Annotated in this window: 65 protein-coding genes; 27 read left to right on the forward strand and 38 right to left on the reverse strand. The window is 58.5% G+C overall.

The genetic code is table 11. From position 1 onward, the window contains the following. The 3 genes from ACR0DB_RS20165 to parC all read right to left on the reverse strand — a co-directional run. The coding region (locus tag ACR0DB_RS20165; protein WP_215675807.1) for a GTP-binding protein at positions 1–91 on the reverse strand (91 nt) is incomplete at its 3' end. A gap of 113 nt (positions 92–204) precedes the next feature. Then, a complete protein-coding gene (locus ACR0DB_RS20170; RefSeq protein WP_170787255.1) occupies positions 205–798 on the reverse strand; it encodes a hypothetical protein in 594 nt (197 codons plus the stop codon). Between the two features lie 97 nt (positions 799–895). Then, entirely contained in the window at positions 896–3,244 is a 2,349-nt protein-coding gene (parC, locus tag ACR0DB_RS20175) for a DNA topoisomerase IV subunit A (RefSeq protein WP_480552609.1), read from the reverse strand. A 201-nt stretch (positions 3,245–3,445) separates the two neighbouring features. Between parC and ACR0DB_RS20180 the strand changes: the two genes are divergently transcribed. From ACR0DB_RS20180 to ACR0DB_RS20205, 6 genes are all read left to right on the forward strand, one after another. Beyond that, positions 3,446–4,051 (forward strand): SH3 domain-containing protein, encoded by a 606-nt coding sequence (locus ACR0DB_RS20180; RefSeq protein ID WP_237217585.1) that lies wholly within the window; start codon positions 3,446–3,448, stop codon positions 4,049–4,051. Positions 4,052–4,119: 68 nt separating this feature from the next. Next, positions 4,120–4,947: an SDR family NAD(P)-dependent oxidoreductase gene (locus ACR0DB_RS20185; RefSeq protein ID WP_480552691.1), complete on the forward strand. Its 828-nt coding sequence runs from the start codon at positions 4,120–4,122 to the stop codon at positions 4,945–4,947. A 77-nt stretch (positions 4,948–5,024) separates the two neighbouring features. Next, the gene (locus ACR0DB_RS20190) at positions 5,025–5,228 is read left to right on the forward strand and encodes a twin transmembrane helix small protein (RefSeq protein ID WP_170356709.1); all 204 of its coding nucleotides are present in this window, start codon (positions 5,025–5,027) and stop codon (positions 5,226–5,228) included. Then, positions 5,229–5,801 carry a cob(I)yrinic acid a,c-diamide adenosyltransferase gene (locus tag ACR0DB_RS20195; RefSeq protein WP_170775376.1) on the forward strand — a complete coding sequence of 191 codons (573 nt, stop codon included), beginning with the start codon at positions 5,229–5,231 and terminating at the stop codon, positions 5,799–5,801. A gap of 185 nt (positions 5,802–5,986) precedes the next feature. Beyond that, the gene (locus ACR0DB_RS20200; RefSeq protein WP_170775374.1) at positions 5,987–6,745 is read left to right on the forward strand and encodes an electron transfer flavoprotein subunit beta/FixA family protein; all 759 of its coding nucleotides are present in this window, start codon (positions 5,987–5,989) and stop codon (positions 6,743–6,745) included. Continuing rightward, the gene (locus tag ACR0DB_RS20205; protein ID WP_480552611.1) at positions 6,745–7,674 is read left to right on the forward strand and encodes an electron transfer flavoprotein subunit alpha/FixB family protein; all 930 of its coding nucleotides are present in this window, start codon (positions 6,745–6,747) and stop codon (positions 7,672–7,674) included. The genes ACR0DB_RS20200 and ACR0DB_RS20205 overlap by 1 nt, the downstream gene beginning before the upstream one ends. Before the next feature lie 63 nt (positions 7,675–7,737). Here the strand turns inward: ACR0DB_RS20205 and ACR0DB_RS20210 are convergent, their stop codons facing one another. Beyond that, complete coding sequence (locus ACR0DB_RS20210) at positions 7,738–8,559, reverse strand: DUF6473 family protein (protein WP_480552613.1); 822 nt, start codon at positions 8,557–8,559, stop codon at positions 7,738–7,740. Positions 8,560–8,721: 162 nt separating this feature from the next. Here ACR0DB_RS20210 and ACR0DB_RS20215 point away from each other — a divergent pair, with 162 nt between their 5' ends. After that, positions 8,722–9,597, forward strand: a complete 876-nt coding sequence (locus tag ACR0DB_RS20215) for a 3-hydroxybutyryl-CoA dehydrogenase (protein WP_480552615.1) — start codon at positions 8,722–8,724, stop codon at positions 9,595–9,597. 73 nt (positions 9,598–9,670) lie between these two features. Here ACR0DB_RS20215 and ACR0DB_RS20220 read toward each other — a convergent pair whose 3' ends face one another. The 7 genes from ACR0DB_RS20220 to ACR0DB_RS20250 are packed head-to-tail and all read right to left on the reverse strand — an operon-like array spanning position 9,671 to position 15,088. Beyond that, on the reverse strand, positions 9,671–10,570 hold the full coding sequence (locus ACR0DB_RS20220; RefSeq protein WP_170775368.1) for a lysophospholipid acyltransferase family protein: 900 nt from the start codon (positions 10,568–10,570) through the stop codon (positions 9,671–9,673). Between the two features lie 39 nt (positions 10,571–10,609). After that, positions 10,610–10,879 carry an HPr family phosphocarrier protein gene (locus ACR0DB_RS20225; protein WP_170356715.1) on the reverse strand — a complete coding sequence of 90 codons (270 nt, stop codon included), beginning with the start codon at positions 10,877–10,879 and terminating at the stop codon, positions 10,610–10,612. Beyond that, positions 10,876–11,289 carry a PTS sugar transporter subunit IIA gene (locus ACR0DB_RS20230; RefSeq protein ID WP_170775360.1) on the reverse strand — a complete coding sequence of 138 codons (414 nt, stop codon included), beginning with the start codon at positions 11,287–11,289 and terminating at the stop codon, positions 10,876–10,878. The genes ACR0DB_RS20225 and ACR0DB_RS20230 overlap by 4 nt, the downstream gene beginning before the upstream one ends. Beyond that, positions 11,286–12,179, reverse strand: coding sequence for an RNase adapter RapZ (gene rapZ / locus ACR0DB_RS20235; protein ID WP_480552617.1), 894 nt, complete (start codon positions 12,177–12,179; stop codon positions 11,286–11,288). Before rapZ ends, ACR0DB_RS20230 begins: the two co-directional genes overlap by 4 nt. After that, positions 12,164–12,634, reverse strand: coding sequence for an HPr kinase/phosphorylase (locus ACR0DB_RS20240; protein ID WP_480552618.1), 471 nt, complete (start codon positions 12,632–12,634; stop codon positions 12,164–12,166). Before ACR0DB_RS20240 ends, rapZ begins: the two co-directional genes overlap by 16 nt. Positions 12,635–12,637: 3 nt before the next feature. Then, the gene (locus ACR0DB_RS20245) at positions 12,638–14,350 is read right to left on the reverse strand and encodes an ATP-binding protein (RefSeq protein WP_170775353.1); all 1,713 of its coding nucleotides are present in this window, start codon (positions 14,348–14,350) and stop codon (positions 12,638–12,640) included. Between the two features lie 33 nt (positions 14,351–14,383). After that, positions 14,384–15,088 (reverse strand): response regulator transcription factor, encoded by a 705-nt coding sequence (locus ACR0DB_RS20250; RefSeq protein ID WP_170775352.1) that lies wholly within the window; start codon positions 15,086–15,088, stop codon positions 14,384–14,386. A gap of 346 nt (positions 15,089–15,434) precedes the next feature. Between ACR0DB_RS20250 and ACR0DB_RS20255 the strand changes: the two genes are divergently transcribed. The 3 genes from ACR0DB_RS20255 (at position 15,435) to ACR0DB_RS20265 (ending at position 18,253) form a co-directional block, all read left to right on the forward strand. Next, the gene (locus ACR0DB_RS20255) at positions 15,435–17,033 is read left to right on the forward strand and encodes a phosphoenolpyruvate carboxykinase (protein ID WP_170775350.1); all 1,599 of its coding nucleotides are present in this window, start codon (positions 15,435–15,437) and stop codon (positions 17,031–17,033) included. Between the two features lie 353 nt (positions 17,034–17,386). Beyond that, on the forward strand, positions 17,387–17,677 hold the full coding sequence (locus ACR0DB_RS20260) for a hypothetical protein (RefSeq protein ID WP_170775348.1): 291 nt from the start codon (positions 17,387–17,389) through the stop codon (positions 17,675–17,677). Between the two features lie 111 nt (positions 17,678–17,788). Further along, a complete protein-coding gene (locus tag ACR0DB_RS20265) occupies positions 17,789–18,253 on the forward strand; it encodes a hypothetical protein (RefSeq protein WP_237218085.1) in 465 nt (154 codons plus the stop codon). Here the strand turns inward: ACR0DB_RS20265 and ACR0DB_RS20270 are convergent. Then, on the reverse strand, positions 18,250–19,014 hold the full coding sequence (locus ACR0DB_RS20270) for a sulfite exporter TauE/SafE family protein (RefSeq protein WP_170787267.1): 765 nt from the start codon (positions 19,012–19,014) through the stop codon (positions 18,250–18,252). The two genes, ACR0DB_RS20265 and ACR0DB_RS20270, sit on opposite strands and share 4 nt — an antisense overlap. A gap of 144 nt (positions 19,015–19,158) precedes the next feature. Here ACR0DB_RS20270 and ACR0DB_RS20275 point away from each other — a divergent pair, with 144 nt between their 5' ends. From ACR0DB_RS20275 to ACR0DB_RS20285, 3 genes are all read left to right on the forward strand, one after another. Then, the gene (locus ACR0DB_RS20275) at positions 19,159–20,850 is read left to right on the forward strand and encodes an acyl-CoA dehydrogenase family protein (protein WP_480552620.1); all 1,692 of its coding nucleotides are present in this window, start codon (positions 19,159–19,161) and stop codon (positions 20,848–20,850) included. 151 nt (positions 20,851–21,001) lie between these two features. Continuing rightward, positions 21,002–21,556, forward strand: coding sequence for a hypothetical protein (locus tag ACR0DB_RS20280; RefSeq protein WP_480552622.1), 555 nt, complete (start codon positions 21,002–21,004; stop codon positions 21,554–21,556). A gap of 42 nt (positions 21,557–21,598) precedes the next feature. Next, on the forward strand, positions 21,599–21,991 hold the full coding sequence (locus ACR0DB_RS20285; protein ID WP_480552623.1) for an META domain-containing protein: 393 nt from the start codon (positions 21,599–21,601) through the stop codon (positions 21,989–21,991). On the opposite strand, the gene recO is transcribed toward ACR0DB_RS20285, so the two are convergent. From recO to folK, 13 genes are all read right to left on the reverse strand, one after another. Continuing rightward, a complete protein-coding gene (recO, locus tag ACR0DB_RS20290) occupies positions 21,975–22,700 on the reverse strand; it encodes a DNA repair protein RecO (RefSeq protein WP_480552624.1) in 726 nt (241 codons plus the stop codon). The two genes, ACR0DB_RS20285 and recO, sit on opposite strands and share 17 nt — an antisense overlap. Positions 22,701–23,363: 663 nt before the next feature. Beyond that, the gene (locus ACR0DB_RS20295) at positions 23,364–23,588 is read right to left on the reverse strand and encodes a hypothetical protein (RefSeq protein ID WP_480552626.1); all 225 of its coding nucleotides are present in this window, start codon (positions 23,586–23,588) and stop codon (positions 23,364–23,366) included. Positions 23,589–23,657: 69 nt separating this feature from the next. Next, entirely contained in the window at positions 23,658–23,987 is a 330-nt protein-coding gene (locus ACR0DB_RS20300; RefSeq protein WP_170775332.1) for a DUF1491 family protein, read from the reverse strand. A 55-nt stretch (positions 23,988–24,042) separates the two neighbouring features. Continuing rightward, positions 24,043–24,951, reverse strand: a complete 909-nt coding sequence (gene era / locus ACR0DB_RS20305) for a GTPase Era (RefSeq protein WP_170775330.1) — start codon at positions 24,949–24,951, stop codon at positions 24,043–24,045. A 227-nt stretch (positions 24,952–25,178) separates the two neighbouring features. Next, the gene (gene rnc / locus ACR0DB_RS20310) at positions 25,179–25,859 is read right to left on the reverse strand and encodes a ribonuclease III (RefSeq protein ID WP_170775328.1); all 681 of its coding nucleotides are present in this window, start codon (positions 25,857–25,859) and stop codon (positions 25,179–25,181) included. Further along, a complete protein-coding gene (lepB, locus tag ACR0DB_RS20315; protein WP_480552628.1) occupies positions 25,856–26,695 on the reverse strand; it encodes a signal peptidase I in 840 nt (279 codons plus the stop codon). Before lepB ends, rnc begins: the two co-directional genes overlap by 4 nt. Before the next feature lie 53 nt (positions 26,696–26,748). Then, positions 26,749–27,171 (reverse strand): holo-ACP synthase, encoded by a 423-nt coding sequence (gene acpS, locus ACR0DB_RS20320; RefSeq protein ID WP_480552630.1) that lies wholly within the window; start codon positions 27,169–27,171, stop codon positions 26,749–26,751. Continuing rightward, on the reverse strand, positions 27,168–27,572 hold the full coding sequence (locus ACR0DB_RS20325) for a hypothetical protein (RefSeq protein WP_480552631.1): 405 nt from the start codon (positions 27,570–27,572) through the stop codon (positions 27,168–27,170). The genes acpS and ACR0DB_RS20325 overlap by 4 nt, the downstream gene beginning before the upstream one ends. Positions 27,573–27,645: 73 nt before the next feature. Then, positions 27,646–28,398 carry a pyridoxine 5'-phosphate synthase gene (locus ACR0DB_RS20330; protein ID WP_170791614.1) on the reverse strand — a complete coding sequence of 251 codons (753 nt, stop codon included), beginning with the start codon at positions 28,396–28,398 and terminating at the stop codon, positions 27,646–27,648. Next, positions 28,391–29,089, reverse strand: a complete 699-nt coding sequence (locus ACR0DB_RS20335; protein WP_170775320.1) for a DUF2062 domain-containing protein — start codon at positions 29,087–29,089, stop codon at positions 28,391–28,393. The genes ACR0DB_RS20330 and ACR0DB_RS20335 overlap by 8 nt, the downstream gene beginning before the upstream one ends. A gap of 16 nt (positions 29,090–29,105) precedes the next feature. Next, complete coding sequence (locus ACR0DB_RS20340) at positions 29,106–31,238, reverse strand: RelA/SpoT family protein (protein ID WP_170775318.1); 2,133 nt, start codon at positions 31,236–31,238, stop codon at positions 29,106–29,108. 26 nt (positions 31,239–31,264) lie between these two features. After that, positions 31,265–31,618, reverse strand: coding sequence for a DNA-directed RNA polymerase subunit omega (gene rpoZ / locus ACR0DB_RS20345; RefSeq protein ID WP_170356736.1), 354 nt, complete (start codon positions 31,616–31,618; stop codon positions 31,265–31,267). Positions 31,619–31,712: 94 nt separating this feature from the next. Further along, positions 31,713–32,282, reverse strand: a complete 570-nt coding sequence (gene folK, locus ACR0DB_RS20350) for a 2-amino-4-hydroxy-6-hydroxymethyldihydropteridine diphosphokinase (RefSeq protein WP_480552633.1) — start codon at positions 32,280–32,282, stop codon at positions 31,713–31,715. A 140-nt stretch (positions 32,283–32,422) separates the two neighbouring features. Here folK and ACR0DB_RS20355 point away from each other — a divergent pair, with 140 nt between their 5' ends. The 6 genes from ACR0DB_RS20355 (at position 32,423) to ACR0DB_RS20380 (ending at position 36,267) form a co-directional block, all read left to right on the forward strand. Beyond that, positions 32,423–32,995, forward strand: a complete 573-nt coding sequence (locus ACR0DB_RS20355) for a LabA-like NYN domain-containing protein (protein WP_170775314.1) — start codon at positions 32,423–32,425, stop codon at positions 32,993–32,995. 200 nt (positions 32,996–33,195) lie between these two features. Then, on the forward strand, positions 33,196–34,146 hold the full coding sequence (ispH, locus tag ACR0DB_RS20360) for a 4-hydroxy-3-methylbut-2-enyl diphosphate reductase (RefSeq protein WP_480552635.1): 951 nt from the start codon (positions 33,196–33,198) through the stop codon (positions 34,144–34,146). Then, entirely contained in the window at positions 34,143–34,595 is a 453-nt protein-coding gene (locus ACR0DB_RS20365) for a DUF3429 domain-containing protein (protein WP_170787294.1), read from the forward strand. Before ispH ends, ACR0DB_RS20365 begins: the two co-directional genes overlap by 4 nt. After that, positions 34,592–35,179, forward strand: a complete 588-nt coding sequence (locus tag ACR0DB_RS20370; RefSeq protein ID WP_480552637.1) for a class I SAM-dependent methyltransferase — start codon at positions 34,592–34,594, stop codon at positions 35,177–35,179. Before ACR0DB_RS20365 ends, ACR0DB_RS20370 begins: the two co-directional genes overlap by 4 nt. Then, the gene (gene rnhA, locus ACR0DB_RS20375) at positions 35,172–35,639 is read left to right on the forward strand and encodes a ribonuclease HI (protein WP_170775307.1); all 468 of its coding nucleotides are present in this window, start codon (positions 35,172–35,174) and stop codon (positions 35,637–35,639) included. Before ACR0DB_RS20370 ends, rnhA begins: the two co-directional genes overlap by 8 nt. Positions 35,640–35,667: 28 nt before the next feature. Further along, positions 35,668–36,267 carry a COG3904 family protein gene (locus ACR0DB_RS20380; RefSeq protein ID WP_170775305.1) on the forward strand — a complete coding sequence of 200 codons (600 nt, stop codon included), beginning with the start codon at positions 35,668–35,670 and terminating at the stop codon, positions 36,265–36,267. A 2-nt stretch (positions 36,268–36,269) separates the two neighbouring features. Here the strand turns inward: ACR0DB_RS20380 and speB are convergent, their stop codons facing one another. From speB to def (ACR0DB_RS20410), 6 genes are all read right to left on the reverse strand, one after another. Continuing rightward, positions 36,270–37,091, reverse strand: coding sequence for an agmatinase (gene speB / locus ACR0DB_RS20385; protein ID WP_480552638.1), 822 nt, complete (start codon positions 37,089–37,091; stop codon positions 36,270–36,272). 62 nt (positions 37,092–37,153) lie between these two features. After that, positions 37,154–37,390 (reverse strand): GlsB/YeaQ/YmgE family stress response membrane protein, encoded by a 237-nt coding sequence (locus ACR0DB_RS20390; protein ID WP_170775302.1) that lies wholly within the window; start codon positions 37,388–37,390, stop codon positions 37,154–37,156. A gap of 1 nt (position 37,391) precedes the next feature. Further along, complete coding sequence (locus ACR0DB_RS20395) at positions 37,392–37,628, reverse strand: hypothetical protein (RefSeq protein WP_170775300.1); 237 nt, start codon at positions 37,626–37,628, stop codon at positions 37,392–37,394. A gap of 5 nt (positions 37,629–37,633) precedes the next feature. Beyond that, a complete protein-coding gene (gene fmt, locus ACR0DB_RS20400; protein WP_170775298.1) occupies positions 37,634–38,548 on the reverse strand; it encodes a methionyl-tRNA formyltransferase in 915 nt (304 codons plus the stop codon). Between the two features lie 46 nt (positions 38,549–38,594). Then, positions 38,595–39,089, reverse strand: a complete 495-nt coding sequence (def, locus tag ACR0DB_RS20405) for a peptide deformylase (protein ID WP_480552640.1) — start codon at positions 39,087–39,089, stop codon at positions 38,595–38,597. After that, the gene (gene def / locus ACR0DB_RS20410) at positions 39,086–39,604 is read right to left on the reverse strand and encodes a peptide deformylase (protein ID WP_170775294.1); all 519 of its coding nucleotides are present in this window, start codon (positions 39,602–39,604) and stop codon (positions 39,086–39,088) included. Before def (ACR0DB_RS20410) ends, def (ACR0DB_RS20405) begins: the two co-directional genes overlap by 4 nt. Before the next feature lie 94 nt (positions 39,605–39,698). Between def (ACR0DB_RS20410) and ACR0DB_RS20415 the strand changes: the two genes are divergently transcribed. Continuing rightward, positions 39,699–40,871: a MalY/PatB family protein gene (locus ACR0DB_RS20415; RefSeq protein ID WP_480552642.1), complete on the forward strand. Its 1,173-nt coding sequence runs from the start codon at positions 39,699–39,701 to the stop codon at positions 40,869–40,871. A 36-nt stretch (positions 40,872–40,907) separates the two neighbouring features. Here the strand turns inward: ACR0DB_RS20415 and ACR0DB_RS20420 are convergent, their stop codons facing one another. Further along, the gene (locus ACR0DB_RS20420; protein ID WP_170775290.1) at positions 40,908–41,261 is read right to left on the reverse strand and encodes a hypothetical protein; all 354 of its coding nucleotides are present in this window, start codon (positions 41,259–41,261) and stop codon (positions 40,908–40,910) included. 211 nt (positions 41,262–41,472) lie between these two features. Between ACR0DB_RS20420 and ACR0DB_RS20425 the strand changes: the two genes are divergently transcribed. Beyond that, a complete protein-coding gene (locus tag ACR0DB_RS20425) occupies positions 41,473–42,462 on the forward strand; it encodes a glutathione S-transferase family protein (RefSeq protein WP_480552644.1) in 990 nt (329 codons plus the stop codon). On the opposite strand, the gene ACR0DB_RS20430 is transcribed toward ACR0DB_RS20425, so the two are convergent. Next, a complete protein-coding gene (locus ACR0DB_RS20430) occupies positions 42,444–42,806 on the reverse strand; it encodes a response regulator transcription factor (RefSeq protein WP_170775286.1) in 363 nt (120 codons plus the stop codon). The two genes, ACR0DB_RS20425 and ACR0DB_RS20430, sit on opposite strands and share 19 nt — an antisense overlap. 181 nt (positions 42,807–42,987) lie before the next feature. Between ACR0DB_RS20430 and cobD the strand changes: the two genes are divergently transcribed. From cobD to ACR0DB_RS20455, 5 genes are all read left to right on the forward strand, one after another. Beyond that, a complete protein-coding gene (gene cobD / locus ACR0DB_RS20435; RefSeq protein WP_480552645.1) occupies positions 42,988–43,953 on the forward strand; it encodes a threonine-phosphate decarboxylase CobD in 966 nt (321 codons plus the stop codon). After that, the gene (gene cbiB / locus ACR0DB_RS20440) at positions 43,950–44,870 is read left to right on the forward strand and encodes an adenosylcobinamide-phosphate synthase CbiB (RefSeq protein ID WP_480552646.1); all 921 of its coding nucleotides are present in this window, start codon (positions 43,950–43,952) and stop codon (positions 44,868–44,870) included. Before cobD ends, cbiB begins: the two co-directional genes overlap by 4 nt. A 12-nt stretch (positions 44,871–44,882) precedes the next feature. Beyond that, positions 44,883–46,046 carry a lytic murein transglycosylase gene (locus ACR0DB_RS20445; protein ID WP_480552647.1) on the forward strand — a complete coding sequence of 388 codons (1,164 nt, stop codon included), beginning with the start codon at positions 44,883–44,885 and terminating at the stop codon, positions 46,044–46,046. Between the two features lie 110 nt (positions 46,047–46,156). Beyond that, positions 46,157–46,417: a hypothetical protein gene (locus ACR0DB_RS20450; RefSeq protein ID WP_480552649.1), complete on the forward strand. Its 261-nt coding sequence runs from the start codon at positions 46,157–46,159 to the stop codon at positions 46,415–46,417. Positions 46,418–46,433: 16 nt separating this feature from the next. Further along, the gene (locus tag ACR0DB_RS20455) at positions 46,434–46,949 is read left to right on the forward strand and encodes a GFA family protein (RefSeq protein WP_480552651.1); all 516 of its coding nucleotides are present in this window, start codon (positions 46,434–46,436) and stop codon (positions 46,947–46,949) included. 8 nt (positions 46,950–46,957) lie between these two features. On the opposite strand, the gene ACR0DB_RS20460 is transcribed toward ACR0DB_RS20455, so the two are convergent. The 4 genes from ACR0DB_RS20460 to ACR0DB_RS20475 all read right to left on the reverse strand — a co-directional run bounded on the left by ACR0DB_RS20460 (position 46,958) and on the right by ACR0DB_RS20475 (position 52,610). Then, the gene (locus tag ACR0DB_RS20460; RefSeq protein WP_480552652.1) at positions 46,958–47,308 is read right to left on the reverse strand and encodes a hypothetical protein; all 351 of its coding nucleotides are present in this window, start codon (positions 47,306–47,308) and stop codon (positions 46,958–46,960) included. Positions 47,309–47,362: 54 nt separating this feature from the next. Further along, on the reverse strand, positions 47,363–50,818 hold the full coding sequence (locus ACR0DB_RS20465; RefSeq protein WP_480552654.1) for a chromosome segregation SMC family protein: 3,456 nt from the start codon (positions 50,816–50,818) through the stop codon (positions 47,363–47,365). 140 nt (positions 50,819–50,958) lie between these two features. Continuing rightward, the gene (locus tag ACR0DB_RS20470) at positions 50,959–51,366 is read right to left on the reverse strand and encodes a hypothetical protein (RefSeq protein WP_480552656.1); all 408 of its coding nucleotides are present in this window, start codon (positions 51,364–51,366) and stop codon (positions 50,959–50,961) included. Between the two features lie 35 nt (positions 51,367–51,401). Then, entirely contained in the window at positions 51,402–52,610 is a 1,209-nt protein-coding gene (locus ACR0DB_RS20475) for an aminotransferase-like domain-containing protein (protein ID WP_480552658.1), read from the reverse strand. A gap of 153 nt (positions 52,611–52,763) precedes the next feature. Between ACR0DB_RS20475 and ACR0DB_RS20480 the strand changes: the two genes are divergently transcribed. Continuing rightward, positions 52,764–53,528, forward strand: a complete 765-nt coding sequence (locus ACR0DB_RS20480; RefSeq protein WP_480552660.1) for an FCD domain-containing protein — start codon at positions 52,764–52,766, stop codon at positions 53,526–53,528. 35 nt (positions 53,529–53,563) lie between these two features. On the opposite strand, the gene ACR0DB_RS20485 is transcribed toward ACR0DB_RS20480, so the two are convergent. Beyond that, complete coding sequence (locus tag ACR0DB_RS20485; RefSeq protein ID WP_480552662.1) at positions 53,564–54,424, reverse strand: glycosyltransferase family 2 protein; 861 nt, start codon at positions 54,422–54,424, stop codon at positions 53,564–53,566. Between the last annotated feature and the right edge of the window lie 31 nt (positions 54,425–54,455).

Here is a 54,455-nt window from a genome sequence, read left to right on the forward strand (position 1 = left end):
CTGCGGTCAGCGTGGTCTTACCATGGTCAACGTGGCCAATCGTGCCGATGTTGACGTGCGGTTTTGTACGCTCAAACTTTTCCTTTGCCATTCCTCAGGCGCCCTTTTGCGATTTGGGGGACCCGTGGTCCCGTGGTTACATCTGCGCGCGCGAGATATTTGGTTCGCAGGGGAAAATCAAGCACATCCTGCGGGAAAAGCCGTTTACGACGCTGGATTTTGCGTGAGTTCACCGGAATCCAGCGGCTGGATCAGATCGGGGCGGCTTTTGAACCAACCGTTTTGCTGATGTTCCTCGGCCAGCCATTCTTCGACTCGGTCCGCTACCTTCAGGGACAGACCGCTCATCTGCTCTTCCTTGGTGCGCTCATGGCCTGAGCCTTTGAACGCGCTGCCGCCTGTGGTGTCTTCCAGAACCTGAAATTTTTTACCCTTGGCCAGAAACTCTTTCTTGTTCACGTCGTAGACATTCACAAGCACGATTGCAGTGCTGCGCGGGTTGTAGATCAATGGAATGCCCGGAGGCGCAAGCATGTATCCTTCCAGGCTGATGCCGATGTCGTAATCCTGCGCGCCCTCATAGCGGCCGAGACGGATATCCACCGCATTCTGAATCGCCGCGGTCCACTCATCGGGTGTGGCATCGCGTGAAACCGGGCCCTGCACCGCCTTTTCGGCAAAGGCATAGTTGACGCGCAGTTTAAATTCACCCAGCGACTCGGGCTCTTCATACACTTGTGTCTGCGTACAAGCGCCCGTCAGGGCCAGTCCGGTGATCAAGGTCAGAATGCGCAACATGTCTCTCGTCTCGATAGGCCTGTTTTCCTTGATCTAGCGCACCGATACGGACTGTGCCAAGCCGTATCGGCAAAATTCCCCGCAAGCGGGCGCAAAATCACGAGAATTTATAGTCCCTAGGGAAGCCATAGGGCGGTTTTTTCCCCACACTGGCGCGTTTGGCCAGCCATTGAGACATATCCGCCTCGTGCCGGGTCTTGTCACCGCCCATGGACCATTTCAGGCCCTCTTCCCAATTGAAGGTCGTGATATCAGACAATCCACCATCCAGCTCCAGCGTTCCCTGCCGCCCTCGTGCCATATTGTATTTTTGCAGGCGCACGCCTTTGCCGCGGGTCATCTCGGGCAGGTCTTCGGTGGGGAAGACCAGGAACTTGCCGTTTTGCGAAACGACAGCCACGTGATCCCCATCAACCGGCTTACAGATCATTGCCGTCTCGTCGCCCTTGACGTTGAGGACCTGTTTACCGTTGCGGGTTTGCGCCAGCACGTCGTCCTCGGGCACCATGAACCCGTTGCCTGCATCCGAGGCCACCAGCAGCTTGCGCCCCGGCTTGTGGATCAGGATGTCGATGATCTGCGCCTCGTTCGGCAGATCGACCATCAGACGCAGCGGCTCGCCCATGCCCCGTCCGCCGGGCAGGTTGGCCGCGCTAACCGTGTAGAACCGACCATTTGAGGCAAAGACCAGCAAGCGGTCGGTGGTCTCGGCATGGAAAATGAAACGCGGGCCGTCGCCATCCTTGAACTTCAGCTCGCGCTTGAGGTCGATATGGCCGGTCATGGCGCGAATCCAGCCCATCTGCGAACAGACGACCGTGATCGGCTCCTTGTCGATCATCGCCTCAAGCGGGACTTCCTCGACCTGTCCGGCCTCGGCAAACTGGGTGCGCCGTGCGCCGCCTTCATAGTCTTTGCCGAAGGTCTTCTTGGTCTCTTTCAACTGCTCGGCGATCTTGGCCCATTGCAGGGCGGGATCAGCCAGCAGGTCTTCGAGATTGGCGCGCTCTTCCATCAACGCGTCACGCTCACGGACCAGCTCCATCTCTTCCAGACGGCGCAGGCTGCGCAGGCGCATATTGAGGATGGCGTCGACCTGAACTTCGGACAGTTCGCCCTCGCCTGGTTTGGGCGAGACATAGTCGGATTCGTCCGTCGCTCGAACGTGGTCGATGCCCCAATCTTCGCGCATCAAAGCAGCTTTGGGATCATCGTCATAACGGATGATGTCAATCACACGGTCGAGGTTCAGGAAGGCAACGATAAAGCCCTCCAACACTTCTAACCGGTGGTCGATCTTAGCCATGCGGTGACGCGAACGCCGCAACAACACCTCTTGCCGGTGATCAAGGAAGGCGCGCAGCACTTCCTTCATTGAGCAGACCTTGGGCGTCACCCCATCGATCAGCACGTTCATGTTCAGGCTGAACCGCACTTCAAGGTCCGAGTTGCGATAGAGCATCCCCATCAGCACTTCGGGGTCCACATTCTTGGACCGTGGCTCGAGGATCAGGCGAATGTCATCGGCGGATTCGTCGCGTACATCGCCGAGGATTGGTATCTTCTTGGTCTGGATCAGTTCCGCGATCTTTTCGATCAGCTTGGATTTCTGAACCTGATAGGGAATCTCGGTAACGACGATCTGCCACTGGCCGCGACCCAGGTCTTCGACCTCATACTTACAGCGCAGGCGGAACGATCCACGCCCGGTGCGATAGGCCTGCGCGATATTCTCGAGTGGCTCTACGATCACGCCACCGGTCGGGAAGTCCGGGCCGGGCACATAGTTCAACAAGGTATCGTCCCGCGCATCCGGTGTCTTGATCAGATGCAGACAGGCATCGCACAGCTCGGAAATATTGTGCGGCGGAATGTTCGTCGCCATACCCACTGCAATACCGCTGGCCCCATTGGCCAGCAGGTTTGGGAACTGCGCCGGCAGCACGACCGGTTCAGTCAGCGTCCCGTCATAGTTGTCGCGGAAATCGACGGCGTCCTCGTTCAGACCCTCCAGTAGCGCCTCGGCCACGATGGTCATCCGCGCCTCGGTGTATCGCGAGGCCGCCGGGTTGTCGCCGTCAATGTTGCCGAAATTCCCCTGCCCGTCGACCAGCGGGTAGCGGACGTTAAAGTCCTGCGCCAGACGCGCCATCGCATCGTAGATCGCGGCATCACCGTGTGGGTGATAGTTGCCCATCACGTCGCCAGAGATCTTCGCAGACTTACGGAATCCCCCTGTCGCGCTGAGTCGCAGCTCGCGCATCGCATAAAGGATTCGCCGGTGAACCGGCTTCAGACCATCACGGGCATCGGGCAGCGCTCGGTGCATGATGGTGGACAAAGCATAGGTAAGGTAGCGTTCGCCAATCGCGCGGCGCAGCGGTTCGGCTACCTCGCCCCCGCCTTCGGGGGCCTCCATGTTGGGGTCGTCGATCGTGTCGTTCATATATGATGTGATACGACGCAAGCGCGCCGCGGTAAAGCAACCGGCGCTCATTTTGCTGGGGACAAGTGGCGCTTTTTGCAACAGGGGGAGGCAACTGCTGGATTTCCCCCGATCTTTCGACTCGGGGCCTAAGATATGGTATGCTCCGGATCATTAAGCTGCTGCCTATTTCATGTTTCACGATTACCTGGGGGATGCGCCATGACGCGCCTTATCGTTATTAGTTTCGCTGCGCTCGGCTGGTGCTTTTATGTTATGAGCGGAGGGCCCGAGTTTGAACCGCGCGGCCTGCGGTCAGAACAACCCGTGCGCGTTGCGGCCCAGCCCAGTCCGACTCAGATCGCACCAGCACCCGCCGAGGCGCTTGTCACCAACGTGGCCGCGCGCACGCCGACCGTGCGCATCACACCGATCAAACAGCAACCCGAGATTGTCGAATTCGTAGCCGAACCCGCCAGCCTGGAGGGGTTCAATGGCTTGTCGGTGTTTGACACCCAAACCAGCGGCATCCAGCTTGCGTCGCTTGAGGACGGTGTGACGGGTCTGAAACAAGTCCCTGCCGAAACCCAACAGGCTGACCCGATAGCACCGGCAGAGCCGGAAAAGGACATCCGTGAAATCTCGGGCACGCGGGTCAATATGCGCGACGGGCCGGGCACGATCTATCCGATCATTGGCAAGGCCACGATTGGCCAGAAGGTCGAAATCCTCAGCGATTCGGGCACTGGCTGGCTACGTCTGCGCGTGTTGCCACAGCAACAGGTCGGATGGATTTCTGCCTCGCTGGTCGGAAAATCGACGAACTAGCGAAAGCAGCGATTGTCCCGAACTCAGCCTCACCCTAGCTATAGGCCAGGCTCAGGTTCGGGGACATGATGCAGAAATCAATTCTTATCACCGGTTGCTCGTCCGGTATCGGGCTGGACGCAGCACATGGAATGCGTGCACGGGGCTGGCGCGTCTTTGCTTCGTGCCGTCAGCAACGCGATTGCGACCGGCTGCGCGCCCAAGGGTTCGAAAGCCCCCGCATCGACTATACCGACACCGACAGCATCACCGCAGGGCTCGCCGAAGTGCTTGAGGCAACCGGAGGCACTCTCGACGCGCTGTTCAACAATGGCGCGCACGGCCTGCCCGGAGCAGTCGAGGACCTTCCCACCGACGGGTTGCGCGCCATCTTCGAAACCAATTTCTTTGGCTGGCACGAACTGACCCGCCAGGTCATCCCGGTGATGCGCGCGCAGGGGCGTGGCCGAATCGTCCAGAATTCATCCGTACTGGGACTGGTCGCGTACCCTTGGCGCGGCGCATATGTGGCGACGAAATACGCGATCGAAGGCCTGACCGACACGCTGCGACTAGAACTGAGGGACACAGAGATAAAGGTCATCCTGATCGAACCCGGCCCCATCACCTCGCGGCTGAGAGAAAACGCCATCCCGATCTTCGAACGGTTTATCGATTGGGAAAACTCGGCCCTTCGCAGCCGGTACGAGGGATCGCTGCTGAAACGGCTTTACGAATCCTCGGGACCCGACCGGTTTGAACTGCCGGCCTCGGCCGTGACCGACAAGCTGGCCCACGCGGTCGAGGCCAAACGCCCCATCCCCCGCTATTACGTCACGACGCCCACATATATCGCAGGCTGGCTGCGCCGGATTTTGCCGACTCGGGTCATCGACCGCATCCTGTCGGATGTCTGAGACGAAATTACCGGTTCGCATTTTGGTCTCGCGGGTCTAGATGATAGGCCAATGTAATAAACGCGGACGGTGGACCCATGGACCTTTTGATGGTCGTATTGTTGCTGGCCATGGCGGCGGTTGTCGTCGTGCTGGTGATCGGCATTTCAAACTTCGGCAAGGCCGGGAAAAGTGCCGCGCTGAAAAGCAACAAGATGATGCAGCTGCGCATTCTGTTTCAATTCATTGCCGTGGTGCTGATCGTGCTCTACGTCTGGCTGCGCGGACAGGGAGGTCAGTAAATGGTCGTGCTTAACAAAATCTACACGCGCACAGGCGATGACGGCAAAACAGCCTTGGGCAATGGGGAGCGCGTTGCCAAGTATTCGGGTCGTGTTGCCGCCTATGGCACAGTGGATGAGCTGAACTCATTCGTCGGTGTCGCCCGAACTGAAGCTGATGGTGAGGTCGAGGCCGCACTGTCGCGCATCCAGAATGACCTGTTCGATCTGGGTGCCGACTTCTGCCGCCCCGACATGGATAAGGATGCCGAGGCCGAATATACGCCGCTGCGCATCGTCCCCTCGCAGATCGACCGGTTGGAAGCCGAAATTGACGCCATGAACGAGGCGCTGCAACCATTGCGCAGCTTCATCCTGCCCGGTGGGTCTCGACTGGCCGCGCATCTTCATGTGTGCCGCACCGTCTCGCGCCGGGCTGAGCGTCTGGCGGTTGAGCTGACCAATATGGAACCGGTGAATGAAACGGCGGTGAAATACCTTAACCGCCTGAGCGACTGGTTCTTCGTGGCCGCACGCTGTGCCAATGAAAATGGCGCGGCCGATGTGCTGTGGATTCCAGGCGCAAACCGCTGAGGCGTTGACTCTACGGCACCTTTGTTGCGCGCCGCAGCGTCAAAAAACATGAAACGCGACGTCCCAAGCCCACGAGATGACGATTTTGCCCTGTTGTCGCGTGACTTGAGACGTTATTCAGACGTCCGAGAGCATTGGTGGAGTCGCGTCGCGGCTTACCGTTATTTGTGAGGAGCAAGCGCAAAATGAAGGTACTCGTGCCTGTCAAACGCGTGATTGACTATAACGTGAAAGTTCGCGTCAAAGCGGATGGCAGCGGTGTTGATCTCGCCAATGTCAAAATGTCGATGAACCCGTTCGACGAGATCGCCGTCGAAGAGGCGATCCGCCTGAAAGAAGCGGGTAAGGCTGACGAAGTCGTTGCCGTTTCCATCGGCGTCAAGCAGGCGCAGGAAACTCTGCGTACCGCGCTGGCCATGGGTGCAGACCGCGCCATCCTGGTGGTCGCAGCCGACGACGTGCACACCGATATCGAACCGCTGGCCGTTGCCAAAATCCTGGCCAAAGTGGTCGAGGAAGAGCAGCCGGGCATCGTTCTGGCGGGCAAACAGGCGATCGACAACGACATGAACGCCACCGGTCAGATGCTGTCGGCTCTGCTGGGCTGGAGCCAAGGCACCTTCGCCTCTGAGGTGGATATCGAAGGCGACAGCGCCAAGATCACCCGCGAGGTTGACGGCGGTCTGCAGACCATCAGCGTCAAGATGCCGACCATCGTGACCGTTGACCTGCGCTTGAACGAGCCGCGCTATGCTTCGCTGCCCAACATCATGAAGGCGAAGAAAAAGCCGCTGGACGAGAAAACTGCTGCCGATTACGGCGTCGACGTCACTCCTCGTCTGGAAATCGTCAAAACCGAAGAGCCGCCGGCACGTGCCGCTGGTATCGTCGTGGGCTCGGTTGACGAGCTGGTTGCGAAACTCAAAGAAGCGGGGGCTGTGTAATGGCTGTTCTTCTTCTCGCCGAAGTCAATAATGGTGAACTGGCGCTGGACGCCACCGCCAAAGCCGTCAACGCCGCGAAGGCGCTGGGTGACGTGACCGTTCTGGCCGCAGGTGGTTCTGCCGCTGCTGCCGGTGAGGCTGCCGCAAAGATCGACGGTGTCTCCAAGGTTCTGGTCGCCGAAGACGCATCGCTGGGTCACCGCCTGGCGGAATCGACCGCAGCCCTGATCGTGGGCCTGGCCGATGGCTATGAGCACATCGTCGCACCGGCCACCACCGACGCCAAGAACGTGATGCCCCGCGTTGCAGCCCTGCTGGACGCGATGGTGATCTCGGATGCATCCGGCGTAGTTGACGGTTCGACCTTCGAGCGTCCGATTTACGCAGGCAACGCGATCCAGACCGTGAAATCGAACGACGCCAAGAAAGTCGTCACCTTCCGTACCGCATCCTTTGATGCGGCAGGCGAAGGCGGTTCGGCTGCGATCGAGACTATCTCGGTCGGCGACAACCCCGGTCTGTCGTCCTGGGTTGAAGACAAGGTTGCCGAAAGCGACCGACCTGAGCTGACCTCGGCTGGCGTTGTTGTTTCGGGTGGCCGTGGCGTCGGCTCGGAAGAGGACTTCAAGCTGATCGAAGGTCTGGCAGACAAACTGGGTGCTGCCGTTGGCGCATCGCGTGCCGCCGTTGACTCAGGCTATGCTCCGAACGACTGGCAGGTGGGTCAGACTGGTAAGGTTGTTGCCCCCGACCTGTACGTTGCCGTAGGCATCTCGGGCGCGATCCAGCACCTGGCTGGTATGAAGGACTCGAAGGTCATCGTTGCAATCAACAAAGACGAAGAAGCACCGATCTTCCAGGTTGCCGATTTCGGTTTGGTTGCCGACCTGTTCCAGGCTGTACCGGAACTGACTGAGAAACTCGGCTGATCTATAGACCGAGATTTTTCGACGAAAAATCTGATGGGCCCGCCGGATTGGCGGGCCTTTTCTTTAGCGCAGATTCTGGATTGGTCCGACCAACGCATCGGCAATCGACCGATGCCCTGCGGGTCCGATCATAAACTCGGCCATCGGTTGTTGCAGCGTACCGAACAACATATCCTCCAACTCATCCGACTGGCCCGAAACACACACCGTTTCCCGCACAATCCGCGCGCAATAGGGTCTGACGGCGTTCAGCATCTCACGCGTCAACGGCACTTCTGTTTCCTGAACTGGTCGAGAGTCTTCCGATTGCCGTATGACGCGAAGGCACAAAAGGATCACCGGTGATTGCAGGCTTTGCAGCAGGCCGCCGACCTCCCGGACCCAGTTTCGGCGCAACTCTTCCGCCACAGCTTCGAACCTCGCATCCTGATGACCCTGTAGCAGTTTCATCAGATGATGCACGAAATTGACATCAGCGAAATCAATCTCGGGATAGAGCGAGATCAGGTCATCGGTTGCAGCAAGAAACCGGTCGTTCCGCCTTGGGTGCACACGATAGAAGCGATTCGATTGCCCCAAAAGGTCCGGAGCCTGCAAGACGCATAGCTCTGCAGCGTTTAAAAGGGACTGCAGGCCTTTTTCCTGACAAAGCGCGTCGACTCCGCAAAACAGACTGCCGAGATTGAGGCAACGCCGGTCCAACCGGTCCTCAAGCACTGCTGCAAAGGGACGATCGACAAAACGACCGAAGGTTTCTGTCCCTCCTGCGCAAGCCATATATGGTGTATCCAAGGACCGCTTGGGCCCCCGAAACCAAAGCCGCGCGCCGAAATATTGGCAAACGGCATCCTCGGGTATCCCCGAGCCTGTTTGATGATAGCTCATAACACTCACCCATTTTTCACCCGGGTGCCATCTTGCAGCCGTAAGTCTTGAGAATTCTCTAATGTGCGCATTTGAAGCGAATTGGATGCACCCGATGCTCTTGCCGCCCGCCCTAATCTACCGATACTGTCGCCCTGACCCGTGAGACAAAGGCACCAAAAAATGGATGTAAAATCAGTCGGAGTGATAGGCGCAGGACAGATGGGCAACGGTATTGCTCATGTCCTTGCCCTGGCGGATTACGATGTTCTTTTGAATGATGTCAGTCAGGATGCGCTCAATAGTGCTTTGGCAACAATCGAAGGCAATTTGGCCCGCCAGGCGTCGCGCGGCAAGATCTCGAATGAGGCAATGCAGAACGCGCTGAAGCGCATCACAACAACGCTGGAATTGCCCCGGCTTGGACAAACCGATTTGGTGATCGAGGCTGCGACCGAGCGCGAGGCCGTCAAACAAGCCATTTTCGAAGACCTGCAACCCCATTTGCTGCCGCATACGATTCTAACGTCGAACACTTCGTCGATTTCGATCACGCGGCTCGCCAGCCGCACGGACCGGCCGGAACGGTTCATGGGGTTTCATTTCATGAACCCGGTCCCTGTCATGCAACTTGTGGAATTGATCCGCGGGATTGCCACGGATGAGGACACTTTCAGTGCCTGCAAGGCGGTGGTCGACAAGCTAGGCAAAACCGCTGCCAGCGCCGAGGATTTTCCCGCCTTTATCGTAAATCGCATCCTGATGCCGATGATCAACGAGGCCGTCTATACCCTTTATGAAGGAGTCGGGAATGTACAGTCCATCGATCAATCGATGAAACTAGGTGCAAACCACCCGATGGGGCCGCTGGAACTGGCGGATTTCATTGGCCTGGATACCTGTCTGGCGATCATGAATGTACTGCATGACGGGTTGGCCGATACCAAGTATCGTCCGTGCCCCCTGTTGACGAAATATGTCGAGGCCGGGTGGTTGGGTCGCAAGACGCAACGTGGGTTTTATGATTATAGGGGTGATGCCCCAGTACCGACGCGGTAAGGGGGTCAGCCCCCTCGCCCGGAAATTATCCGGGCTCACCCCCGGGATATTTCTAGCCAGATGAAGAGGCGGATCAGTGTTTGGGTGCCTGGCGCAGGGACAATGTGTGTTTTCTGAGCCAGGCCATGAAACCGCGCGGGTCGGTTTCGAGCAGCTGCATATCTTCGTCCGAGATCGGTTCGCCGATCACGGGGGATTGCGGTTTGTTGCAGGAGCGAACGATTTCATGCAGTAACAGACCCTGACGCAGGATCGCTGATAGTTTGTTGGCGATCTGGTAGGCGCGCGAATTGCTGCCTGGGAAGAAGATTGGCACGACCTGAGCGCCGGAGCGGCGGATCATTTTGGCAGTGAAGACATTCCATTCCCGCTCAATCGCGGGACCGAACCAGTCATCGGAGGACATCACTACGCCAGAGGGAAACAGTGCGACGACGCCGCCGTTTTTGAGATGCTCCATGGCTTTGCCGCGCATTTCCAGCATTTTGGCTTGTGCTTCGGGGTCATGCGGGAAGGGCACCGGGATCATGAACGACGTCGCCGCCTCGTCAAGCCCGGTTAGAACCGAGCGAGTCAAGATGCGGTAGTCGCTGCGCACACGCCCGATCAGTTCGGCGAAGATCATCCCATCGACCATGCCGTGCGGATGGTTGGCAACCACAACGACCGGCCCTTCCTTTGGAATATTTGCGATTTGCTCCGGCGGGGTGGTCAGGTCAATTCCCATAACCTCGAGCGCACCGCCCCAGAACCGTTGCCCTCGATAATACTCGTTCTTCTTTTCGAACTTGTTGACCATGCGCAAAATGGTCAGTTTGCCGGTGCACCATTCGATCGCGCGGATGGCTGTCGACGTCCACGCATCGTCAAAGGAATTTGCATAGGTCAGAGTTCTACGGTCGTAGATTTCCCCCTGATCCTCGACCCCGTTTACAACCGGGCCTGTCTTGGTCTCGTGCGTTGTTTCCGCCAATTCCTGGTCTTCCCGTTCTTGGTCCTGCGGCAGGTGCGGTCAGAACCCCTCGCCGAACTTGTCGTTCACCAGAGTTTCCAACGCATCGGCCAACGCCTCAGCATCCGGTCCGGACGTCTCGACGTCAATAGTCGTTCCACGCGACGCTGCCAACATCAAAAGGCCCATAATGCTGTCACCAGAGGCCGAAAGCCCATCTTTCGACACTTCTGCCTGAGCATCAAACCCTTCCACCACCTCAACCAGTTTGGCCGAGGCACGGGCGTGAAGGCCCTTTTCGTTAACGATCTTCAAGCTTCGGGTGGTCATGTATGGTCAATCCGGTCTTCGTCCAATGTCACATTTTGCGCATTGATATATTTTCGTCCAGCCTCCATCGCCAATCGCACGGCGTCGCCAATCGGCAAATGGCGAGATTTGGCCAGTTTGATCAGCATAGGAAGATTTGCGCCATACAGGATGCGCCGATCCTGTGGCGCACAGGCCCGCAGGCTGAGATTCGATGGGCTGCCGCCGAACAGGTCGGTCACGACAACGACGCCGTCGCCAGCATCCACGCTGTCGGCAGCGGCGCAAATTTCGGCCTGCTTTGCGTTCCGGTCATGATCGGCCTCGATCGAGATTGCGACCAGGCCGGGTTGTTGTCCGACGACATGCTGCATGGCCGCCAGGTATTCCTGGGCCAATCCACCATGTGCAACAAGTACGATCCCGATCAATCCGGCCTCACATTCAACAAGCGACGTTCCATTTCGCGGTGCCTAATTGCCACTTGCTGCCCCTCCTCCGCAAGGGCTTTTGCAACCGCCTCAGCGGTGGCGACCGATCTGTGTTGGCCCCCGGTACAACCAAAGGCAACCGACAGATGGGCCTTTCCTTCGGCGCGATAGGCCGGAAGCAGCAGTTTGAGCAAATCGACCACGCGTTCGAAGAACGGTGCATAGCTCGCGTCTGACTGAACATAGTGCGCCACATCCGGGTTTCGACCATCCTCTGCCCGCAATTCCGGCCGCCAATATGGGTTGGCCAAAAACCGGCAGTCAAACACCATATCCAGCCCGCGCGGTAGGCCGCGTTTATAGGAAAAGGACTCTATTGAAACCGCCAGATGCCTCCCGCCTTGAGGGGCAAACCAACGTTCAACCTCTTCACGCAACTGGTGTACGTTCAAGGGGCTGGTGTCGATCAGGGTGTCAGCAATCTCGCGGATGGGGGCAAGCAGTTCCTTTTCCTGCACAACACCGGTTTCAGGGCTGGCGTTTGCAGCGACAGGGTGGCGGCGGCGAGTTTCCGAAAAGCGCCGCAAAAGGATATCATCCGTACAATCCAGATAGAGCGTGGTCAGATCTACCTGCTCCATCCGGCGCAATTTCGCGGCCAGTTCGATAAAGCCAATGGTCGAGAAATCGCGATTGCGTGCATCAATTCCCAGCGCCATCGGCCGGTCGTCTTGCGAGCCATCCAGCAAGCGCAGAAGTAAACCCATCGGCAGGTTGTCGATGGCTTCGAATCCCAGATCTTCAAGCACACGAATCGCGGTCGAACGCCCGGCCCCCGAAGGACCGGTCACCAGAACGATGCGCCGTTGCGGTGTCATGTGTTGGGCCATTCCGGGTTCACCCGTCCCATTTTCAACATCTGAAAGAGTGCTGCGGCCAAATTGGGCACGCCGCCGCCCCGTAACAAGGGAACAGTTTGCCTCAGGGCTCGAATTTCTAGCGGATCGGGTAGTCGGGCCTGTTCTGTTTGATCCATATCCACGATACAGGCGACGGGAACAGGCCCAACGTTTGTGGCGCACAGCAGGCCTACGCCTCGCGCCTCGATCAATCCGCTGATATTGGGAGCGGCCTCTGCGACAATGTTCTGGCCGTCCATGCCCAACACTACACGGTCGTCGCCCACCAGCCCGGCGCCCAAAGCCATCATTTGCAACGCAAGGCCGGATTTGCCGGACCCCGATGCGCCGATGATCACAACGCCCAGGCTATCTACGGCAACGCAACTGGCGTGGATGATGGCCTTGTCCTGATTTTCAGTATCAGAGAGGGGCGAGCCACTCATGGGTTAAACCGGCAGCCCAACCACAAATCGCGCACCCAGCGGGTCAGAGGTGATGTCGGCCTCGGTCGGGCGAATATTTTCAGCCCAAATCACACCGCCATGCGCCTCGATGATCTGTTTCGAAATCGCCAGACCAAGGCCTGAATTGTTGCCGAAATGCTCGGCCGGGCGTTGCGAATAGAAGCGTTTGAAGACCTTGGTCAGCGCCTGTTCGGGAATGCCAGGGCCGGTATCTTCGACCACGATCAACACGCGGTTTTCGCGCCGCCGCACCCAAACGCGGATTGCATCGTTTTCTTCACAGAACGAAATCGCGTTGGTGATCAGATTGACGAAAACCTGCGCCAGACGCGCCTCAAGCCCGTTGATGACAATGGGTTGGCTGGGCAGATCGGTGATATAGTCGATCCCTTTCGAGCGCGCATCCTCACCCAGATATTGCCCGATATTGCCAAGCAGCTTGAGCAGGTCGAAGGGCTGCTCCTCTTCTTTCACCAGTTCGGCATCCAGACGCGACGCGTTCGAGATATCGCTGACCAATCGGTCGAGGCGGCGCACATCGTGTTCGATCACATCCAGTAGCTTGTCGCGCTGATCCTCGCGCTTGATCATACGCAGGGTGCCAACGGCCGATTGCAAACTGGCCAGCGGGTTTTTGATTTCGTGCGAGACATCGGCTGCGAACTGTTCGTTGGCATCAATCCGGTTGTAAAGCGCCGTCACCATCCCCCGCAGCGCGCGGCTGAGGCGTCCGATTTCATCCGGTCGCGCCGACAAGTCGGGGATACGAATACGTCCGGGATTGACCCCTGTTCCGCGGTCTTTTCCGGTTTCTGCCGCCGCAGCAAGATCGGCAAGTGGGTTTGCAATGGTCGACGCCAGAACAAGGCTGAGCCCAATGGAAACCAACAGCGCCACGACGAACATTTGCAGGATCCGCTCCTGCTCGCGCCGGGCCAAAGCGTCAATCTCGCCCGCGGGTCCTGCCATGGCGACGGCACCAACCGGCACGCCTTCCAGCTGGATTGCCGAGGCCGCGACGATCACCGTCTCACCTGCGTCATCCTTGACTGCCTGAACCTGCGTCTGCCCCTCGAGGGCACCGGGAATAATGGCCTGAACCCGTTGCGCCAGCGTCGGAGCGACCCCTTGATCGTCACTGGTGAAAACTCGTGACAAGCCCGTCCAGACCGCATTGAGCGCGTCGCTGATCAACGTACTGCCTGTCTGAATATCCGCATCAACGCTCAGCAGACCAGGCATTTGTGTCTCACCGCCGCGTGTCCAGCCGATCAGAGTGCCTGAGCCATCGTAAACAAAGACTTCACCGCCTTCGGGCAGGCTCAACTCGGCCAGAGTATCCTTGACGTCCAGCTCTCCAGCATATTCAGACAAGCCAAATTCGCTTTGTCGCAACTGCGCTTCGAACACGTTACTGACAAGCTGGGCGTCCCCCATCAGGTTCTGCGCGGTTTGCGCCACCTGCTCTTCCCGCGAGTCATCCAGATACAGCAATCCGGTGACCAACGTAACTAGAGCGATCAGATTGAAAGTGATGATCTTGCGTGCCAGCGGCGAGCCGCGCAGGGCAAACAGGTTGCGACGGCTGCGCGTCGCGTTCAGTTCGGCCGCGTCAGCATCCTGCGGGATGACCCAGTCATCCCCCAATACGACATCCCCGTCGCGAAGCTCATTGGCGTGTTCCGTATCGCGCACCAGACCCGACTACCTTTGCTTATTCAGTCAAAGTTATTCTTCGTTGTACCGATAACCGATGCCGTACAGCGTCTCGATTGCCGAAAACTCAGGGTCGGCGGCGCGCATCTTCTTGCGCAGACGCTTGATATGGCTGTCGATGGTGCGGTCATCCACATAGACCTGATCATCATAGGCCACATCCATCAACTGATCGCGGCTTTTGACGAAACCGGGACGTTGCGCAAGCGCTTGAAGCAGCAAGAACTCGGTCACCGTCAGCGACACATCCGATCCTTTCCAGCTAACAGCATGGCGCAGCGGGTCCATCCGCAGTTCTCCCCGCTCCATGACTTTAGCATCGCCAGTGGTTGCAGCGGTGGCATCTCCCGAGGTCGCCTCCTGCCGGCGCAGCAGCGCGCGGATACGTTCGACCAGAAGACGCTGCGAGAACGGCTTTTTGACATAGTCATCCGCGCCCATCCGCAGGCCCAGAACCTCGTCGATCTCGTCGTCTTTCGAGGTCAGAAAGATCACCGGCATCTGGGTTTTCTGCCGCAGACGTTGCAACAGGTCCATGCCATCCATGCGCGGCATCTTGATATCCAGAACTGCCATATCCGGCAGTTTCTTGTTAAATGCGTCCAACGCGGCCTGTCCGTCATTGTACGTCTCGACCTCAAAGCCCTCGGCCTCAAGCGTCATGGACACGGACGTCAGAATGTTTCTGTCGTCGTCCACCAATGCAATCTTCGACATCGGGTTAGCCCCTATTCCTGCTCACTCATGCAATATATCGTTATTAGTAAGGTATTTCTGGCGTTTTTAAGGCCGCGAATCAATCCGTATCTGCGAATCGTGCGATTGTTGTCACACAGATGCGGCAAAAAAGCCGTTAATGTTGCCGGAAAAGCGCCCTTATTTCGGTCGTGAAAAAAGTGATGGCGCTAAACTTGGACTTGGTTGCGCTAACTGCGTCAAACCCGCCTGTTCATGTCCTGAATGACCATGGTAAGACGCGCCCACCCGCCGGTTTTTCCCGGCTAATTGCCCAAATGGCGCATCCGGCCCAATCGCCCTGCGCCGCCACACGGAGAAGACACACATGACATCTGGACGGGTTAACCCGCAATTCCGCCTCGAAGATCAGGGCATCGAGGGTCTGGGCAATGTCTATTACAACTTCATGGAACCGGCGCTGATTGAAGAAGCGCTGAAGCGCGGCGAGGGTACTCTGGGCAACGGCGGGGCCTTTCTGGTCACCACCGGCAAGTTCACCGGCCGCTCGCCCAAAGACAAACACGTCGTGCGCACCGACAGCGTCGCTGACCACATCTGGTGGGAAAACAACGCCGAGATGAGCCCCGAAGGCTTTGATGCGCTTTACGAAGACATGCTGGCCCATATGAAGGGTCGTGACTATTTCGTGCAGGATCTCGTCGGGGGCGCCGACCCGACCTATTCGATCAACGTGCGCATGGTCACTGAACTGGCTTGGCACAACCTGTTCATCCGCCACCTGCTGCGCCGTCCGGATCGTGAGGACCTGGATGAGTTCACCGCAGATTTCACCGTCATCAACTGCCCAAGCTTTCAAGCCGACCCGGCAAAGCATGGCTGCCGGTCCGAGACCGTGATCGCGATGAACTTTGACCGAAAGCTGATCCTGATCGGCGGCACCGAATATGCGGGTGAGAACAAGAAATCCGTCTTCACCTTGTTGAACTACATGCTGCCGGAAAAGGGCGTGATGCCGATGCATTGCTCGGCCAACCATGCCGTTGGCAACCCGGTTGATACGGCCGTGTTCTTTGGCCTGTCGGGCACGGGCAAAACCACCCTGTCCGCTGACCCGGCCCGCACCCTGATCGGTGATGACGAGCACGGCTGGTCAGATCGCGGCACTTTCAACTTCGAAGGCGGTTGCTATGCCAAGACGATCAACCTGAACGCTGAGGCCGAGCCCGAAATCTATGCGACCACCAGCAAGTTCGGCACTGTGATCGAAAACATGGTGTTCGACCCCGAGACCAAGGAACTGGATTTCGAGGACGACTCGCTGACCGCAAACATGCGCTGCGCTTATCCGCTGGAATATATCTCGAACGCGTCCAGCAGCGCGCTGGGTGGCCACCCCAAGAACATCATCATGCTGACCTGTGATGCGTTCGGCGTGCTGCCTCCGATCGCGCGGCTGACGCCTGCGCAGGCCATGTATCACTTCCTGTCGGGCTTCACGTCCAAAGTGGCCGGGACCGAGCGTGGTATCACCGAACCGCAACCCACCTTCTCGACCTGCTTCGGCGCGCCTTTCATGCCGCGTCGCCCGGAAGAATATGGCAACCTGCTGCGGGACAAGATTGCTCAGCATGGCGCAACCTGCTGGCTGGTCAACACCGGCTGGACCGGTGGGGCCTATGGTGTGGGCAGCCGGATGCCGATCCGCGCAACCCGCGCACTGCTGACGGCCGCTCTGGACGGGTCCCTGCGTGATGCCGAGTTCCGCAAGGATGCCAATTTCGGCTTTGACGTACCCGTTTCGGTGCCCGGCGTCGCCGAGGTTCTGCTGGACCCGCGCCGTACTTGGGATGATCAGGCTGCCTTCGACAAACAGGCCGAGAAATTGGTACAGATGTTTGCAGCGAACTTTGAACAATATCTTCCATTCATAGACGAAGATATCAAAGCCGTCGCAATCGGGTGAGAAGACAGAGGGGCGCTTTCGCCCCTCTTTTCGTTTGAGGAGTCTCACTGCATCGTGATCACGCATAAGTTGTAATATGCACGTTGTATTTACAATGCCGTTGCCCGAAGTGTCGGATTGAGGTATCTCACCATGTCATTAGCATGACAAAACCCGGCGCTTGACGCGCCGGGCAAAACCAAAAAACCTAAGGGTTGCCTGATCGCACACTCACATTTGAGAATTTGGCCGCCTAATCAAGTACTAAAGAACCAAAAAAAGGGGATGAGTGTCAATATGAGACGTGCTGGAAAATTCTGAGACCGGTATGTTTCTTCCGCTTCATAAACTCGGCGGGCGACACAGGAGATAACATGACTGAGATTTCGAAACTGACAGAACTTCGCAAGCTGATGCAAAGCATGGAGCGCACATTGGGGCTGGAGCAACTCTCTCCGGTTGAGCGCGACATCTACTATGCAGCGGAAGAACTGTCGAAGAATGATCAAGAAGTCCGCACATTCGGTCTTATCGAACACACGCTGGTACAAAGCGTCTCTCGCCCAACGTTTTTCCGGGCGCTGAAATCGCTGGTACAAAAGGGATACCTGTCGCAAAGCGGCAACTCAAATCGGGGCCGATATATCGTTCATGCCCCAAGATGATGCCCCCAATGCGCGCGGCGATGGCTGACCATCGTGCGCAAATGGGCCTCTGAAACCTTCTTCGCCTCGTTGGCTTATGTCGTGGCATCATTCCTCACGTTCGAGGTTTTGATGCCGCTGCAAAACCTGTTCTTCCCAGAATATCCAAGCCGGGCCAGTCTTCTGTTTCTTCCGCATGGCGTGCGGGTTCTTTCTGCATGGTTGTTGGGATGGCGAGCCATCTTCGCGCTGCTGCCAGGTGTTTTCATTGTATTCGCTGTCATCGGCGGAGCCGACGTATTTTTACCCAGCCGACTTGCTGCAATAACTATTGCCGTTACGACGGTTCCAGCAGTGTTCTATTTGCTGAAGTGGGCCGGTTGGGACCTATTCCCACGCAGCGACCGCAAACCCTGCTGGGCTTGTATCATGGGTGTAGGAGTCATCACGTCCTTCCTTGTCTCAGGCCTGACCAATATGGCTTTTGGCAGCGCCCGCGTTGAATACGTCGCCTATTTGATCGGCGATATCTCGGGTTTGTTCTTCCTTATGCTCGGGCTCTACTTTGCGTTTCGGTTTGCAGATAGGCGTGCCTAGCCAAAGACGGCACGCCGCAACAGATTTAGCCCCCCAAACAGCAACACCAGCAATGTAATCTTGCGAAAACGCGCCTGATCAATACGGGCTTGCAACCGCAGCCCAATCCACATTCCGGCAAGTGCAGGGACAACCAAGATCGCTGAAAAAGGCACCGTCTCGGCGCGCAGAATTCCTGAACCCAGATGCGCCACGACCAGCGCCACGGCGCCCAACCCATAAATAACGCCTTGCACCCGCATTTGAATGTCTTTTGGCGTGTTCATCGCCGTCAGGTAAAGCACCGTCGGCGGCCCCCAAATCCCCGAAATCCCTCCGACAAACCCAGCAACGGCACCAATCGTGGCTTCAATCCATCGAGACGGCTCCGAAAGCGTCAACTTCAGCCCAGCAACCTGAATCAGCGCAAAAACTGTCACCGGAATGCCGATCAAAAACAGAAACGTGGTCTCGGGGACAAGACTGACCAGCATCGCGCCAGCCAGGAGAAACAGAAGTCCAGTTAGCAAGAAAACGCGAAACTGGCGCACTGCATCGACAGCAGCCGGAAGCCCGCCGCGAAGAGCCTGAACGACGTTTGTTACCAATGCAGGCAGGATCAATCCGGCCAACGCCAGTTGCGGTGGTAAAAAAATGCTCATCCCCGACATCAGAACCATCGGCATGGCAAAACCGACCATACCCTTGATCCATCCCGCTGCAAAAGCCACGAGCAGCGCGAACAGAAAATCCTGTGGAGATAAAAGCGAAAACAGTGTCATCCGCCCGTGATATCACTCCTGTCGGTTTCTGCATCGCAAAATCTCTTGGGTAATTATTGAACTTTTTTTTGCCTTTGTACGTATTTTTGTTGCGCTGCATGTGCAGCATGGTATGACCAATCGACCCAGAAAAGGACGTGATTCATGGCCCATGACGGACAGGATATGACCCAGATGACAGCATCCGCGATTTTGCCCGACCTACTGACACTGACCCGCGCCGCCGTTCCGGCTGTGGAGGCGGTGTTTGACCGCGCGCGCAAATCAGTGCGCGAAATGGTAAGCGCCGAGGGCCGCGTATCCGGAGTGTTGATCGAAGCCAACCAGACCGCCGCCCATGGCCTTGCATGGCTGGCCACCTACAACCAGTCTCTGCAACAGATGCAACGCTGGGCCGAAGCCCTGGAGGCCGACGGCAAGTTCGGCGAGATCGAACAGTTGCTGCACCAGATCGCCTTTGGCGAATACCTACATCAGGTCGCTGGCGGCATCCCCATGAATCAGGGCGAAGTTATCCGCCTGCAAGACATGGGTCTGGGATGGGACGCGCTGTCTGGTTTCCAAATTCCTGAAGTCCAGAGTCTGATGGCGCAGGCAAACTCGCAAGCCGCTCGTAGCCGCCTTGTCGAATTGATGGAGGATCAGGCTGGTGCCACAATGTTTGGCGCCTCAGGCCTGGATGAAGAACTGGAAATGATCCGCGACCAGTTTCGACGCTATGCCGTCGAAAAGGTCGAGCCGCACGCCCATGAATGGCACTTGAAAGACGAACTGATCCCGATGGAAATCATCGAGGAATTGGCCGAGATGGGCGTCTTTGGCCTGACCATTCCCGAAGAATTCGGCGGGTTCGGCCTGTCCAAAGCCTCGATGTGTGTGGTGTCCGAGGAACTGTCGCGCGGCTATATTGGCGTGGGTTCTCTGGGTACGCGGTCCGAGATCGCGGCCGAGCTGATCATAGCTGGCGGCACGGATGAGCAAAAAGCCAACTGGCTGCCAAAACTCGCCAGCGCCGAGATTCTGCCCACCGCCGTTTTCACCGAGCCCAACACCGGATCGGACCTTGGCAGCCTGCGCACCCGCGCGGTCAAGAACGCCGACGGCGATTATGAGATCACCGGCAACAAGACCTGGATCACACACGCGGCCCGGACCCATGTGATGACCCTGCTGGCCCGCACCAACCCCGACAGCTCTGACCACCGCGGGTTGTCGATGTTCCTGGCCGAGAAAACCCCCGGAACAGATGAAGACCCTTTCCCAACCCCCGGCATGACCGGCGGCGAGATCGAGGTTCTGGGCTATCGCGGCATGAAGGAATACGAACTGGGCTTTGACGGTTTCAAGGTCAAGGACGAAAACCTGCTGGGTGGCGAAGAAGGCAAAGGCTTTAAACAGCTGATGGAGACCTTCGAATCCGCCCGTATCCAGACCGCCGCCCGCGCCATTGGCGTGGCTCAGTCAGCGCTGGATATCGCCATGCAATACGCACAAGATCGTAAGCAGTTCGGCAAATCCCTGATCAACTTCCCGCGCGTCTCTGGCAAGCTTGCGATGATGGCGGTTGAGATCATGATCGCGCGCCAGCTAACCTATTTCAGCGCGTGGGAGAAAGACCACGGCCAGCGCTGTGATCTTGAGGCGGGCATGGCCAAGCTCCTGGGTGCGCGCGTCGCTTGGGCTGCGGCGGATAACGGGCTGCAAATCCACGGCGGCAACGGCTTTGCGCTGGAATACAAGATCAGCCGCGTCCTATGTGACGCGCGGATTCTGAACATATTCGAAGGAGCTGCCGAAATTCAGGCGCAGGTTATCACAAGACGTCTGCTGAGCTGAAACGGCATTCCTGTTTCCCCAACTTGACCCGGCGCACGCGCCGGGTCTTTTTTCTGCCATCGGTCCTATGCCGCCGACCGAAAATAGCCCCCTGTACCTGCCCCTGGAATGCCGTTAATCAACGACGACACTCAGCAGGGTTTTCATCGTTATGATCCGACATTTTCTGGTCCTTTTCCTGACCTTCGCGGCGGTGGCACTGGCAGGGTGCGCAACGCAGCCTCCGACCGCCAGCCAGAACGAAATAGACGAGCTAGCCAGCGCGATCCGCAGCCTGAGCCCCGCCGTGGACCCAACCGAAGCTCAAACAGCTGCAACCATCTCCTATACGTATTCTCAATACCTGGCGCGCGAATGGAATGTCACTGACTCGGCGATTATCCATAACGCCAAAGTCATAAACGGCCTGCGAGAAAAGGGGCTGTGTAACGATTGGGCAGAAGCCATGACAGCTCGTCTGCGGAAGGAAAACTTCGAAACGTTGGACTTGCACTGGGCGACGTCTCCGCCAACTGCGTTTCGCATCATCCACCATTCTGCACTGATCAGCGCCAAGGGGGCGTCCATGTACGAGGGGCTGATCCTTGATCCATGGCGCAACAGCGGTACGCTGACCTGGGCCCCCACGCGCGAGGATACCCGGTACAACTGGCGCCCCCGCAGCGAGGTCAGGTCCGAGTTGATAAGTGGCGAGAACCCCTATTGAACCTGGCTTCCCACGGCGGCAACAGCGAGGTAGAAACCTCTCATGGTACGATTGATCCTGACATTTCCTCTGCTGGCTCTGTTTCAATGCGGCACGGGTGAAACTGTCGCCAGCTATGGTGCAGCGGATCAAATCTGGACCTTAAAGGAAATCGACAGCCAACCCTTTGCCGCGAGCGCGCAGTTGCAGTTCCATGGGGATGGCAAGATCAGCGGTCACGCGCCCTGCAACAGCTATAGCGGCACCTTGAACGCCCCCTACCCGTGGTTCGAAATCCAGGACCTGAGCGCAACACGTGCGGCTTGCGCGGGACTGGAAGCTGAAGGGATGTATTTTGCCGCTCTGCTGGCGATGACCCAATCTGAGGTCTCCGGCAATGTGCTGATCCTGCGCAACGAAGACGGGCATGAGATGGTGTTCACAGCCGCCGAGTAAAGCGCTCGACAAACCGGGTTCGCGCTTCGGGCACTGGCTTATGCCCTAGCGCCGGGGCCAAATGGTTCTCAAGGAAATAGCCTGTCGTCTGCAGCCCCTGCGCGATCTCCTCATCCGGCGCGGATCCCTCGCCCCGTAAACAAGGTGGAAGCGGCAATAGCCGATCCGCCCATTCGCCTGCACCTTGGGCACTGACCGCGCGCCCGGTTTTGGGCGAGACATAGACCAGCCCCTCGGTCGATCCGGTCACAGCGCAACTAGACAAATCCAGCCCAAATCCAAGCTCTTCCAGCAACGCCAATTCCCAGAGCAGATAAGCCAAAGGCCAGACCTCATCCTGCCCCAGCAAATCCATCAACTGTTCCGAATGTTTGTAAATCGCCGGATGCGGCTCACGTTCAGGCAGGCAAAAGGACAGCAAGGCGACCACCGAATTCAACCCCGCCAGCGCCAGACGCCCTGAAAACGCCGCGGCCGCGCGAGATCGGAGCGGCTCGACCTGAAACGTCCCGATATGTTCCTCAAGCCGCGCCCGCCACAACACATCCAATTGCGCGCCGGGTTGCAGGATTGGCGCGATCTTGCGACTGGTCCCACCTCGCACAACGCCCGCATGCCGACCATGGGCTTGGGTAAATACCTCAATGATCGCCGCCGTCTCACCATGTCGGCGAGTGGTCAAGAGTATGCCGTGATCGCGCCAGTCCACTGTTTTGCTACCAGGCAGGAACGCAGATTGAGAAAAATCGAAAAAGGCTGAGCCCGTCGTACATTTATTATCCAACACGTTTGTTAAAGATACTCACCATTATTCTAGTTTCGACGCGCCACCAACGATCTTGGATCAAGCTGTTTTCCCACGGTACAGACACGGTTCCGCCGCTTGCTAGAGCAATTGTACTCCACCGCTGCAATCGGCTCGACTCGCAGTCTGTCTGACTGCTTACCGTATCGAGAAGCTAAAATAGCTCGGGCTGAATCTACAGCCTGTTCCATTGTCTGCGTTCTGGCGGGAATGACATACACCACCCCCCGCTTCGCCACAAATGCGTATGTCCCCCCGTTCGGCAGCACTTTGGAGTTACCTCCTCTTTGACCTTCAAACAACACGAATTGACCACCAGAATGGACAGGAACACTATCCAACATAGCGCCAGGAGCACCACTTTTCCTTTTCCGCGATATCCACTCTGCATCTATGTTGAAGCCAAATGGGCCCATGACGTAACCGCCGTTATCCCCCCTGCACTTTTTTGTAGTCCCGTTCTTAACAGGACAAAACACTCCACCGGCAAATGGCATTTGACCCGTTCCGAAGTGCAATATCATCAGATGCACGTCGTTTGCGCTCAACTGCTTCTGAGGCCTACTGTCACTTGCGCCCCCCAAGGGTTGTTGAGCAATCGCTATCGAAGGTAATTGCAATGCGACAATCAAAGAAAGGCCTAAACCCAAAAAGCAGGTCTTCAGGAAGTTCAAATCGATCTCTTTTTTTTAGAGAAACTGCGTCAATACCAATAGATTTTTTAATCGCAGCGGCATCGCACACACCTAAGAAAATAGGATGCCGAGCCTGAGTGAAGAAGAAATCACTCATTCGGGGTCAGCACCAATCAACCAAGAAATTTTTGCTTTCCAAACACAAAAACGGCTTGGCTCCGTGGGCCTATAGCAACCCCTCTTCCCCCAGCAGATGACGCCCTTGCCGATCCTCGACCTCGATTACCCAAAGGTCAGGATCAAAACTACGTTGTTTCGCGATGGCAGCATCGACATCCCTTTCGGACCCCGAGGTTAGCTCGACCCATTTCCGCTCACCGCTCAACAGATCGAAGCTGCGGTGAAAAGCTGTGGCCTGCCCGTCCAGCGTGTTCAGCTTGATCAGGACGGCCCCTGCGGTATCATCGCCATGTGCGACGACAAAAGCGGGTATTTCCTGAAACCGCAATCGGGCCAGATAGGCGTGAACCCAAAACTCTGCGGTCAGACGGGCCATGTGCGCCATCCATCGACAAGCGCCGAGAATTTTCGTCGAACATTCTTAGCCCGTGTCATGCGTTGCCGTCTTTGAAATCCAGACCCATTTCCGAATACCGCTCGGATTCCTCCAGCCAGTTAGGCCGGACTTTCACTTGCAGAAACAGATGGATTTTGCGGTCGAGAAACTCTTCCAGTTCAGCGCGGGCAGCCTGACTGACGGCTTTAATCGTCTCGCCCCGCTTGCCCAGCACTATGCCCTTGTGACCGTCGCGCATGACGTAGATGACCTGATCAATCTTGGCCGAGCCGTCTTTGCGCTCTTCCCAATTCTCAGTCTCGACGGTCAGTTGGTATGGCAGTTCCTGATGCAGGCGCAGGGTTAGCTTTTCACGCGTCATCTCGGCCGCGATCATGCGCAGCGGCAGATCAGCAATCTGGTCTTCGGGGTAGAGCCATGGGCCTTCGGGCAGTTCGCGTGCCAGCCATTGGCGCAGGTCGTCGACACCGTGACCTTTTTCTGCGGAAATCATAAAAGTCTCGGAAAAAGAATAGCGTGCGTTCAGGTCGCTCGTCAGCGCCAGCAGTTTTTCCGAAGGCACTTTGTCTATCTTGTTGATCGCAAGCGCGACGGTACGGCTTTGACCAATTTCCTCGAGCCCTTCGAGGATACGTTCAACGCCTTCTGTGATACCGCGATGGGCCTCGATCATCAGAACGACGACATCCGCATCAGCTGCCCCGCCCCAGGCTGCGGCGACCATGGCGCGGTCAAGACGGCGGCGGGGTTTGAACAGGCCAGGCGTATCGACAAAAACCAACTGTGCGTCGCCTTCCATCGCCACGCCCCGGATGCGGGCGCGGGTTGTTTGTACCTTATGCGTCACGATCGAGACCTTGGCCCCGACCATGCGGTTCAGAAGGGTGGATTTGCCCGCGTTGGGCTCTCCGATCAGGGCGATAAATCCGGCACGTGTGGTCATGTGTATTGCGATCCTGTTTGCAAGTGCGCACCCCTATAGCAGAAAGCACCGGCGGGCCAGAGGGTTTTGTCAGGGTGAGCGTGTGTGGATCATCGCGCCTGTGTGCTTCGAATTGGCTGCGCCAATCCGACCGGGAGGGGGCCAGCCCCCTCGCCCGGATTTTATCCGGGCTCACCCCCGGGATATTTTTGGCCAGATGAAGGGGATCCGGGCAGAAACGAGTGGGACTATTTAGGTAGGCTGTCCAGCAAGGCCTTGGCCGCTGCTTGTTCCGCTTGGCGTTTGGAACCTGCGGTTGCCTGCGCTTCGGCACCGTCTTGCAGACGGGCCGCGATGGTGAAGATCGGGGCGTGATCGGGGCCGCTGCGTTTGATTTCAACGTAAGAGGGCGGCTTTTGGCCGCGTGCTTGCGCCCATTCCTGAAGTGATGTTTTTGCGTCGCGCGCGTCGGCCTCGACCTTGTGGATCCGGTCGCCCCAGAGGCGCAGGATCACGTCGCGGGCGGCCTCGAACCCGGCATCGCGGTATATGGCGGCGATCACCGCCTCCATCGCGTCGCCCAATAGGGCTTGTTTGCGGCGGCCACCGGACAGCATTTCTGACCGACCCAGTTTCAGCACCGCACCCAAATCGATCTGGCGAGCGACATCGGCGCAGGCCTCTTTTCGCACAAGCGCGTTGAAACGGGGGGCTAATTGCCCCTCTGACGCCTTCTTGTCGGCTTCCAGCAGGGCTGTTGCCATAACCAAACCCAACACGCGGTCGCCCAGAAATTCGAGCCTCTGGTTATCGGGGCGCGTCGGCGAGGACACCGAGCCATGGGTCAAAGCGCGCAGCAGCAATTCAGGGTCGGAAAATTGGTACCCCAAACGTTGCTGAAACGCTTTTATCTCGGCCGAAAGTTTCAATTCACCGCCTTGAAGAACCGATCCCCGCGCCAGGTCCAGAAGAAGAGCATCGACCGGCCAGCGGACGAGAACATAATCCGGTCCGCCCGACCGATCAGGTCCTGATAAGGGACAAATCCCACTCCGCCCGCGGATTGCGGCAGGCGGCTGTCGCTGGAGTTGTCGCGGTTGTCGCCCATGAAGAAATAGTGGCCTTCAGGCACGGTGTAGATTCCGGTATTGTCCGACCCTTGGTTGCCGATATTCAGCACGTCATACGAGACTCCATTGGGCAGGGTTTCGATCATCCGCGATTTTTCGCAGCGACCGCCAAACCCGACCGGGCCGTTTTCGCAGCGCGGGCGCAACCCTTGCGAACCCTGAGGCTCGGCCAGTTCGGTGAACACACCATCGGGTTGTTGCGGAACCGGCGTTCCGTTCAGAATGATCTGACCCCCGCGGATCTGAACTCGGTCACCCGGCAAGCCGATCAGACGTTTGATGTAGTCGCGACCATTGACCGGGTGACGGAACACAATCACATCGCCGCGCTCGGGTTCACCGCCCCAGATACGCGTGTCTTCATCGCCCGGCAGCCAGCCGCAGATATCCTCGGCATCGATGTTGAGGCCAAAGCGGGGAATGATCAGGCTGGGACAGGAGGCGTAGGAATAGCCATAGGCCATCTTGTTGACGAACAGAAAATCCCCGATCAGCAGGGTCTGTTTCATCGACCCCGAGGGGATCCAGAAAGGTTGAAAGAACAGTGTGCGGAATACGCCTGCGATCAGCAAAGCGTAGACGATGGTTTTGATCGTCTCCCATACGGGATTTCCGGTTTTGACGTCCTCGGCCATACTGCTCTCCGGTCCTTGGTTTGTTGGGGTGCTACATGCGGGGCGCAGAGAGGTTAGTCAAGGCTGGCCGCTGCGTTCGTGATGGCGCGCGCCTCAATCACTACGAAAGCCTGCGCCCAAGGGTGGTCGTCGGTCAGGGTGACGTGAATGATTGCCTCATGGCCTTCGGGGGTCATCTCGCGCAGGCGCTCGGCGGCCCAGCCGGTGACATGCATGACCGGCTGGCCGGTGCTCAGGTTGGTGACGGCCATGTCCTTCCACGCGATGCCCATGCGCAGACCGGTGCCCAGCGCCTTGGAGCATGCCTCTTTCGCCGCCCAGCGCTTGGCATAAGTCCCAGCCGTGTCATGGCGACGTTCGGCCTTGCGCTGTTCGGTGTCGGTGAAAACGCGGTTGCGGAACCGGTCGCCGAACCGGTCGAGCGTGCCCTGAATACGCTCGATATTCGCGAGGTCTGTACCGATTCCTAGGATCATTTCGCGCTTTCTTTGCTACGCCGTCTGGCAATCGCCCTGAGTTCCAATTTGGTCGACAGATAGAATAGAACGCTGTTGGCGAAGAAAGCAAAAATCGCCAGATACAGCATAAGGCTGCCCATATAGCCACCTCTGTGCCAATACATCAGAAGCGGCATATCGACCGGTCCGATATTGCTGATCGCCAAAATCAGATATGCCGCAGCGTTCACAATCATGAATATCACGGTCCCCGCAACCGCAAAGCCCAGCACCTCGCGCAAGTGCGGCATTCGGCCCAACGACCGCGCTACGCCGCAGCCCGTTATCATCGCTGCGACAATCGCACACAGGAAAGGAATCCCCACATTCGCCAAATTGAGCCCGGTCACATGCCACAGAACGACAATAGCGATCGGCATTAAAAACCGGACTTGGACAAGCAAGACGCTGTAGTGCCACAAATTGTTCGAACCCATAGCGTTACCTTTGCGATCAGACGACTGCCCGCGCCTCATCCATCAGCCGTCGCATCTCGGCAATCGCCGGGGTCAGGCCGCGAAAGATAGCCTCGCCGATCAAGAAGTGGCCGATGTTCAACTCGCGCACCTCGGGGAAAGCCGCGACAGGCTGCACCGTGTCATAGGTCAGGCCGTGGCCCGCGTGGACCTCTAGGCCCAGGGAATGCGCAAAGGTGGACATTTGGCGCAGGCTGTCCAGCTCGCGGGTGGCTATGTCTGTGTGGCCCTCGGAGACGGCGTCGCAATAAGCACCGGTGTGCAGCTCGATCACCTCAGCACCGATACGGTGCGCGGCTTCGATCTGGCGCTGGTCGGCGGCGATGAAAATGGACACACGGCAGCCCACGTCGCGCAGGGGAGCGATGAAATGGGCCAGCTTGTTTTCCTCGCGCGCGACTTCCAAACCGCCCTCGGTCGTCCGTTCCTCGCGCTTTTCGGGAACGATGCACACCGCATGCGGTTTGTGCCGCAGGGCGATCTGCTGCATCTCGGGCGTCGCAGCCATTTCAAAGTTCAGGGGCACCGACAGCACCTCCATCAGCCCGTCGATATCGGCGTCCGAGATATGGCGGCGATCTTCGCGCAGATGGGCCGTGATGCCATCAGCCCCGGCCTCTTCCGCCAGCTTGGCGGCGCGCAGAGGGTCAGGGTACGCCCCACCGCGCGCGTTGCGCACGGTTGCTACGTGGTCGATATTCACGCCCAGACGCAGGATATTGTCAGACATCGTTTGATTCCTTTGCCGAATTCTGGCCCGAGCCTAGTGGTTTTGGAACCGAAACGGCAGGCTTGGATTCAGCCAACCGCCGGATTTCGTCGAACTTGGCTTTGATCTTGGCCCGGCGGCGCTGCTGATAGGTTCGGATCAACGGCAGGCTCAGGTAGTGACACACAGCCCCGGCGACAAGACCGGGCAGAATCCCCCCAACCAGATAGGGAAAAAACACTTCATCATAAAAGATCCTTAGCCCGTACCAATCGGCCATGCGGTCGGTGAAGATCGCCAGAAAATTGTTCTTCAGATCGCCGAGCGCACCAGCGAATTTGCCCATCAGACCGTGGGTGTCACCTTCTTCGAATTTGGTACCCAGAATGAAGTGGCCGGTTTGCAGGCTGACAACGCCGATCGGGACATATGTCAACGGATTACCAAAGAATGTCCCACTCAGCGCAGCCAGAATATTGCCATTAATCAACCGCGCCAGAAGGGCGGCAACCACAAAGTGCAGGCTATAAAAGGGCGTGAAGGCAGCAAACACCCCTGCCCCGATCCCACGTGCGATACGTTCCGGGGAATCGGGCAACCGGCGTACACGGTGTTTGACATAGTGAAAGGCTCGGGTCCATCCGCCACGGGGGTAGACGAATTCAGATGCGATCTGGACAGGCGAGCGTCGATCTCGGCGCTTGAATACCACTCCTGATCACCCCTTCTCAGCCAGCCGCCACGGCGGTCTTGGACCTGTCCCTGAACCGTTCCACCGCCGCTACGTCGCTTTCGGCTTCAAGCATCAGCATCAGCGAATGCAGCTGTTCGAGATCACGCAGTTCGACACTGATCAACAATCGGTAAAAATCCGGTTTGCGATCAACGAATTCCAAGTTTGAGATATTGGCCTTTTTCTCGCCAATCAATGTGCAAATACGCCCCAGTACGCCCGCATCATTCCCGATGGTCAACTCCAGCGTTGCACCGTAGACCGCCGGATGGGTTCCGGTATGCCAATGCAGGTCAACCCACCGCTCGGGCTCGCCCTCGAACTCGGTCAGACGATTACAGTCGATGGCGTGAACCACCACGCCTTTGCCGCGATAGGTAATGCCGACGATGCGTTCACCAGGTAGAGGCTGACAGCACGGCGCGCGGTCAAATTTCTGCCCCGGCTCAAGCCCGATTACGGCACGGCGCAACGGGATGGCGTCGCCTTCGTCCTGCGTCAGTTCCGGGTAAACGGCGCTGACCACATCATGGGCGGTCAGTTCGGCACTGCCTAGCCGGGCCAACAGTTCGTCTCGATCCTTCAGGCGCAAGTGTTTAGCGGCCGTCTCCAGCGCCTTGTCTGTGGCCTTGCGCCCCACATGTTCGAAGCCCGAGCGCGCCAGTTCTTTGCCCAGTTTGATAAAGCGCTCGCGATCCACCTCTCGCAGAGCGCGCCGGATGGCGGTGCGGGCCTTGCCGGTGACAGCAATCTCAAGCCAAGTGACCTGCGGGGTCTGACCGTCCGCGGTGATGACATCAACCGATTGGCCGTTCTTGATCCGGGTCCATAGCGGAACCCTGATACCATCTACCTTGGCGCCAACGCAGGCATGACCGATCCGTGTGTGGATCGCATAAGCGAAATCTATTGGTGTCGCCCCACGCGGCAGTTTCACCACATCGCCCTTGGGTGTGAAGCAGAACACCTGGTCCGAATACATCTCAAGCTTAACTGCTTCGAGGAAATCCTCGTGGTCATCCTCACTATCGAACTGCTCGGTCAGGTTCGCGATCCACTTGGCTGGATCGACTGCAAACGGGTTTTCCGACCGCACCCCATCCCGATAAGACCAATGCGCCGCCACACCCGTCTCAGCCACGTCGTGCATCTGGCGGGTACGGATTTGCACCTCGACGCGCTTACCGTCGCGCCCCGACACTGTGGTGTGAATCGAGCGGTAGCCGTTGGATTTTGGCTGGCTGATATAGTCCTTGAACCGCCCCGGCACCGCACGCCAGCGTTGGTGGATTGCGCCCAACGTCCGGTAACAATCTTCTTCCGTCTGGGTGATGATGCGGAACCCGTATATGTCGGACAGGCGCGAGAACCCCTGATCCTTTTCCTGCATCTTGCGCCAGATCGAATAGGGTTTCTTTGCGCGGCCAAAGACCTCGGCTTCGATCCCGGCTTTTTCCAGCTCGAACCGCATGTCGCCCGTGATCCGGTGGATCACATCGCCGGTTTCACGTTGCAGAGTGATGAACCGCCGGATGATCGACTGGCGGCCTTCGGGATTCAGCACGCGGAAGGCCAGGTCCTCCAGCTCTTCGCGCATCCATTGCATCCCCATCCGGCCGGCAAGCGGCGCGTAGATATCCATTGTCTCGCGCGCCTTGACGATCTGCTTTTCCGGGCGCATCGCCTTGATCGTGCGCATATTGTGCAGACGGTCGGCCAGCTTGACCAGAATGACCCGCAAATCCTTGGACATGGCCATGAACAGTTTACGGAAATTCTCGGCCTGTTTGGTTTCGCGGCTGGACAGCTGCAGGTTGGTCAGCTTGGTGACCCCATCGACCAGCTTGGCCACTTCATCGCCAAACAGCTCGGACACCTTGCTGTAATTGGCTTTGGTGTCCTCGATCGTGTCATGCAGCAGCGCGGTAATGATCGTGGCATCATCCAGACGCTGTTCGGTCAGGATGGCGGCAACGGCAACGGGATGAGTGAAATAGGGCTCGCCCGAGTGGCGAAACTGACCTTCGTGCATCTGTTTCCCAAACTCATAAGCTCGGGTTATGCGGTCAGCATTTGTCTTGGGGTTGTAGTTGCGGACCAGCGCAATCAGGTCTTCAGCAGAAATCATCCGGTCCGCACCTTCGTCTTTGGGGATTACCCCTGGCCTTGAGCCTCCATTAGAGCGCGCAGCAGCTTCTCTTCGGACATGTCGTCATCGGCGGGCTTGTCGGATTCCGCACCCATCAGGAGAGCCATCTGATCCTCTTCAGGCTCGTCAACCTCGATCTGGGTCTGGTTGGCCTCGATCAGGCGCTCGCGCAGCTCATCAGCGCTTTGGGTTTCATCGGCGATTTCGCGCAGCGACACGACCGGGTTCTTGTCGTTGTCGCGGTCCACGGTGATCGCGGCACCGGCTGAAATCTCACGCGCACGATGGGCGGCAAGCATCACCAGCTCAAACCGGTTTTGTACCTTGTCTACGCAATCTTCTACCGTCACGCGGGCCATGGGGCGCTCTCCGTTTCTGAATCCATGTCAGGAAGAGGTTTATCTAAGGGCGAATCCCCGCCTTGACAAGCAAGAAATGCTGCAAATGCACCCTTCACAAAGGGGTGACAGAGGCAATTTCATCGGCAGGTAGCTGCGCCAGCATTTCCCGAACGCTCTGACCCAAGACTGGATGCTCCCAATCCGGGGCGATATCGGCCATCGGAACCAGCACAAATGCGCGATCCTGAAGCCGCGGATGCGGCAGAATCAACTGGTCCGGTGCGCGTTGCATCTGGTCATCTTGCGGCAGTGTCCTCCAGCGTTCGTACTCCGTCCGGTCGGGCAATAAGCCGTCACCAAAACACACCAGATCCAAATCCAGCGTCCGCATCCCCCAGCGCTGAATCCGCTCGCGCCCGAATTCCTTCTCCACCTCATGCAGCAGATGCAGCAATTCGGACGGCGTCTTTTCTGTCTCAATCAAAGCCGCGGCATTAACATAATCCGGCCCCGCGCCAGCTGGGAAACACGGTGTCTCAAAAAAGCGGCTGACCGCGCGAATCACCACCCCCTGACGCTTTAGTGCGTCAAGAGCCTTCTCAAGTGTCACCTTGGGCCCATCACCTCTCAAATTGAGATTTGCACCCAGTGCGATCACCGATTCTGACGTAATCTTGCGCATTCTACTCTCTATATTCGGTGAATTGCATACTTGCGATACACATTAAAAACACTAATTATAGGCGTATCAGCGCGCCGCCTATTTCCTAAGCTCACTCACGTAACACCCGGCGTTCTGGTAGATACCGGAAGGACCTATTTATGTTTTATAAAGACGAACGGCTAGCGCTGTTCATCGACGGCTCGAATCTTTATGCGGCCGCAAAAGCACTGGGGTTTGACATCGACTACAAATTGCTGCGCCAAGAATTCATGCGTCGCGGCAAGATGCTTCGTGCTTTCTACTACACAGCGCTACTGGAAAATGACGAGTATTCCCCGATCCGACCCCTGGTGGACTGGCTGCATTACAACGGCTTCACCATGGTGACGAAACCCGCCAAGGAATACACCGACAGCATGGGGCGTCGGAAAGTCAAAGGGAACATGGATATCGAACTGACCGTCGATGCCATGGAACTGGCACCGCGCGTTGATCACATCGTGCTGTTTTCGGGCGATGGGGATTTCCGCCCGCTGATTGCCAGCCTGCAACGTCAGGGCGTGCGCGTTTCGGTCGTCTCGACCATCCGCAGCCAGCCGCCGATGATCTCGGACGAGCTCCGCCGCCAAGCCGACAACTTCATCGAGCTGGAGGATCTGCGCGACGTAATCGGCCGCCCTCCGCGTGACGTCCCGATGGAGCCGCGCAGCGTCGCGGCAAGTGGGCAGTAACGCCTCAGGCCCACGCCTGAACGATATTATCTAAATGAAAATCGACACGGTCAGGGCAAAACCCTGACCGCGTTGCTTTAACTAGAAACAGGTGCTGAAACATCTGCTGGATACCACTGATTCATGTCAGATGAATGACACTGTCCTGTCTGGACCATGGCAAGGAAAAGACCTACCTGTGGCCTCAAGGAGTATGTGACATGGATAAGCCCCCTCTGACCTTGTACCTTGCCGCGCCGCGCGGGTTTTGCGCCGGTGTGGACCGGGCAATCAAAATCGTCGAGATGGCCCTGCAAAAATGGGGCGCCCCTGTTTATGTGCGCCACGAGATCGTGCACAACAAGTTCGTGGTCGACGGCTTGCGCGAAAAAGGCGCGGTGTTTGTCGAGGAACTGGACGAATGTCCCGATGATCGCCCGGTGATTTTCTCGGCTCATGGCGTGCCAAAATCCGTCCCGGCCACAGCCGCACAGCGCGAGATGATATATGTCGACGCCACCTGCCCGCTGGTCTCCAAGGTCCATGTCGAGGCGCAGCGCCATGCTGAGGCCGGGTTGCAGATGATCATGATCGGCCACAAGGGCCATCCCGAAACCGTCGGCACGATGGGGCAACTGCCCGAGGGCGAAGTTCTGCTAGTCGAAACGGTCGAGGATGTCGCCACCGTTCAGGTGCGCCACCCGGAAAAGTTAGCCTTTGTCACTCAGACCACCCTGTCAGTCGATGACACCAAGGATATCATGGCCGCGCTTGAGGCACGGTTTCCCGCCATCGTCGGCCCGCATAAAGAAGATATCTGCTACGCCACCACAAACCGGCAAGAGGCCGTCAAAGCCGTCGCCCCCCGATCCGACGCCCTGTTGGTTGTGGGCGCGCCGAACTCGTCAAACTCACGCCGTTTGGTCGAGGTCGCCGCGCGTGCGGGGTGCAACTATGCCCAACTGGTGCAGCGGTCCACCGATATCGACTGGCGGGCGCTGAAAGGGATTTCCTCGGTTGCCATCACCGCCGGGGCTTCGGCCCCCGAAGTGCTGGTCAACGAGGTGATCGACGCATTTCGCGACCATTACGACGTGACGGTCGAGATGGTCGAAACCGCTGTTGAGAACGTTGAATTCAAAGTCCCGCGCGTGCTGCGCGAACCGGCATGAGCGGCATACCAAGAGCCCCGTTATTTCTGGGGCTGGCCGGGCTGATCCCCTTTGTCTGGGGCGCACTGACCTACCTGAATGACGATCTGCACGCTTGGGGTACTCAGGCGCTTGGGGCTCGTTTTGTGGGACCTTATGTGCAGTTGTTCTACGGCTCTGTCATCCTCAGCTTTATGTCCGGCGTGCTGTGGGGTTTTTCGACCAAGACATCTGGTAGCAAGGCGGCGACCTGCTATCTGCTCTCGGTTCTGCCTGCACTTTGGGCCTTTGCGAAAACGGGCGGCGGGCCGGTCGCTGCAGGCACCAACCTGATGTGGGGTTTTGCCGGGTTGCTTTTGCTGGACGCTGTGTTCTCATACTGGCGATTGACGCCGGTCTGGTGGATGCGTCTGCGCATGATGCTGACGGCCGTTGTTCTGGCCTGCTTAGCCGTTGGAGTGTACCTTTGACCGACAAGAGAACGATTGACGCCTACACTGCCCGCGTGGCCGAATATCTGAGCATCCCCCTGCCCCCCGAACAGATCGAAGCCCGCATGGCCTTTGCCGAAGCGGTTGCGGAAGGCGGTTATGTGCTGGATCTCGGTTCCGGCCCCGGATCGGACAGCGCCTTTCTACAACGCGAAGGGCTGCGTGTCCGTGCCCTTGATGCCACGCCCGCCTTTGTCGAACATGCGCAGCAGAACGGGATTGACGCGCGTCTGGGCACGTTTGACGACGTGACGGAAGAGGCTGAATATGACGGCATCTATGCCAGCTTTTCCCTGCTGCACGCCCCGCGCGCGGATTTTGCGCGGCATCTGTCCGCCATCCACAAAGCGCTGAAACCCGAGGGTGTTTTTTTTCTGGGCCTGAAACTGGGCACGGGTGAACATCGCGACAATCTGGATCGCTACTACACCTATTTTTCACAAACTGAAATCGAGGAGGCTATGACAAAGTCCGGGTTCACCATCGACCGGATCACGACGGGCGTGGGTGCCGGCCTTGCGGGTTCATATGACGGTTTCATTCTGGTGCTGGCCCATGCCTGAGCTGTTCGCCTATACGGACGGCGCATGTTCCGGCAATCCGGGCCCCGGCGGCTGGGGGGTTCTGCTGCGCGCGATGGATGGCGACAATGTCCTGAAAGAACGGGAACTCAGCGGCGGCGAGGCCGAAACCACAAACAACCGGATGGAGCTGCTGGCTGCGATCAGCGCGCTAGAAACATTGGAGCGGGCCTCGAAGATCACCGTTGTGACTGACAGCGCCTACGTGAAAAACGGCGTCACGGGGTGGATTTTCGGGTGGAAGCGGAACGGTTGGAAGACCTCGAACAAGAAGCCTGTTAAGAATGTAGATTTGTGGCAGCGGCTGGATGAGGCACAAACCCGCCATGACGTGACCTGGGAATGGGTCAAAGGTCACGCGGGCCATCCTGAAAACGAAAAAGCCGACGAGTTGGCCCGGACGGGCATGGCCCCGTTCAAACCCAAGAAAGCAAAGGCCTAGACGGCGCGCCAAAAGGAATACGCCTGCAATGAAACCACAGTTCTGCTTTGCAGTCAGTTTCGCCCTTATGGCCGGGTGTACCCCATCCTACGACGCCCTGCGGTTTGAGGCACAGAGCGACCGGATTGTCGCCTCGGGTACTATCGACCACACGTCATTGGATGCCTTTCAGGAGGTCATCCGCAGCAATCCGCAGGTTAAAACCCTTGTCCTGCAATATATTGAAGGCTCCGTGGACGATGACGCAAATGTCGTCTTCTCGCGTGTTGTGCGGGAAATGGGGTTTGACACGATTGTTCCGTCGGACGGCATGGTGGCGTCGGGCGGCACGGACCTGTTTCTGGCAGGCAACCGCCGCGTTCTGGAACCTGGTGCCTGCGTTGGCGTGCACAGTTGGGGCGGCTGGAACATCGTGGCCACCGAAATCCCCAAAGACGACCCAGAGCATGACCGGTACCTGGACTACTATGCCGATATCGGTGTTGACCCGGCCTTCTACTGGTACACGCTTGACGCGGCCTCGGCCGAGGACATGCACTGGATGAGCGCGACCGAAGTTGAACGGTTCGCCCTCACGACCCGTAATGTGCCGCAACTTGGATCATCCGCAACCTGCGACGCACGATGACCTCAGCGTGACAGCAACCTGGCTCCGATCTCTTTGACGAATTTCGCAGCCACCATGGCCGTCATCCCATACGGGTCACGATGAGGATTCAATTCGACAATGTCAGCGCCGACCAACTGCCCCTTGAAACGGCGGATCAGGTTGATCACCTCGCGGGTGCTTAACCCACCGGGTTCATGATGCGACACGCCGGGCGCAAAGGCAGGGTCCAACGCATCCAGATCCAGGGAGAGGTAAACAGAGCCATCAAAGCTGATTTCAAGATCGGGGCGCCAGCTTTGCATGTCGATCACTTCGACGCCGAACTTGTCGGCCTGTTCCTGCTGGTGCTTGTTCATGGTACGGATACCAACCTGCACCAGACGGTTGATTGCGCAGGTCTCCATTACCCGCGCGAAGGGGCAGCCATGGCCCAGCGGACCGACCTGCTGACTGTCATACAAGTCGGGATGCGAGTCGATATGCAGGATGTTCAACCCCTCATACCGTTCCGAATGCGCCTTGATCAGCGGATAGGCAACCGAATGGTCCCCTCCCAGAGATAACAGTCGCGCACCGCTTGAAATCCGCGCAGCAGCACCGGCTTCGATCCGGTCAATAGGTTCCTGTCCGATCATCTCGAACACATCCAGGTCGCCTGTATCCTTGAAGCGGTCGGTCGCGCCGAGATCTGTGCCATCCTCTGCGGTCAGGTTAGCGGCTCCGGAATGCAGAGCCTCGCGAATACGACCAGGGGCAAAGGCGGGCCCTTGCAGAAACGAGGAATGAAGATCCAGAGGCACCCCCATAAGTGCGACGTCACCTGGGTTCAGATCCTGTGGCATGGAACACCTTTCAGATAAATTCTGCGGCGATCTGGCCGAATTGATTCCGAAAGGTCAAGAGGTCAACGGCGCAGGTATGTCTGCCAGATCCAGATCACCAACAACGCACCCAAAACCGCACCGACAAAGCCCGACAGCCAGCCCGCTACGGCGATCAATGCACGTAGAAGGAACCCGCCGACCAGCGCGCCAACGATGCCGATAAACATGGTTGTGGGAATATCGGCCTCGATCCGCATCAGTCGTGTCGCCAGAAACCCGGCGGCGGCTCCGATGATGATAAGGGCGATGACGGGCAAGTTATTTCCTCCAATGAGTGGGCACGATGATCAGCGCCCCGATGGATGACAGGACCGCGTCCAGTCCGGGCGGGCCGAAGCTGATGCCAAACATGATGCGCACAAAGTAGAACAGGAACGCGCCGCCCACGCAAATGATGATCGAGGGCAGGTATCCATTGTGGGTAAATCCGGTTTTTTCAGCCAGATACCCCACGATCCCGGCAATCACGACGGTGCCCATCAATATCATGAACATCTGGTTTACTCCGAACTGAGCCGCGTTCCGGACGAAACAGGCCACCCCCGCAAAAAGGTTTCAACATCCTGCGCCCCTTTCCCTGCCCGTTGCAGCCGCAAAAGGTCAACCGCGCCGTCGCCACAGGCCACGCGGAGTGTGTCATTCAGAACCTCTCCCGGTGCGCCCTGCCCAGCGGCCAGCCGAGAGGACAAAAGCTTGACCCGCTCGCCTTCGATCTCGGTCCAGGCCCCGGGGAACGGGGACAGGCCCCGGATTTGCCGGTCAACCTCGGCGGCAGGACGCGCCCAGTCGACGCGCGCCTCGGATTTGTCGATCTTCGCAGCATAGGTCACGCCATCTTCAGGCTGAACCTCAGGGGTCAGGTTCGGCAGCTCCTCCAACGCTTCAACCACCATAGCAGCGCCCATTTCTGACAATCGATCATGAAGCTGCGCTGTGGTTTCCAGCGGCCCAATATCCGTAGCCCGACGCAACAGGACCGGGCCGGTATCCAGCCCGGCCTCCATCTGCATGATGCAGATACCCGTCTGAGCGTCGCCCGCCATGATCGCACGCTGAAGCGGAGCAGCCCCGCGCCAGCGCGGTAACAGGCTGGCGTGAATGTTCAAACAGCCATGTTTCGGCGCATCCAGGATGGCTTGCGGCAACAGCAAGCCATAGGCGACAACGACAGCGACATCTGCGTCCAAGGCCGCAAACGCTGCTTGTTCGTCGGGCGATTTGAGCGAGACCGGGTGGCGAACGTCGAACCCCAATACCTCGGCCCGTGCGTGAACCGGGGTAGGACGGTCCTTTTTGCCGCGTCCTGCCGGGCGGGGCGGCTGGCAATAGACAGCGGCGATTTCATGTCCGGCCGCGACCAGAGTGTCCAGCACCGGCACCGAGAAATCGGGCGTTCCCATGAAGATGATACGCATGAGGGGCCTCCGATGGTTGGGGTAAGCGCAGGGCAGACGCCTGGGGCTATCCGAGTTTCTTGGCTTTGCGCAACAGCATGTCTCGTTTGACCTTGCTGAGACGATCGAAATACATCCGCCCGTTCAGATGGTCGATCTGATGCTGCACGCTGGTGGCTTCGATCCCCACAAAGTCACGACGGTCGTTCGTGCCCTGTTCGTTCAAGAACTTAACCGTCACCGCGCGCGGACGTTTCACCTTGGCCGAGACGCCGGGCAGGTTCGGGCTGGCCTCATCATGTTCGCGAAGTTCAACGGAACTGTGCAGGATTTCCGGGTTCGCTAGACGCACTGCCCGGCCCCGCTCGGTCGAGCCATCCACCACGGCCAGCCGCAACATCACCCCGATCTGAGGCGCGGCGAGGCCGACGCCGGGCATCGCCTCCATCGTGTCGATCATGTCGTTCCAGATGGCGCGAATTTCATCGGTGACCTCTGCCACGTCTTCCGCCTTGGTGCGCAGACGTTTGTCAGGCCACGGCAGACAGGCGCGGACCGTCATGCGCGGGCCTTTTCGCGTTTCAACTTTTGCATTTTGCGCGTGATCATCTGGCGTTTCAGCGGTTTGAGATAGTCGATGAACAGCTTACCGTTCAGATGGTCGATCTCATGTTGCACACAGGTGGCCCAAAGGCCGTCGAAGGTTTCCTGCTGCGCGTTGCCGTCGCGGTCGATCCAGGCCACATCCACGACTTTGGGACGGGTGACCTCGGCATATTGCTCGGGGATCGACAGGCAACCTTCCTCGTACACATTCGTTTCGTCGGACGACGCGATGATCTCGGGGTTGAACATGATCAACGGGCGCGGGGCCTCGCCCTCTTCCTTGACGCAATCCAGCACGATCAACCGATCCAGCACACCGATCTGCGGCGCGGCCAGCCCGACGCCGGGCGCGTCATACATCGTCTCCAGCATGTCATCGGCCAGCTTGCGCAGCTCATCCGTCAGATCGGCCACGGGGGCACAGACCTTTTTCAGGCGGGGGTCGGGATGGATCAGAATAGTGCGTTTCATGAAGTTGATTTAGGCCATCGCGCGACCCGCCGCAACGCCCCCCTTGCACCTGCCGCGATTGTGGCTAGCTTTCGTCGCGACAGATGGAGATGACATGACGTTCAACGACCTCACCGACCGCCGGGGCACCAACAGTTCAAAATGGGACAAGATGGAGCGCCTCTATGGCATTTCGCCAGATGACGGGCTGGCCATGTGGACCGCGGATTCTGATTATCGCACAGCGCCTTGCGTGATTGATGCCGTGCAACAGGCCGTCGATCACGGAGTGTTCGGCTATTCCTGGATGCATCCGGACTATCTGGCTTCGGTCCAGTGGTGGATGGTAAATCGCCACAGGTGGGAGATTGACACAGATTGGGTCCTGACGTCGCAGGGGTTGGGCAACGCGATCGCCCTGTGTCTGGATGTCTGGTCTCAGCCGGGCGACGGGATTGTGATCTTCTCCCCTGTTTACCATGAGTTCGCGCACAAAGTGAACAAATCCGGCCGCCGCGTGGTCGAATGCCCATTGGTGCGTGATGGTGAAAGCTATGCCGTTGACCTCGAAGATGCGCAATCGCGACTGGACGGGTCGGAAAAGATGCTGCTGTGGTGCTCACCGCAGAACCCCTCGGGCCGGGTCTGGACACCGGACGAGCTGCGCGCGGTCGCGGCGTTTGCCGAACGGAACGGGCTGATCCTGGTGTCGGATGAGATCCATCATGATCTGGTCTATCCCGGCAGCACCTTTGTGCCGATGGATGTTGCAGCACCTGATGCGCGCCCTTGGACGGTGACCCTGACGGCGGCTTCCAAGACCTTCAACATCGCCGGGCAGCGCACCGGGAATATGATCATTCCCGATACTAAGCTGCGCGCGGACATGCGCCACCGCATTCAGGCGCTGGACTATGACCCCAGCGCGCTAGGTGTGGCGATGATCACCGCCGCCTACACGCCCGAGGGCGCCGCATGGGTCGACCAGCAGGTCGCGCATCTGGACGGAAACCGCAAACTGTTCGACGCGACGATTGCTGAAATCCCCGGCCTTTGGTCAATGCCGTTGCAATCCACTTATCTGGCCTGGGTCGATTTTTCGGGCACAGGCATGGACCATGCCGAGTTCACCCGACGTCTGCGAGAAGATGCCAAAATCGCCACCTCACCCGGCCTCGGCTTCGGAGCAGGCGGAGAAACCTTCGAGCGTTTCAACCTTGCTACTCAGCGCAGCCGTGTCGAGGACGCATGCGCCCGGCTGAAGCGTGCTTTTGCAGATTTGCAGTGATCGGAAGGCCCGGCGGTCTGTCCGTCGGGCATCCCGTTAGTCCTTATGGCCTAGCAGCGCGATGGGCGCATCCGGCGCACGGTAGAAATCCAAAGGAGCCTTATCCGAGGCGGCAGTGCTACGCTTGAACTCATACCGCATCTCACCCGCCTCATCTTCGTCAGCGATGATCAGGCATTGGTACAGATGGTTCGCACCGTCATAGATATCGACCAACCCGCGCAATTTCGGCGTCGTTGCGGCCTCAACCGTGAAGCCGTCTTTCCACAATCTCAGAATTTTATATGTATTGTCGCCGATTTCGACACGAAGGCGGCTGGTCTTTTTCAACCCCGCGATTCGCGCCGCATCCAATTCGGCGCTTATTTCCTTAGAAACATAGGTCGTCATAACAATTTTCCCCCGCAGTACATACTATTGTGAGCAACTCTTCGTAAAAATCCAATGAAGCTGAGAACCTGAAACAAACCGATTTCAATCTGTTGCGCGGAAATCCCGGATCGACCTGTGCAATGACGCAGGCAAGATGCGCGCGCCCTCGCATGGAACCGACCCGAGCGACACCCTATGTTTGCCGAAATCGGATTTCGGAGGGACAAAGATGGGCCTGTTGGTCGACGGCAAATGGCACGACACTTGGTATGACACCAAATCCACCGGCGGCGCGTTCAAACGCAGCGCTGCGCAGTTCCGCAACTGGCTGACCGCCGATGGCAGCGCGGGCCCCTCGGGCAAGAGCGGGTTCAAGGCGGAAGCTGGACGCTATCACCTCTATGTCAGCCACGCCTGCCCCTGGGCGCATCGCACCCTGATCTTCCGGGAACTCAAGGGGCTAAGCAATCTGATCTCTGTCTCGGTCGTGCACCCGGATATGCTGGACAAGGGCTGGAACTTTCAGCCAGACGACAAAGGCGCAACCGGGGATGATCTGTACGGGCTGGACTATGCCCATCAAATCTATACCAAGGCGGACCCGTCCTATTCCGGCCGTGTCACAGTGCCGATCCTTTGGGACAAGGAACAGGAAACGATCGTCTCGAACGAAAGTTCAGAGATCATCCGAATGTTCAATTCGGCCTTTGATGGCATCACGGGCAATAACGACGATTACTGGCCCGAGACGATGCGCGATGACATCGAAGCGGTCAACGCCCGGATCTATTCCGACGTGAACAATGGCGTCTACAAATCCGGCTTCGCCACCAGCCAGGCCGCCTATGACAGCGCTGTTGGGCCGCTATTCGATACGCTGGATTGGCTCGAAGATCGCCTGTCCCAAAACCGCTATCTAATGGGGGATCGCATCACCGAGGCCGATTGGCGCTTGTTCACGACCCTGATCCGGTTCGATCCGGTTTATCACCTGCATTTCAAATGCAACCGGCGGCGGCTGATCGACTATCCGAACCTGTGGGCCTATACGCGCGAGCTGTATCAATGGCCGGGCGTCGCGCCCACAGTGAACATGGAGCACATCGTGCGGCACTACCACTACAGCCATGAAAGCATCAATCCGCACCGCATCATCCCGACCAATCCAGTGCTGGATTACGCAGAACCGCATGGGCGCGGTCAGCGACCCGCCGCGTAGTGTTCGACCATCGCCGCCAGATCCTCTGGCGGCGTTCCGCTTTGCACATAGGCGCACGCATTGGGGCTGTGGGCAAAGATGGACCCGTCCGAGAAAAAGGTGGTGTTCGTGACGAAGATCACCCGCGCCTCAGGGCGGCGATAGCTGGCGAAATCAGCCACGGCCAGCGCGCTGCCTGCCTCCAGCACCAAATCCAGCACGATAATGTCAAACGCGACCCCGTAAAGCGCGAGGATCGCGGCCTCTTGCCCGGCGACAAGCGTGACCTCAGCGCCTTGACGTTCAAGGTGCCGCTTCCAGACCCGACCTAGGTCGGGATTACTCTCAACAATCAAAACATTCATAAGTAACAACCTCGGCACATGAAGTGGTGAACGGTGCCGACCCCTGAGTTTGTGATCACGCCAATTCCTTAACAAAGGGTTAACGCTGTTTTCCGGTTGCCGCCGAGGCACGGATTCGCTTGTGCAAATGGCGAAAATCCGCTTGAAACGGGCCGAAACGCGCGATTCCGGCGAGAACCTAATGACAAGCTCTGACAAAAACTTGAACCCGCGCGGCAGTCGCGACCATGGCGGAGGGCTGGATGACGCCATCCAAGCCTATGGCGGATCGCGGCAAGACTGGCTGGACCTGTCGACCGGAATCAACCCGCAGCCCTACCCGGTGTCGGACCTGAGTGCCGAGGATTGGACCGCTCTGCCCGACCATGGCACGTTCGAGCGACTGACCGACGCGGCCCGCCAATTCTGGTCCGTACCCGACGACGCCGCAATTTTGCCTGCACCCGGCGCATCGGCTTTAATCGCCCGTATACCAGCAGTGGCGCCGCAGGGGCGGGTTCAGATCACAACCCCCACCTATAACGAGCACGCCGCCGCCTTTTCCGCGCAAGGCTGGAGCGTTCAGCCAGAAGGTTCAACCGACGCGCGTGTGATCGTTCACCCCAACAATCCCGATGGTCGCTATTGGACCGAGGCCGACGCCAACGCGCCGCTGACCATCATTGACGAGAGTTTCTGCGATGTCGCCCCCGAAGCGTCGCTGATCCATCTGGCCGAGCGGCCCGGCGTGATCGTGCTGAAAAGCTTTGGCAAGTTCTGGGGGTTGGCCGGGCTGCGCCTTGGCTTTGCCATCGGCGACCCAAAGCTGATCGCACGGCTGAACGATCTGACTGGCCCATGGGCGGTCTCGGGTCCTGCTTTGCGAATTGGCGCGCGGGCTTTGCAAGACACCGATTGGGCCGCAGCCACCCGAAAGTATCTTCAGCAAGGTGCGGACCGGCTGGATCCCCTCGTGACGGGTCAGGGTGCCAGTTTGATCGGGGGAACACCGCTCTTTCGCCTTTACTCCGTCGAAGACGCCGCCGAGTGGCAGGACCGTCTGGCCCGCGCCCTTATCTGGAGCCGTATCTTCCCCTATTCGACAACTTACTTGCGTCTGGGCTTACCACCAGCAGACGGTTGGGCCCGGCTTGAGGCGGCATTGTGAGCACCGCCTTCCTTCTGGTCTGCGCCCTCTGTCTGGATGCGGCCCTGGGCGAGCCCGACTGGCTGTGGTCGCGGGTGAAACACCCCGCCGTCGTGATCGGCAACCTTATTGGCTGGCTTGACAAACGCCTCAACCACGGTGCGCAACGGCGTCTGAAAGGTGTCGCGGTTGTCGCCTTGTTAGTGTGCGGCGCATTGATCATTGGGCGCGCGCTGACCCTTCTGGGACCAGTAGTCGAAATAATCGCCTGCGCCATTCTGCTGGCTCAGAAGTCATTGGTCAGCCATGTGCGCGATGTTGGTGCCGGTTTGGCCGTCTCGCTGGAAGACGGGCGGGGGAAAGTGGCGATGATCGTCTCGCGCGATACACGCGACATGACGCAGGCGCAGGTCGCGCGGTCAGCGATCGAAAGCGCGGCCGAAAACCTCAGCGACGGGGTCATCGCGCCCGCATTCTGGTTTCTTCTCGGCGGCCTGCCCGGTCTGCTGGTTTACAAGGCCGTAAACACCGCCGACAGCATGATCGGCTACCGCAGCGAAAAATACCGCGACTTCGGCTGGGCCTCGGCACGGTTGGACGATGTACTTAACCTGATCCCCGCCCGCCTGACCTGCGTGATGATCGTGGCGCTGTCGGGCCAATGGGCGCGCTGGCCTCAGATGGTCGCGGATGCCCGCCGCCATATCTCGCCCAACGCTGGCTGGCCTGAGGCCGCCATGGCCCGCGCCTTGAACGTCGCCCTGGCTGGACCGCGCAGCTATGACGGGCAGCTGCGCGATCTGGCTTGGGTCAACGGCGATGCCCCGCGCGAGATTGGCGCGTCAGAGGTTTTCCGCGCATGCGACATGCTCTGGCGGGTCTGGGGGCTTGCGCTTGGCCTCGTGTCGGTGTCGGTTGGGGTCAGCTTCATTTTCTGACGGACCCGTTTCATGCGTTTGCTCTCTGGCCTTATAGCCGCCGCTCTTTTCGTGTCACCCGCCTTTGCCCAATGCGGAGGCGGGTTCAACGCCTTTGTCAAAGGACTGAAGTCCGAGGCCGTCCAGCAAGGGTTCGATACAGAGACCGTCAACGCGTTCTTCAAAGGCGTGCAACAAGACGGCGCGGTGCTTAAAGCCGACCGTGCGCAGGGCGTGTTCCAAAAGCCTTTCATCGAGTTTTCGCGCCGCCTGATCTCGCAAAACCGCATTGATCGCGGGCAGGCTATGTCGCGCAAATATGACGCCGTGTTTGACCGGATCGCGCGCGACTACGGCATCTCACGCGGCGTACTTCTGGCCTTCTGGGCGTTCGAAACCGACTACGGTGCCTTTCAAGGTGATTTCAACACCCGCAATGCGCTCGTGACGCTGGCCCATGACTGTCGTCGGCCCGAGCTGTTCCGTCCGCAAATCTTCGCTGCTATCGAATTGTACGAGCAGGGCAATTTCGACCCCGCCCGCACCACCGGGGCTTGGGCCGGAGAAATCGGCATGGTCCAGATGCTGCCCCGCGATATTCTTGAGAACGGCGTGGACGGGGATGGGGACGGTAAGGTCTCGCTGAAAACCTCGGCTCCGGATGCGCTGATGTCGGGGGCCAAGATGCTGTCGAATCTGGGCTGGCAACCGGGTCAGCCTTGGCTGCAAGAGGTCACTGTGCCCAGCGAAATGGATTGGTACCTGTCCGGCCCAGGCAAATCGCGCCCGGTGTCCGAGTGGCAAGCGATGGGCGTTCAGGCCCGCAGCGGGTCGCTGTCCAACCTGCCCGCCTCGCTGATCCTGCCGCAGGGGCATAAAGGGCCCGCCTTTCTGGCATATCCGAATTTCGACGTCTATTTTGAATGGAATCAGAGCTTTACCTACGTCCTGACCGCCGCCTATTTCGGCACCCGACTTGAGGGCGCACAGATCTATGACGCGGGCAACCCGGCGCAGGGCTTGTCGGGCGCGCAGATGAAGCAGCTACAGAGCAAACTTCAGGCACGCGGCCATGATGTGGGCAAGATCGATGGCATTCTGGGAGCCGGAACACGGGCGGCGGTGCAGGCTGAGCAACAGCGACTGGGTCTGCCAGCAGATGCGTGGCCGACAGTGGAGCTGCTGGGTCGATTGTGAAGCAGCGTCTGGTTTGAGTCCAAAGCGGACAAAGTCATTGCAAAATGATATGCTCCTAGGAGCAGAGGCGATTGTGCATGCAGGAACCGAACTTTACGGAGGACGGAAGAATGATCATGCGCATTTTTCAGGTCGTGACTCGGCCGGGGAAAGAGCAAGAGTTCAGCAAGTTCTTCCATGAAACAGCGATCCCCTTGATGAGAGGCACCAAGGGCATCGTTCAAATATTTCCTGGGGCCGCGCGCACCGACACACCCCGAGACTTCAGCTTTGTCATGGTGTGGGAAAAATTAGAGTCACTTAAGGCGTTTGTCGGCGAAGACTACCAGAGTCCTCACATCGACCCCGCGGAGGCCGAATTGGTCGAGTAGCGTTCGATCAAACACTATGAGCTGGTCGATAAAAGACGATGGCGTGAATTCAAACAACAACTTGGGGGAAGCAATGATTAAGGGGAAATGCGGCTGCGGAGCCGTAACGTATCAGATGATGACACCACCTATGTTCGTCCATTGCTGTCACTGTAGCGAATGCCAGCGACAAACCGGAGCGGCTTATGTCTTGAACGCCATTATCGAGGCTGACCGCGTAGAGCTTGAGGGGCCGACCACTGAACATGAACTTTCCACCCCAAGCGGCAAAGGTCAGATTATCACGCGTTGCAAGAATTGCGGCGTCGCCGTGTTCAGCAGCTACATGATCCGTCTTGGCAAGTTAAAGTACGTGCGTGTTGGAACATTGGACAACCCGGATCAGTGTCCTCCGGATGCGCAGATTTTCACGAACAGCAAACAAGCTTGGGTACCACTTAGCGAAGACATTCCCGCCTTTGAGGAGTTTTACAAATTCGTTGAAGTGTGGCCCCCGAGTTCGCTAAAACGTTTGGAGACTGCTCTTTCCTGACAGATCAGTCACTCCGGCCGAACCGGATACCGATCCCCTTTCTCGTCAATCAGCACCAACCTCTCCCCACTGCGCACATATAGATCACAGCGGCTGAAGCCGTTGCGGTAGGCGATGCAGACGCTGCCGTCCTCCGCGATGGAATAAGTGCCAAAGGCGGCGTCACCGCTGGCGTAGGTGTAGGAGTAGGCCCCTCCGGCCGAGAATTTTGCCTGACCGTCGTCAAAAAATGTCAGCGTGCGACCGGCCAAAGCGTCCAGTTCTTCGGGCGACAGGGGGACGTCTCCGGGTTTCGTGGGCCATTCGGCGGCAAGGGCGGGGCTAGCGGTCAGCAAGGCGAGGATCAATAGTCGCGTCATGGGAACAGTCTAGACCGAACTGCTCTGCAACAGGCATAACGTTGCAGTGAAAGGTTAGGCGACCATCTGTTCGGCTTTCTTCAGATCGACCGAGACCAGCTGACTGACCCCCTGTTCCTGCATGGTCACGCCAAACAGCCGGTCCATCCGCGCCATCGTCACCGCGTGGTGGGTGATGATCAGGAACCGCGTGTCGGTCTGGCGGCACATCTCGTCCAGCAGGTCGCAGAACCGCGTCACGTTGGCGTCGTCCAGAGGCGCGTCGACCTCATCCAGCACACAAATCGGCGCGGGGTTGGCAAGGAACACACCAAAGATCAGCGCGGTTGCAGTCAGGGTCTGTTCGCCGCCCGAGAGCAGGCTGAGCGTCGAGAGTTTCTTGCCCGGCGGTTGACACATGATCTCGAGACCCGCGTCCAACGGATCGTCGCTTTCAACCATGACCAGATTGGCCTCTCCACCACCAAACAGATGCTTGAACAGCATGGCAAAGTTCGAGTTCACCTGCTCAAACGCCGTCAGCAACCGCTCGCGCCCTTCGCGGTTGAGGCTGGCAATACCGCTGCGCAGGGCCTTGATCGCCTCTTCCAGATCGGCCTTTTCACCATTCAGCGTGTCGAATTCTTCCTGAACCTCTTTGCTGTCCTCTTCGGCCCGCAGGTTCACCGCACCCATCGCGTCGCGCTGACGCTTGTGGCGGTTGACCTCGGCCTCAAGCGCGTCGGCGGCGGGCATCTGGTCGGGGTTCACGTCCAGCTGGTTCAGCAACTGGTTCGGGGTCAGCTGCTGATCCTCGGCAATACGCTCCGCCGCAGCGGTCACGCTTTCCTTGGCGGCGTCACAGCGTGCCTCGGCGGCGGCCCGGCTTTCGCGCGCTTCCGAGGCCAGACGTTCCGCATCACGTTCGGCCATCACCCATTCGCGCTGCTGAGCTTCGGCTTGGGCCAGCTTGTCCGCAGCCTCGGCACGACGCGCTTCGGCAGCTTCGATCAATTCGTTGAGTTCTTCGCGCGCTTCGGCGATTTCGCCGGGGGCAGCCAACGCCTCGGACAACTCTTCCTCAGAACTTTCCTTGCGTTCGACCAACTCCGAGATTCGCTTTTCCGCCGTCTCCAACCGGTGTTTCCAACCGCTGAGATCTTTCTTGACCTCTTGACTGCGACGGGTCCGTGCCTCGCCCTCGCGGCGCAATTCGTCATGGGTCGAGCGGTGGGTCAGCATGGTGATCCGCGCGGCCTCGACCGTTTGTTTGATGTCTTCGACCTGCGCACGGGCGCTGTCCAGATCGCCCAAGCCAGCGAGCGCGCCCTCGGCCTCGCGCAGTTGGGCGCGGGCGGACATGGCGTCTTCCTTGTGGCGATCCACGGCCAGCGTCAGGGTTTCCAGCTTGCCCTGCGCCAGATTGCGATCCGCCTCGGCCCGGCTGAGTTGCCGCGCGGTTTCAGCCATGCGTTGATCGGCAGCCCGGCGGGCCTCGCGCGCGCGGCGGTCGGCCTCGGTCACGTCGGCCAGTTGCTGCGACAGCGCCTCATGCGCCGCCCGCGCGCCATCGGCCTGCGCCTCGGTCCGGGCCAGTTCCTGTTTCAGCGCTTCCAGCTTGTTCAGCTGTTCCAACCGCAGCGCCGCTGCACTGGGCGCGTCCTCGGCCCAAGCACGGAACCCGTCCCAACGCCACAGATCGCCCGAGCGCGACACCAGCCGCTGACCTGGTTTCAACGCTGCCTGCAACCGCGCGCCCTGATCTGCATCAACCAACCCGATCTGCGCGATCCGGCGACTGAGGCGATCCGGCCCCGATACATGCAGCGCCAAAGGTTCGGCACCCTCAGGCAAGGGTTGATCCGCGTCATAGCCCGCAACCTGCACCCAGCCCGACGGCCCGTCACCGTCGACTAAAGGCGCGCGCAGATCATCGGCCAGCGCGGCACCTAGCGCCTTTTCATAGCCTGGAGCGACGCGCAGCAGGTCCAGCACCTGTCCGCCCTCTGCGGTGTCGCGTTCAACAAGCTTGGACAGCGCGGAGGTCTCGGCCCTTATGGCCCCCAACTCTCCCTCGGCCTCAGACCGTTGCGCGCGGGCTTCAGCTTCGCGCGCTTGCGTTTCGCTGCGCAACTCATCGGCGGCGGCCAGTGCCTCTTCGGCGGCCTCGGCGGCCTCGCGCGCTTCTTCCTCGCCTTCTTGCGCGGCTTCGAATGCTTCGGCGGCGCGTGTCAGCGCTTCGTGCGCTTCATTCACAGCACCGCGCGCTTTTTCCTCTTCGCCCTCGGACCGGGCCAGCGTTTTGCGGCTGTCTTCGACCAGACGCTGCGCCGATTGGTGACGGGCGACCAGACGAGCCATATCCTCGGTCTGTTGTGACAGGTGATCTTCTCGATCCTGCAAGACCGACGCCGCCTCGCGCGCGATTTCGGCCGCCTCGGCCACCTTGTCATCATGACCTTCCGCGGCCTTTGTCAGCTCGCGGGCTTCCCATTCCAGCCGTTCGATCATCTGGCCCGCATCGCGGTTCAGGCCGGTTTCACGCTCGATATCATTGCTCAACTGCTGAATACGGTTGGTGAGCGTTTCGATGGTCTGACGGGCGCGGGTTTCCTGATCAGAAAGCTGGTCACGCTGCACCTGCTGGCGCTGCAACACGGCGGCGGCGATGGCCTCTTCCTCACGCAGCGGCGGCAGGGTTTCTTCGATCTCGGCGCGCTTTGCGGCGGCGACACGGGCCTCTGCCTCAGCACGCGAGGCTTCTGTGATCCGATCGCGCAGCTTCTCCTCGGCCTGTTGGCGGGCCATATCGGCCTCTTTCCAACGACGGTAAAGCAGCATTCCCTCGGCCTGCCGCAATTGTTCACCGATCTCGCGATAGCGCGCGGCCTGACGGGCCTGACGCGCAAGTTGCGCCAGCTGCGTGCCCAACTGTTCCAACACGTCATCAACGCGGGTCAGGTTGGATTCGGTGCCCTTGAGTTTCAGCTCGGCCTCATGCCGCCGCTGATAGAGGCCCGATATTCCAGCCGCCTCTTCCAGAATACGCCGCCGGGCACGGGGTTTGGCGTTGATCAGCTCGGCAATACGGTTCTGCCCCACCAGCGCTGGCGAATGCGCCCCGGTTGAGGCATCCGCGAACAGCATCTGCACATCGCGCGCGCGTACGTCCTTGCCGTTGGTCTTGTAGGCGCTGCCGACGTCGCGGGTGATGCGGCGGATGATTTCCAACTGGTCCGTGTCGTTGAACCCCGAAGGCGCTAACCGTTCCGAATTGTCCATAGTCAGGACCACTTCGGCAAAGTTGCGCGCGGGACGCGTAGCCGCCCCCGCGAATATCACATCTTCCATCGCCCCGCCGCGCATGGATTTGGGACGGTTTTCGCCCATCACCCAGCGCAACGCTTCAAGCAGGTTGGACTTGCCGCAACCATTTGGCCCCACCACACCGGTCAGCCCATCCGCGATGATCAAATCGGTCGGATCGACAAAGCTTTTGAAGCCGGTGAGTTTGAGTTTGCTAAAGCGCAAAGGCAATGAGTCCCGTGATTCCTATATGCTTGAAGTCTGCGCAAGGGATTGGGGACCTGTCAACGCAGTTGCGCAGGATATGGGAATTCGACCCGAGTTATCCACAACATCTTGCTCAAATACGCAAGATTACGCGCAAGTCAGTAGGGCGTGCATTCAAACACCTGATAGCCGTAATCGCCGCCGATATCGTCGAAGACGCCCGTATCTACGCATTCATAGTTCGGGCGCGAAATTGCAGTCAGCAAAAGGCGCTCGGCCATTTCTCGATCACAGCCCAGTACACCAACGGTGACTGCGGCATCCCCCAGCACATCCAGAATCGGACACCCCGACACCTGTGCCATTGCCAACGCTGCGCGGTCGCGGATTGGACCAAGCCGCGGCGCGTATTGCATGTTGATCCGCACCGCCTCGGCCAGTTCACCACGCACGCGCACGTCAAAGACACTGCCAATCACCGCCACGCGCGTGGCTGGCACATCGCGAAAATGGGGCGTGCCGGCCGAACATGCGGCCAGCACCAGGAGAGACAGATACCGGATCATACGCCCAGTGTTGCGGGCAAACCGTTAATGAAACCTTACCCGGTCTGGGTTTTCAGTACCTGCCCCAATCGTGCGATCCCTTCGCGGATCGTCGCCTCATCAGAGTTCGAGAAGCTAAGTCGCACGGTATTCGCCCCACTACCATCGGGGAAAAACGCCCGACCGGGTACAAAGGCCAGCTTGACTGTCTCCAGCGACCGCGCCAACAACGCGGCGCCGTCGACCCCTTCGGGCAAGGTCAGCCAGATGAACATCCCTCCTTCGGGCCGGGTCCATTCTACCCCGTCGGGCATATGGTCCTCCAACGCCTGCAACATCGCGTTTCGGCGCGCGCCATAGGTTCGGCGCAACATCGGGATGTGGCTATCGAAACAGGTGCGCGCCACCTGCTCGGTCGCCATCTGGTTGAGTGTTGGCGAATGCAGATCAGCCGCCTGCTTGATCAGAACAAGCTGCTGGATCACTGGCTGCGCGGCCACGATCCAACCCACACGCAAGCCCGGCGAAAGGGTTTTCGAGAAGCTGCCGCAATAGATCGTCCGGCACGCCTCGATCGAGCCCTTACGCTTTTGCTCCAGTGCCAGAATGGGCGGGATCGCATCGCCCTCGTAACGCAACGCCTGATAGGCCCCATCCTCGATCACCGCGATTTCCAGCGCATCGGCCAGATCCAGCAGGCCCTCTCGTGCGCGCAAATCAACTGTCTCACCTGTCGGGTTGGCGAAGTCCGGTGACAGATAGGCAAATTTCACCCGCCCTTCGCCCGCTGCCGCGGCATATTCCGCCGCTCCTTGGTTGCCGTTCAGGCGCAGCCTGTCGAAACACGGCTCATAGGCGTCAAACGCGTTGATCGCACCCAGATAGGTGGGCCAGCCGACCAAGGCGGTATCTCTGGGCGATAGGTAGAGCTTGCCAAGATAGTCCAACGCCTGTTGTGACCCCGAGGTGATCAGGATGTTCTCAGCCCCACATTCAATGCCGTAGCCCCGCATATGATCGACCAGCCATTCACGCAGAGGACCATAGCCCTCACTGACCGAATATTGCAGCGCGTGATCACTGTGATCTGCGGTCATTGCGGTCTGGAACGCCTGCGCAAATTCTTCTTTCGGGAACAAGGCCGGGTCGGGAATACCGCCAGCGAAGGAAATGATTCCGGGCTGATCGAGAAGTTTCAACAACTCGCGGATCTCGGACGCTTTCATTCGCGATGCACGCGTGGCGAACAGCGCTTGTGTCGACATGTGCCCCCTCCCTGTTCGGACCTGGGCAGCGTATCGAGAAATTTTTTAAAGTCAATAATTCTGACCTATTTTTCACCTCAAGGCGGCTACATTCTTGTACCCGCCTGCATTCCATGGTCATATGAATTGACCAATTTCAGCGACGACATCCCCATGCCCTTCCAAAAAGTTCAGACCGAGAAGCTCTCAATTGCAGTGGTACGGCAGATCGAGCTGCTGATCCTGCGCGGCATTCTACGCCCCGGCGAGCGCCTGCCCGCTGAACGCGAACTCGCCGAGCGGTTGGGCGTGTCACGCCCATCCTTGCGCGAGGCGATTTCGGAGCTTCAGGAGCAAGGTCTTTTGGCCGCCAAGGCCGGATCCGGGATCTATGTGGCCGAGGTGTTGGGCTCTGCCTTTTCACCCGCCCTGATCCGCCTTTTTGGCAGTCATCCAGAAGCAGTTTTCGATTATCTCTCATTCCGTCGGGACATGGAGGGCTTGGCGGCTGAGCGCGCAGCGAGAATGGGATCAGAAAGCGACCTGAAAGTGGTCCAAACGATCTTTGAAAAGATGGAGGCCGCCCATGCCCGCAACGCTCCGAAAGATGAGGCCAATCTGGACGCGCAATTCCACATGGCCATTATCGAGGCGAGCCATAACGTCGTAATGCTGCATATGATGCGGTCGATGTTCGACCTGTTGCGCGAAGGCGTCTTTTACAACCGTCAAATGATGTTCAATCAACGCACAACCCGAGAAGCCATCTTGGACCAGCATCGAGCGATCAATACCGCGCTACAGGCACGTGACCCAGAAGGTGCCCGCGAAGCCGTCCAGAGACACTTGAATTTCGTTCAGCAATGCACACAGGATCACCAAAAAGCCCTACGGAACGAAGAAATCGCAAGGCAACGGCTGGATCACGAAACACGGTGACCAGGTACGCGGCACCGCCTGAGTTTCAGCAATGGTCACAGCTTGCGAATAACTCGTGCAAACCTGTGCTTCCAAAGACTCACGTTCTTTATCGGTTTTGGATCGCAATCGGTCAGTCCGGGAAAACTGCTATCAGCTTCGGACCAACTACGCAGCTTGGTAGGCGCGGCCAGAACGGATTTCGTAACGGCGTCAGGGCTATCTGCACTCTGCTTTTCGTTGGCTATTACAGCCAGCATTTCTGCATGATAGGCGTCTATTGCTTCTGAACGTTGGCCTGTGCGGAACCGAAACGCACCGATCTTATCGTGAACGGGGATCAGTTCGGCATAGCGTGAAAACCGCAGCCAAAGTTCGCCATCCACAGCCAAGGACAGGCGCTCGTCAAGTTGTCCTCCGGCTTTGTCCCAAAGGCTGCGTCGCCAAAATGTCGACTCCTGCTGCACCCACTGATAGTCGCCCGCAAGAAACCGTTGATACGAAATTGGTCTTGGGCGTCGAGAGGCCAAGATACGTCCTGCCTCGTCTATCGTCGTGAGCTTGCCCGTCACCCAGTCCAACTTTGACTTTAGCGCAAAAAGAGACCCAACAAGTCCGAGCCCTCCCGGCATTAGGACATCATCGGAATTGATCCACCCCATTACCTCGCCAGTGGCGAGAGCAAACCCCTTGTTGACCGCGTTGGCTTGCCCGGTATCCGGCTCGGATATGATATGTGTGAATGCGCCGCGATATCTTTCGACAATATCAAGCGACCCGTCTGTACTTCCCCCATCCGACAAGATCAGCTCAAGATTGGGGTAAGACTGGCTGACAATTGACGTAATGGTCTGCTCAAGAAATTCGGCGCAGTTCAGGTTTGGAACGACCAGACTTATCTTGGGCATATTCGTCATGCGTAATCCTACCACCCAAGACCAAGCTGCA

This window comes from Ruegeria sp. AB6 (assembly GCF_056542685.1).

Bases quoted from the DNA above. Each gene is read 5' to 3' on its own strand.
- ACR0DB_RS20170 (WP_170787255.1), bottom strand. From the start codon at position 798: ATGTTGCGCATTCTGACCTTGATCACCGGACTGGCCCTGACGGGCGCT.
- parC (WP_480552609.1), bottom strand. From the start codon at position 3,244: ATGAACGACACGATCGACGACCCCAACATGGAGGCCCCCGAAGGCGGG.
- ACR0DB_RS20180 (WP_237217585.1), top strand. From the start codon at position 3,446: ATGACGCGCCTTATCGTTATTAGTTTCGCTGCGCTCGGCTGGTGCTTT.
- ACR0DB_RS20185 (WP_480552691.1), top strand. From the start codon at position 4,120: ATGCAGAAATCAATTCTTATCACCGGTTGCTCGTCCGGTATCGGGCTG.
- ACR0DB_RS20190 (WP_170356709.1), top strand. From the start codon at position 5,025: ATGGACCTTTTGATGGTCGTATTGTTGCTGGCCATGGCGGCGGTTGTC.
- ACR0DB_RS20195 (WP_170775376.1), top strand. From the start codon at position 5,229: ATGGTCGTGCTTAACAAAATCTACACGCGCACAGGCGATGACGGCAAA.
- ACR0DB_RS20200 (WP_170775374.1), top strand. From the start codon at position 5,987: ATGAAGGTACTCGTGCCTGTCAAACGCGTGATTGACTATAACGTGAAA.
- ACR0DB_RS20205 (WP_480552611.1), top strand. From the start codon at position 6,745: ATGGCTGTTCTTCTTCTCGCCGAAGTCAATAATGGTGAACTGGCGCTG.
- ACR0DB_RS20210 (WP_480552613.1), bottom strand. From the start codon at position 8,559: ATGAGCTATCATCAAACAGGCTCGGGGATACCCGAGGATGCCGTTTGC.
- ACR0DB_RS20215 (WP_480552615.1), top strand. From the start codon at position 8,722: ATGGATGTAAAATCAGTCGGAGTGATAGGCGCAGGACAGATGGGCAAC.
- ACR0DB_RS20225 (WP_170356715.1), bottom strand. From the start codon at position 10,879: ATGACCACCCGAAGCTTGAAGATCGTTAACGAAAAGGGCCTTCACGCC.
- rapZ (WP_480552617.1), bottom strand. From the start codon at position 12,179: ATGGCCCAACACATGACACCGCAACGGCGCATCGTTCTGGTGACCGGT.
- ACR0DB_RS20240 (WP_480552618.1), bottom strand. From the start codon at position 12,634: ATGAGTGGCTCGCCCCTCTCTGATACTGAAAATCAGGACAAGGCCATC.
- ACR0DB_RS20250 (WP_170775352.1), bottom strand. From the start codon at position 15,088: ATGTCGAAGATTGCATTGGTGGACGACGACAGAAACATTCTGACGTCC.
- ACR0DB_RS20255 (WP_170775350.1), top strand. From the start codon at position 15,435: ATGACATCTGGACGGGTTAACCCGCAATTCCGCCTCGAAGATCAGGGC.
- ACR0DB_RS20260 (WP_170775348.1), top strand. From the start codon at position 17,387: ATGACTGAGATTTCGAAACTGACAGAACTTCGCAAGCTGATGCAAAGC.
- ACR0DB_RS20265 (WP_237218085.1), top strand. From the start codon at position 17,789: ATGCCGCTGCAAAACCTGTTCTTCCCAGAATATCCAAGCCGGGCCAGT.
- ACR0DB_RS20270 (WP_170787267.1), bottom strand. From the start codon at position 19,014: ATGACACTGTTTTCGCTTTTATCTCCACAGGATTTTCTGTTCGCGCTG.
- ACR0DB_RS20275 (WP_480552620.1), top strand. From the start codon at position 19,159: ATGGCCCATGACGGACAGGATATGACCCAGATGACAGCATCCGCGATT.
- ACR0DB_RS20280 (WP_480552622.1), top strand. From the start codon at position 21,002: ATGATCCGACATTTTCTGGTCCTTTTCCTGACCTTCGCGGCGGTGGCA.
- ACR0DB_RS20285 (WP_480552623.1), top strand. From the start codon at position 21,599: ATGGTACGATTGATCCTGACATTTCCTCTGCTGGCTCTGTTTCAATGC.
- ACR0DB_RS20295 (WP_480552626.1), bottom strand. From the start codon at position 23,588: ATGAGTGATTTCTTCTTCACTCAGGCTCGGCATCCTATTTTCTTAGGT.
- ACR0DB_RS20300 (WP_170775332.1), bottom strand. From the start codon at position 23,987: ATGGCCCGTCTGACCGCAGAGTTTTGGGTTCACGCCTATCTGGCCCGA.
- era (WP_170775330.1), bottom strand. From the start codon at position 24,951: ATGACCACACGTGCCGGATTTATCGCCCTGATCGGAGAGCCCAACGCG.
- lepB (WP_480552628.1), bottom strand. From the start codon at position 26,695: ATGGCCGAGGACGTCAAAACCGGAAATCCCGTATGGGAGACGATCAAA.
- acpS (WP_480552630.1), bottom strand. From the start codon at position 27,171: ATGATCCTAGGAATCGGTACAGACCTCGCGAATATCGAGCGTATTCAG.
- ACR0DB_RS20325 (WP_480552631.1), bottom strand. From the start codon at position 27,572: ATGCCGATCGCTATTGTCGTTCTGTGGCATGTGACCGGGCTCAATTTG.
- ACR0DB_RS20330 (WP_170791614.1), bottom strand. From the start codon at position 28,398: ATGTCTGACAATATCCTGCGTCTGGGCGTGAATATCGACCACGTAGCA.
- ACR0DB_RS20340 (WP_170775318.1), bottom strand. From the start codon at position 31,238: ATGATTTCTGCTGAAGACCTGATTGCGCTGGTCCGCAACTACAACCCC.
- rpoZ (WP_170356736.1), bottom strand. From the start codon at position 31,618: ATGGCCCGCGTGACGGTAGAAGATTGCGTAGACAAGGTACAAAACCGG.
- folK (WP_480552633.1), bottom strand. From the start codon at position 32,282: ATGCGCAAGATTACGTCAGAATCGGTGATCGCACTGGGTGCAAATCTC.
- ACR0DB_RS20355 (WP_170775314.1), top strand. From the start codon at position 32,423: ATGTTTTATAAAGACGAACGGCTAGCGCTGTTCATCGACGGCTCGAAT.
- ispH (WP_480552635.1), top strand. From the start codon at position 33,196: ATGGATAAGCCCCCTCTGACCTTGTACCTTGCCGCGCCGCGCGGGTTT.
- ACR0DB_RS20365 (WP_170787294.1), top strand. From the start codon at position 34,143: ATGAGCGGCATACCAAGAGCCCCGTTATTTCTGGGGCTGGCCGGGCTG.
- rnhA (WP_170775307.1), top strand. From the start codon at position 35,172: ATGCCTGAGCTGTTCGCCTATACGGACGGCGCATGTTCCGGCAATCCG.
- ACR0DB_RS20380 (WP_170775305.1), top strand. From the start codon at position 35,668: ATGAAACCACAGTTCTGCTTTGCAGTCAGTTTCGCCCTTATGGCCGGG.
- speB (WP_480552638.1), bottom strand. From the start codon at position 37,091: ATGCCACAGGATCTGAACCCAGGTGACGTCGCACTTATGGGGGTGCCT.
- ACR0DB_RS20395 (WP_170775300.1), bottom strand. From the start codon at position 37,628: ATGTTCATGATATTGATGGGCACCGTCGTGATTGCCGGGATCGTGGGG.
- fmt (WP_170775298.1), bottom strand. From the start codon at position 38,548: ATGCGTATCATCTTCATGGGAACGCCCGATTTCTCGGTGCCGGTGCTG.
- def (WP_480552640.1), bottom strand. From the start codon at position 39,089: ATGACGGTCCGCGCCTGTCTGCCGTGGCCTGACAAACGTCTGCGCACC.
- def (WP_170775294.1), bottom strand. From the start codon at position 39,604: ATGAAACGCACTATTCTGATCCATCCCGACCCCCGCCTGAAAAAGGTC.
- ACR0DB_RS20415 (WP_480552642.1), top strand. From the start codon at position 39,699: ATGACGTTCAACGACCTCACCGACCGCCGGGGCACCAACAGTTCAAAA.
- ACR0DB_RS20420 (WP_170775290.1), bottom strand. From the start codon at position 41,261: ATGACGACCTATGTTTCTAAGGAAATAAGCGCCGAATTGGATGCGGCG.
- ACR0DB_RS20425 (WP_480552644.1), top strand. From the start codon at position 41,473: ATGGGCCTGTTGGTCGACGGCAAATGGCACGACACTTGGTATGACACC.
- ACR0DB_RS20430 (WP_170775286.1), bottom strand. From the start codon at position 42,806: ATGAATGTTTTGATTGTTGAGAGTAATCCCGACCTAGGTCGGGTCTGG.
- cobD (WP_480552645.1), top strand. From the start codon at position 42,988: ATGACAAGCTCTGACAAAAACTTGAACCCGCGCGGCAGTCGCGACCAT.
- ACR0DB_RS20445 (WP_480552647.1), top strand. From the start codon at position 44,883: ATGCGTTTGCTCTCTGGCCTTATAGCCGCCGCTCTTTTCGTGTCACCC.
- ACR0DB_RS20450 (WP_480552649.1), top strand. From the start codon at position 46,157: ATGATCATGCGCATTTTTCAGGTCGTGACTCGGCCGGGGAAAGAGCAA.
- ACR0DB_RS20455 (WP_480552651.1), top strand. From the start codon at position 46,434: ATGAGCTGGTCGATAAAAGACGATGGCGTGAATTCAAACAACAACTTG.
- ACR0DB_RS20460 (WP_480552652.1), bottom strand. From the start codon at position 47,308: ATGACGCGACTATTGATCCTCGCCTTGCTGACCGCTAGCCCCGCCCTT.
- ACR0DB_RS20470 (WP_480552656.1), bottom strand. From the start codon at position 51,366: ATGATCCGGTATCTGTCTCTCCTGGTGCTGGCCGCATGTTCGGCCGGC.
- ACR0DB_RS20475 (WP_480552658.1), bottom strand. From the start codon at position 52,610: ATGTCGACACAAGCGCTGTTCGCCACGCGTGCATCGCGAATGAAAGCG.
- ACR0DB_RS20480 (WP_480552660.1), top strand. From the start codon at position 52,764: ATGCCCTTCCAAAAAGTTCAGACCGAGAAGCTCTCAATTGCAGTGGTA.
- ACR0DB_RS20485 (WP_480552662.1), bottom strand. From the start codon at position 54,424: ATGACGAATATGCCCAAGATAAGTCTGGTCGTTCCAAACCTGAACTGC.